The organism is Nonomuraea cypriaca (assembly GCF_015645445.1).
Taxonomy (GTDB): domain Bacteria; phylum Actinomycetota; class Actinomycetes; order Streptosporangiales; family Streptosporangiaceae; genus Nonomuraea; species Nonomuraea cypriaca.
In genome coordinates this window covers 57,672-115,342 of sequence record NZ_JADOGI010000004.1, presented here as the reverse complement: position 1 = coordinate 115,342, position 57,671 = coordinate 57,672, and the positions used below count along the sequence as shown (strand labels likewise).

Genomic DNA, 57,671 nt, shown 5'->3' with positions numbered 1-57,671 from the left:
GATCTCGCTGCTCGACACCGGAGTCGTCTACACCGAGACCGACAAGGGTCAGACGTGCAACTTCGGCGAGGTGTTCACCACCGACGGGCGGATCGCCGCACTCGGCCTCACGGTCCTGGAGGACGACAAGAAGTTCTTCCCGATCTACAACGCCGCGGTGACCGTACGGGATGAGACCTACCAGAAGTACCCGGCGCTGCAGAAGGTGCTCGAGCCGTTGATCGCCAAGCTGGACGACGCCACCATGCAGAAGCTCAACGCCAAGGTGGACGTCGACGGCGAGGAGCCCGGCAAGGTCGCCTCCGACTGGCTCAGCGAGGCCGGCCTCCTCGGCGGCGGCGCCTGACGCCGAGGAGGGCCCGCCTCGTGCTAGCCGCGTAGGGCGGCCATGTTCCGGTAGCTCAGCCCGGCGTACTCGAGTGACTGCGCCGGGTCGGCTCCGGGCGCGTTGTCCTGCTCGTACATGGGGTTGTGGAAGCCCCTGGAGCGCAGCTCGGCGAAGAACCGCTGGTAGTCGATGTCACCTGTGCCGAACGGCACCATGTCGTAGCCGTTGCCGGTGGCCGGGTTGGACGTGCCGTCCTTGGCGTGGAACAGCGGGAACCGCTTGGCCCTGGCCTGCACGGTGGCCAGCGGGTCGAAGACGTCGGTCTGCACCGAGCCGTCCGGCGCGGTGTACGTCTTGTGCTTGAACTGGGCGACGTACGCCCAGAAGATGTCCATCTCGAAGTGGACCAGAGCCGGGTCGCTGATGCCGAAGAAGTACTCCAGCTTCCGGATGCCGGACGAGCGGGTCGGCCGGCCCTGCGCGTCCAGCGGGCCGCTGTCGAGCAGGAAGGCGTACGCGGCGTCGTGGTTGTGGGTGTACAGCTTGATCCCCGCCGCGCGGGCGATCTCGCCGAGCTGGTTCCACTTCTCCGCCGCCACGTCCCAGTCGGCCTTGTACGCGCTCCCGGTGGGGTCGTTGCCGGTGCCGACGTGGCCGAGGCCGAGGATGCCGGCGATCTCCACCACCCGCTTGAACCGGTCGAGGTCGGCCGTCGACAGCGGCCACGAGCCGGGGATGAAGCCGTGGTTGCCCTCGGCCTGCAGCCCGTTGTCGTCCAGCCAGCGGCGCAGCAGTCTGGCGCCCTCGACGGTCTCCAGGTCGGCCCCGCCCTCCGCGTTGGCGTGCTGGCCGTATCCGGCGAACTCCACCTGCTTGTATCCGATGTCCGCGAGCGCTTCGAGCACCCGGCGGAAACCCGACGGGACGTTCGTGGACAGCGGGTCGCGCGAGATCGCGTCGCGCACGGTGTAAAGGATGATGCCGCGTCTGCCGCGCGGGATGAGAGTCCCCCGCGAGGCGGCCCGCGCGGGCGAGGCGAACGCGGCCGCGGCGGCGATGCCGGTGGTGGCCGCGAGCAGTTGGCGGCGGTTGAGTCCGAGCCGGCGGCCGAGCGCCTCTTCGTGTGCATGCGGATGACTCACGCGCGGTTCCCTTCCTTGAGGGACGCGTGCGCCGACCACGTCACTGCGGAATCCCGGCCCCCACGCGCATGCCACTGCCGCGAAGCCCGAGACGATCACATTGTTACTACGCCGCCGTCACCGGGTCAATGGTGCTCACTTCGTGATGATCCGGTCGATGGTGTCCGGTGCGAGCACGTGCTCGACCACCATGACGGCGGCCCCCATGACACCGGCGCGGTCGCCCAGCTGACTGACCCGGATGCCGAGATGCTGGGTGGCCAGCGGCAGCGACCTGCTGTAGATGGTCTCCCGCACGCCCGCGAGCACCTGCTCGCCGGCCTCCGCGACGTCCCCGCCGATCACGATGACCGACGGGTTGAAGAAGTTCACGATCGACGCCATCACCGTGCCGACCTCGCGTCCCGCCTGCCTGACGAGCCGGGTGGCCCTGAGGTCGCCCGCGCGCATCAGCGCCACCACGTCCCTGCTGCCCTCGGCCTCGATCCCGGACGCGCGCAGGGCCGCCGCCATCGACCCGCCGCCGGCGACCGCCTCCAGGCAGCCGACGTTGCCGCACCTGCAGGGCGCCTCCGACGCCGGCACCCGTACGTGGCCGACGTCTCCCGCGGCTCCCTGCGCGCCCCGGTGCAGCCTGCGGCCGGAGATGATGCCGCAGCCGATGCCCGTGCCCATCTTGATGAAGATCAGGTGGTCGACCTCGGGCCGCGCGGCCCAGTGCTCGCCGAGCGCCATGACGTTCACGTCGTTGTCGACCAGGACCGGCGCCCCGAGGCGCGCGCCGAGCCAGTCGGGCACGGCGAAGCCGTCCCAGCCCGGCATGATCGGCGGGTTCGCGGGCCGTCCCGAGGCGTGCTCGACCGGTCCAGGCAGGCCGATGCCCACCCCGCATACCTGGGACAGGTCGCGGCCCGCCGCGCTCAGCAGGTCCTGGAAGGCCCCCGCGACCCAGCCGAGCGTCTGCTCGGGCCCCTGGTCGATGGACAGCTCGGCGGTGCGTTCCGCGAGCACGCTCATGCCGAGGTCGATGACGGCGAGGCGGGCTCGGGTGGCGCCGAGGTCGGCGGCGAGCACGAGCCGCGCGCCGCCGTTGAACGCGAACACCGTGGCCGGGCGGCCCCCCGAGGACACCGAGTCCTCGCCGGCCACCACCCATCGGTGCTCGATCAGCCCGTCGAGCCGCTGCGACACCGTGGACCTGGACAGCCCGGTCAGCTCGGCCAGCTCCCCGCGGGTCCGGGGCCGCCCGGACCTGAGGATGCCCAGCAGCGCTCCCGCCCCCGGGGCGTGGCCGTTCGATCCACTTGACATGGCACCACCCTACTGCCGACATACTTCGAAAGTGGCCACCACTTCCGTTGACAATCATCAAAAGCGAGAATTATTGTCCCGAAATATGCACGACATCTGATTACGCGCTTGATAACGCTCTCCAGAGGGTCCCCGGTCTGGTCCCCTGCCCGCCGTCGCGCCGAGGCGCGGGAATCAGGGAATGCCACCCCGGCCGGGTCCTTCCGGCGAGGGTGAAAGAGCTCAGCCGCGCAGCTGTACCCGGTGGATCCTGATCCTGTGGCGAAACAGCAGGTGACACCCGCCGGGAGCGGGCCGACGGCCTCGCCGTTGCCGGATCGCACGCTTCTGGCACCGGGTGCTGGAGCGCTGCCGCCGTGAACCCCCGCTGGAGCGGTCGGCTCAGGCGGCGGGGGCGGTCGAGCCGCGGACGATCAGTTCCGTGGCGAGTTCGACGTGGTGGGAGTCGATGGGCTCGCCGGCCGCCACGCGCAGCGCCGTGCGGAGTGCGACGCTGCCCATCTCCCGCAGCGGCTGCCGCACGGTGGTCAGCGGCGGCGAGGCCATCTGGGCGATCTGGGTGTCGTCGAACCCGACGATGCTCAGGTCCTCGGGAATGCGCAGGCCCCGCGCCCTGGCCGCCTCCATGACGCCGAACGCGGTCTCGTCGCTGCCCGCGAAGATCGCCGTCGGCGCGTGGGGCAGGTCCAGCACGGCCACCGCCCCGGTGAGGCCGTCCTGGTAGCGGAAGTGGCCCGTCTGCACGTAGCCCGGCAGCACGGGCGTTCCGTCTGCCTCCATGGCGGCCCGGTAACCGTGCAGCCGCGCCTGGTTGCAGGCCGCGCTCGCGGGGCCGCCGATGTAGGCGATGCGGCGGTGGCCGAGTGACAGCAGGTGCTGGGTGGCGGTGAAGCCGCCGGCGAAGTTCGTCGACCCGATGCTGGTCACGCGGGCGCGCGGCAGGTTCAGCGGGTCGATCACGACCAGCGGGAGCTGAGCGCGCGACAGTTCGGTGAGCTGCCCGGTGGACAGCTCACTGGTCACGGCGATCAGCGCCCGCCGACCGGCGGCGACGAGGTTGCGGGCCCAGGCGGCGGTGCGTTCGTCAGATCCCCTGATGCTGACGACCACACCGACGCCCAGCTCCGCCCCGGCCATCACCGTCCCCTGGATGATCTCCGTGGAGTAGGCGTTGATGTCGGTGTCGAACTGCAACTCCACCGTGCCGAGTGCGGCCGGCTCGCCCCGGCGCGGCGACGGCGCCACGTAGTCGTGCTGCCGCAGCAGCGACTGCACCAGCGAACGGGTCGCCGGTGCGACGTCACTGCGGCCGTTGAGCACCTTGGACACGGTCGCGACGGACACGCCGGCCGAGGCCGCGACCGTGGCCAGCGTGGCGCGCCTGGGACTCGGCGGCATCTCAGCCCTCCACGTCGACGGGTGTGACGAGCCGCCGTCCGCGGCCGACGACCCGCGACGGCCCGGTCAGCCGTACGCGGCCACTTCCCCGCAGGTCGGCGGCGGACGTGCCGACGAACACCTCGACGTCGCCAGGCTCGACGACCCTGCACAGGTCACGGCCGGTGAAGGCGGTCCGGTCCGCGTGTACGTGGAAGCGCACCTCCGCGTCCGCGCCCGGCTCGAGCCGCACCCTGGCGAACCCGGTGAGCTGCCGCACCGGCCGGGTGACCTGGGCCACCACGTCGTGCAGGTAGAGCTGGACGACCTCCTCACCCGCCCGGCCGCCGGTGTTGCGCACCCGGGCGGACACGGTGAACTCTCCGTCGGTCGGCACCTCGGCGTCGCTGATCCGCACGTCCCCGACCTCGAACGTGGTGTAGGAGGTGCCGTACCCGAAGGGGAACAGCGGGGTCGGGTCCAGGTTGCTGATGCCCGCGCTGTTGGCGCCCAGCGGCGGCTGGAGGTAGGTACCCGGCTGACCGCCGGTGCCGCGCGGGATCTGCACGGGCAGCTTGCCGCTCGGCTGGACCCGGCCGGAGAGCACGCCGGCGATCGCCGCGCCGCCCTCTTCACCGGGCATGAACGCCTGGACGAGCGCGGCGGCCGAGGCGTGCGCGTCGCCCAGCGCGTACGGACGTCCGGAGACGACCACCACGACGACGGGGGTGCCAGACGCGGCGAGCTCGGCCAGCAGATCGGCCTGCAGGCCGGGCAGCCGCAGGTCGTCGGCGTCACAGCCCTCGCCGGACGTCCCGTGCCCGAACAGGCCCGCGAGGTCGCCGACGACGGCCACGCACAGGTCCGCCTCGCGGGCGGCGGCGGCCGCGGCCGCGAAGCCCGAGCGGTCGCCGCCCTGCACCTCGCAGCCCCGTTCGTGGACGATCTCGGCGTCCGGCAGCTCCGCCCGCAGCGCGTCGAGCAGACTGGGCGCCTCGATGCCCAGGCCGAGCCCGGGGTGGCGGGGCAGGACGTGGTTGGGGAACGCGTAGCAGCCCATGAACGTACGCGGATCGTCGGCGCACGGTCCGACCACGGCCACGCGCCCAGGCGCCGTCCGGCCCTCGCCCAGCAGCGGCAGCGCCGTGCCGGCGTCGAGCAGGACGACGGACTTCTCGGCCAGCTCGCGGGCCAGGGCCCGGTTGGCCGGCGAGTCCAGGTCGACGGCGGGAGCCCCGGACACCGACTTCTCCGGCGTCCAGTCGTGGTCGAGCAGCCCGAGCTCCACCTTCTGGGTGAGCAGGCGGCGGGCGGCCCGGTCGATCAGCGACTCGGGCAGCTCGCCTGCGCGCACCCGCTCGACCAGGTGCTGCCCGAAGCCGAGCCGGTCGGGCAGCTCGACGTCGATCCCCGCCGTGAGCGCCTGGACACCGGCCTCCTCGGTGTCGGCGGCGGTCTGATGCATCGTGGCGAGGAACGGCACGGCCCAGTAGTCCGAGACGACGGTCCCGGTGAAGCCCCACTCCTCGCGCAGCACCTCGGTCAGCAACCAGGAGTCGGCGCCGGCGGGGACGCCGTCCACGTCGGCATAGGAGTTCATCACCGAACGGGCGCCGCCCAAGGCGATGGCCGTCTCGAACGGCGGGAAGATCATGTCCATCAGCTCACGGCGGCCCATCGGGACCGGGCCGTGGTTGCGAGCCGCGCGGGAGGCGGAGTAGCCGGCGAAGTGCTTGAGCGTGGCGATGACCCCCGCGCCCTCCAGCCCACGGACGTAGGCGGCGCCGAGCATGGAGACGAGGTACGGGTCCTCGCCCAGCGTCTCCTCGACCCGCCCCCACCGATAGTCGCGTACGACGTCGAGCACCGGCGACAGGCCCTGGTGGACGCCCACGGCACGCATGTCGTGCCCGATCGCCGAGGCCATCCGCTCCACGAGCCCGGGATCGAACGTGGCGCCCCAGGCGATGGCCGCGGGATAGACGGTCGCCCCGTACGCCGTGAACCCGGTGAGGCACTCCTCGTGCACGATCGCCGGGATGCCCAGCCTGGACCGCTCGATCACCGCGCGCTGCAACCTGATCACCTCGGCGGCGCCCTCGGCCGGGGTCAGCGGGGCGCTGCCGTGCACGCGGGTCAGGTGGCCGAGCCCGTGCCGGATCGACTCCTCGAAGGGGACGGTGCCGGACGCCGCGAACACGTCCTGCATCGGCGCGACGTTCAGCGTCTCGGCGTCGGGGTCGGCGTCGCCGTCGTGCTCCATGTCGTTGCCGAACCACCGGCTGCCGAGCTGCGCGACCTTCTCCTCCAGGGTCAGCTCCTCAAGGAGGGCGTCGACCCGTTCGGCCACGGGGAGCGCGGGGTCCTGCCACGGGTGGAAGACCCCGTCCACCGCCGGCGTCCGATCTAGAGCGGTCATCTGCTGCTCTCCTTAGCGGAAGTTTCGAAATATTTCGACGTCGTTGAGCGACCTGCGAGCGAGACCTCCTCGACACCAGATGACCTGCTGAACGCCGCGACAGAGTACTTTACACACACCCACGCCCAAAACCGGCAGGTCACGATTTAAGCAGTCTTGACATGGCATTAGCCGAAACCTAGATTGGCGTGCCACGCGGCATGTCGCAAATGTTTCGACAAACTCACTCTAAGGAGGAGTGGACGCGAACGGCCTCGGCCCACGGCCGCCCGCCACCGCATCCGACGATCGCGAGCCGCGGTCAGCCCCCCGGCAATTCGAGTACGGAGAACACCGTGGAGTCCAGGAACACCTCTCGCCGCAATTTCCTCGCCCTCTCGATGGGCCTGCCCATCGGAGCAGCGCTCGCCGCCTGCGGCACTTCGGGGCCGACCAGACCCGGCGCCACGAGTAGCGGTGGTGGCGGCGGCGCCACCTATTGGTACCTGTCGGGCCAGCCACAGGAGGGCGTGCGCAAGAGCACCATTGACCGGTTCAACGCGGCCAACCCCGACGGCAAGATCACGGGAACGACCTTCCAGAACGACGCCTTCAAGACGAAGATCAAGACGGCGATCGGGGCCGGCCAGGCGCCCACCCTCATCTGGGGCTGGGGCGGCGGCGGCCTGCGCAGCTACGTGCAGGCGGGCCAGGTCGACGACCTGACGTCGTGGTTCGACCAGAACGCCGCCGTCAAGGACAAGCTGTTCCCCTCCTCCTTCGGCGCGGCCACCATCGACGGCAAGATCTACGCGATGCCCTGCGAGACGATGCAGCCGATCGTCCTCTACTACGACAAGCGGGCCTTCGACAAGATCGGTGCCAAGCCGCCCGAGAGCTGGGGCGAGATCATGGCCCTGGTGCCCAAGTTCAACGCCCAGGGCATCGCGCCGTTCTCGCTCGGCGGTCAGTCGCGCTGGACCAACATGATGTGGCTGGAGTTCGTCTTCGACCGCATGGGCGGCCCCGAGGTGTTCCAGGCCGTGTTCGACGGGGAGAAGGACGCCTGGAACAACCCGATCGCCATCGACGCTCTCGGCAAGGTGCAGGAGCTGGTCAAGGCCGACGGGTTCATCAAGGGCTTCTCCTCGATCACCGCCGACTCCAACGCCGACCAGGCGCTGCTCTACACCGGCAAGGCCGCGATGATGCTGCACGGCGGCTGGACGTACGGCGGCATGTCCACCGACGGCGGCGACTTCGTCTCCGGTGGCAACCTCGGCTACATGAACTTCCCGCCGGTCGAGGGCGGCACGGGCGACCCCAGCAACACCGTCGGCAACCCTGGCCAGTACATGTCGATCTCCTCCAAGGCGACCCCCGAGGAGAAGGAGATCGCCAAGAAGTTCTTCGCCACCGAGTTGATCAGCGACGCGTCGGCGAAGGAGTGGGTCACGACCGGCGCGGTGCCGATCATCAAGGGCTCCGACAAGGAGTTCGCCTCCTCCAAGGACGCCGACTTCCTGAACTTCGCCTACGGCATCGCCGTCAACGCCAAGACGTTCGCCCAGTCGTGGGACCAGGCCCTCAGCCCGACCGCCGCCGAGACACTGCTGGACAACATCGCGAAGCTGTTCCAGCTGTCGATCTCGCCGCAGGAGTTCGCGACGAACATGAACGCGGTCATCGGCAAGTGAGCGCGTACGCAGCTCCCTCCAGGCGCGGCAACCGGCCGCCGGGCGCCCACGGCGCGCCCGGTGGCCGGAGTGGCGGCCTCGCCTGGCTGGCCGTACCCGCACTGCTGTTCTTCGCCGCCTTCGGCCTGGTCCCGCTCGTCGGGGTCTTCCTGCTCAGCTTCACCTCGTGGGACGGGCTCGGCGACATCAGCGTGACGGGCCTGGACAGTTGGTCGGCCGTGCTCAGCGACCCGCAGCTGCCGCACGCGCTCTGGGTCACATTCCTCGTGATGGCCCTGTCGTGGGCGGTGCAGACGCCGGCGAGCATCCTGCTCGGGGTGTTCCTGGCCAACTCGCAGCGTTACCGCGCCGTTCTGGCGGTGATGTACTTCGTCCCGCTGCTGCTCAGCTCGGCGGCCATCGCGATCACGTACAAGGCGTTGCTCGACCCGAACTTCGGGCTCGGCGCCGGGCTGGGGATCCCCCTGCTGGTGCAGGACTGGCTCGGCGATCCCGTCCTCGCCTTCAGCGTGGTGATCTTCGTGGTGTCGTGGCAGTTCATCCCGTTCCACTCGCTGATCTACCAGGGCGGCGTACGCCAGATCCCCCGGTCGATGTACGAGGCCGCGGAGCTGGACGGAGCCGGCCGGGTCCGCAAGTTCTTCAGCATCACCCTGCCGCAGCTCAAGTACACGATCATCACGTCCTCGACGCTCATGGTGGTCGGGTCGCTGACGTTCTTCGACCTGATCTGGGTGCTGACCGCGGGCGGTCCCGGGGACGCCACCCGGGCGCTCGCCGTCGACATGTACAAGAGGGGATTCCAGGCCAACCTGATGGGTCCGGCCAGTGCGATCGCCGTCATCCTCGTCCTCGTGGGCCTGGCCCTGGCGCTGTTGCTGCGCAGAATCGGCGGCGGCAGCTCGAGTACCAGCCAGCTGGAAGGGGCCTGACATGGCGACGACCCTGACGAAGGGGCCGGAGCAGATGAGCCTGGGAGACCACAGGCACCGCAAGAAGTCGGTCAACGGGAAGCGCCGCAACTGGGTGGCCGGCACCGCGGGCTGGATCTGGCTGCTGATCGTGATGGTGCCGATCTACTGGATCGTCATCACCAGCTTCAAGGCGCAGAGCAACTACTACCTGGAGAACCCGCTCGCGCCGCCGTCCGAGCCGACGCTGGCCAACTACCAGCTGGTCATCGAGTCGGACTTCGTGCGGTACTTCTTCAACAGCCTCATCGTCACCGTCGGCGCCGTGGTGCCCGCGGTGGCGATAGCGTTCATGGCGGCGTACGCGATCGTCCGGGGCGGTGACGGGCGGTTCCTGCGCTGGACGAACTCGATGTTCCTCATGGGGCTGGCCATCCCGCTGCAGGCCACGATCATCCCGGTCTACCTGATCATCATCAGGCTGAACCTGTACGACTCGCTGCTGGGCATGATCCTTCCGTCGATCGCGTTCGCGATCCCGCTGTCGGTGCTGATCCTGTCGAACTTCATCCGGGACGTGCCCAAGGAGCTGTTCGAGTCGATGCGGCTGGACGGCGCCACCGAGTGGGGAACGCTGTGGAAGCTGGCGCTTCCCCTGACCAGGCCGGCCGTGGTGACGGTGACCGTCTACAACGCGCTGCAGATCTGGAACGGGTTTCTGCTGCCACTGGTCCTCACCCAGAGCCCCGAGCGGCAGACGCTGCCGCTGGCCCTGGCGAACTTCCAGGGTCAGTACACCGTGAACGTGCCCGCGGTGCTCGCCTCCGTGGTGCTCACCACGGTGCCCATCCTGGTGCTGTACGTCGTGGGCCGCCGCCAGCTCCTGGCCGGTCTGACCGCCGGTTTCGGCAAGTGAGTCAGCGCCGGGTTCCTGTGACGAGCCGGGTGAGTAACCCGGCGGTGACGGCGGCGAAGACCACCGAACACACCAGGAACCCGGCGCAGACCGCCGCGAACGCCGTCCAGTACGGGCCGTCGATCCCCAGCGCCAGGGCCGTGCCCACGCCCGCCGCCAGGCCGCACCCGAGCGCGAGGACGTGCCGGGGCGGCTTGTGCGCCAGGGCGCCGATCAGCGGCAGCAGCAGCGGGATCAGCACCATCGCCACCCCAACCTGCGGCGGCTTCTCTGACAGGGCCAGCCTGACCGCCGACACCCCGGCGGAGACGGCGATCGCCACGAGCGTCCAGACCACCAGCCTGACCGGCGTGTAGCTGGAGCCGGGCGCACCGGACATATGCGGGTCCGGGCCGAATGTCCAGTAAGCAAGCTGCTCACCGATCATGTCGATGAAGTCCGGCCGGTCCTCGCCGGACTTCTCCTCTGCCTGCATACGGTCTCCTCCCGGATCTTCATCCAGCACACCGCGCGGACGAAGCCACAGGCAAGCGCCGAAGGTCTACGGACCCGACACTTTCGTCCATCTTCGTGATGCGGTCATCGGTAGGCGCTCGCCTGGAGGGTGTAGAGGTCGGCGTAGAGCCCGTTGAGTGACATCAGTGTGTCATGATCGCCCTGCTCGGCCACCTTGCCGTGGTCGAGCACGTAGATCCGGTCGGCGTAACGCACGCTCGCCAGCCGGTGGGTGATCAGCAGCACCGTCCGCCCCTCCGAGTGATCGCGGACGCGCTCGAAGAGGGCGTGCTCGGCGCGGGCGTCGAGCGCGGCGGTCGGCTCGTCGCAGATGAGCAGGTCGGCGGCGCGGTGGAAGCCCCGGGCCACGGCGATGCGCTGCCACTGGCCGCCGGACAGCTCCTGGCCGTCCTTGAAACGGCGGTCGAGCAGGGTGCGGTAGCCGTGCGGCAACTCGGCGACCACCTCGTCCGCGCCCGCCACCGCCGCCGCCGCGTGCAGGGCGGGCTCGCCCTTGTCGGTGCCCATGGTGATGTTGTAGCGGGCGGTCAGCGGCCAGCGGGTGTGGTCCTGGGCGATGACCGCCGTACGCAGCCGCAGGGCATCCGGGTCCATCTCCTTCACGTCCGTGTCGTCCCAGCGGACGGCGCCGCCGTCCGGTTCGTACAGGCCCGAGAGGATCTTGGCGAGGGTGGTCTTTCCCGAGCCGTTCTCGCCGACGAACGCGATCACCTCGCCGCGCTCGATCACCACGGACACGTCGCGCAGCGCCGGCTCCTCCGCGCCCGGGTAGGTGAAGGTCACCTCCTCGGCGACGATGCGCGTGAACCCCTCGGGCACGGCGGCCTGGCGCGGGCCGACCAGGCGGCGCTCGGCGTCGGCGCAGAACTCCAGGAAGTCGGTGAAGTAGAGGCCCTCCTCGTAGAGGCGGTTGGTGGCGTACATGAGATTGCTCAGGGAGGTCTGGCCCGATCTGATCACCAGCACGGCGGTGCCCGCCACGGCGAGCGGGATCGCGGCGAGGGCCAGCAGGAGACCGAGGGCCACGTAGACCATGGCCGTGCCGAGGCCGCCCATCGCCTCGCCGGCCACTCTGGTGAGCATCTGCCGCTTGGCCAGCCGGAGCATGACCTCCTGCTCGGCCGTGGCCACCGCGTCGTACATCCGCAGCAGGAAGCCGCGCATCGTGAACGAGCGGACCTCGGCCGCGGACTCGCGCTGGGCCAGCAGGTCGGCGATGATCCACTTGCGGCGGCGGGCGGGGACGAGGGAGTACATCGTGGAGTAGCGCATGCGGGCGCTGCGCACCGCGGCCCACGCGTCGGGCAGCACCGCCAGCAGGAGCAGCGGGAGCAGCACCGGGTGCAGGACGCCGAGCACGCCGGCCGCGGCGGCGAGGCCGACGGTGGCCGTGACGACGTTGATGGCCGAGGACACCACCGAGTCCGCCGTGGCCACGCCGCGCGCCCCGGCACGTTCCAAAGCGTCGTGGAACTCGGGGTCGTCGTAGGAGACGAGCTGCACCCGGCTGGTCAGGCCGTAGAGCCGCTCCTCGGTCAGCCGCGCGATCTGGGGGGTGAGCCGCGACTGGGCCCAGCCCGCGCCGGCCTGCGTCATCGTGCGCACCACCGCCGCCCCTGCGACCAGGGCGAGGCTGGGCAGCGCGGCCACCACCCGCTCGGGGGTCGGCCCCTCGCTGAAGAGCGCGGTGAGCACGCCGGTCGTGGCCAGCAGCCCGAACGCGGTGAACACCCCGCCGAGCAGGTTGAGCGCGATCGTGGCCAGGGTGTCGCGCGGGCTGGCCCCCCAGGCCATGCGCATCGCCTGGCCCACGAGCGACGGCAGGCGTCTGGCGATGGTCAGGAAGCCGACCTCGGCCATCTTGTCGGTGTGGGCGTACCAGTCGGAGAAGGAGAGCTCGCCGAGCTCCAGGGGTGCGTCGGGCATACCGCGAGTGTGCACGCGACCACCGACAGTTTCCGCGTCCTGCGCGGATTCTCTCGACAACCCCTGTCACATGTAAGTTTCACGCCTTGTTGACGGCCGATTTGAACGTTGCAATACTCCCCACGAATCAGCCACCCTTGGATCGGATTTGCTCGCGCATTCTCGCAGGCAGAGACGTTTGGCGATGAGTGAATCGATTCAGCGGCGGCGCCCATACCCCACCGCAGGAGCGCAGCATGCGAAGCAGCGGCAGTACGCCCGTCAGCAGGCGCCGGATCGGTCTCGCGGCCGGCGTGACGACGATCGCCCTCGTGGCCACGGCCATGTCCGCCCCGGCCGGAGCCGCGGCGCTGGATCGCGCGTCGAAGACCGATGCCGCCGGCGCGCTGGATCAGGCGTCGAAGACCAGCGCCACGAGCGCGCTGGATCGGGCGTCGGAGGCCCGTTCCGCGAACGCACTGGCCTGCGGGGACGGCTCGTTCAACGCGGAGGCGACGCTGAGCGGCAGCACCTGGACCGCGCGCAACGGCGGCAGGACCGTCTACACCGGCACCAGCATGCTGTCGGCCATGCAGGCCGCCGTGAACAGCCTCTCCGCCGGGCGCACCGCCAAGCAGCGCGTCGTCGTGCGCGGCTCGGGCTCGATGAGCGCCGGCTCACGGCTCTCCCTGCCGAGCTACACGGTGCTGGACGTCTGTGGCACCGTCAACGTGACCGGCTCCGGCTCGGGCGACCAGGCCGTCGTGTACGCCAGGGGCGTCACGGACGTCGAGGTCCAGCACCTGAACGTCACCGGCGCCCCGCTGTACGGCATCTTCGTCCGCAACGGCGTCAACGTCACCCTCGGCCAGATCGACCTGCGGGTTTCCCGCGGCCTGGGCGTCAGGATCGACAACCACGGCGACCGGAGCGTACGCACGCGCAACGTACGCATCGACAACGTCTACGTCTCCGGCACCAGCACCCACGGCGTGGAGACGTACGGCGTGGACGGCCTCACCGTCGGCACCGTCGTGGCCAGAAACGTCGGCCACTCGGGCCTGCTGCTGAACGACACCGTCAACGCCACCGTCGGCACGGTCGACGCCCAGAACGCCGGCGCCGGCACCGGGTACGCGGCCTTCCGCATGGCCAACAGGAACGGGCGGATCGGCAACTCGTACCCGGCCAACATCCGCGTCGGGCAGGTCATCGCGCGCGGCGGCGGGCGCGGCGTCTTCTGCGTGTCGGAGAGCGGCGGGGCCGTGATCGACCGGGTGGACATCGCGCAGACCGGCAACAACGCGATCCTGATCGAGAACTGCTACAACGTGAACATCGCCGCCCAGAGCGGCAGTGTCCAGGGGCCCGGCGACATCAGGCTGGCCGCCCGCTCGGAGTTCCCCAATTCTTCGGACATCATCGTCCAGAACCTCCGGGTGACCGACTCCGCCATCACGGAGAACCCGTGCGGGATCAACACCACCTTCCGCAACAACACCCTGGTCAACAGTCGCCAAACCATCTGCTGACCGGACCGCGTCCGGCGTGAGGCGCTGTTCCTCATCCGTCTCGGACGTGGCGGCGGCGATCAACGCCGACACCCCCGATCTCGCGGCCCTGGGCATGGCCGACCGGGCCAAGTCCGACTGGAACCGCACCGACTCGTGGATCCACCTCTTCTCGGAAGCCGCGTACGGCGGCTGCTCCGCGGTGACCGGCCCGCGCGGCAAGGGCAACTTCTACACCCCGTTCCGCGACTTCTTCGACTCCGTCCGCTTCGACGGCCCGAACGGCTGGTCCTGCCAGACCACTCTCAGGGGCTCGGTGACCGAATCGCACGGCTGATCAGAGCCGCAGAGCTGCCAGGAAGCGGCCGGCCTCCGCGGCGAACAGCGGCAGGTCGGCCGCCGGGTCGGCGGAGCGGGCCAGCAGCATGCCGCCCTCGCACAACGCGCCGAACATGAGCTGCGCGCGGGCGGGCAACGACCCTTCCCCCTCCCCCTCCGCGGCCACGCTCAGACCGGCCAGCAGGATCCGCAGCAGGTGGTCGTACTCCATCTCGCGGGCCTCCTCCCAGCCCAGCACCGACGGCGCGTCCAGCAGCACGATCTGCCGGAACCCGGGGTCGAGACAGTGCTCCAGGAACGTGCGGCTGCCGCGGCTCAGCGCCGCCAACGGATCGTCCTCCTCGGCGGCGACCCGCTCCAGCTTGGCGACGACGTCGGCCAGCTCGCCGGCGAACGCCGCGCGGAACAGCTCCACCTTGCCGCCGAACTGGTGGTACGCGGCCCCCTTGGTCATCCCGGCCGCGGCGGCGACGGCGTCGATCGACGTGGCCGCGTAGCCGTCGCCGCCGAACAGGTCCCGCGCGGCACGCACCAGCCGCGCCGTCGTCTCGTCCGACCGCTCTGCCTGGGTACGGCGAATCATCGTGCTCCCATTGACTTACATACTCGCGGTACGTAACTTCGATACCAGTTACGTACCCGCAGTATGAATCATGGAGGTGGGTCGTGTCATCACCGCACATCGCCGTCTACGGCGCCACCGGGCACACCGGGCGCCTGGTCGCGGCCGAGTTACGAGCCGGCGGCCGGGAGGTGATCGTGGCCGGGCGGGACGGCGGGGCGCTCAAGGCCCTGGCCGACGAGCTGGGCGGGAACACCAGGGCGCACCAGGCCCCGCTGGACGACCCCGCCGCGCTGCGCGACCTCGCCGGGCAGGCGGGCGTGCTGATCCACTGCGCCGGGCCGTTCGCGGACACCGGCGAGCCCGTCGCCAGGGCGGCGGCCGAGGGCGGCTGCCACTACGTCGACCACGCGCTGGAGCAACACCACACCAAGTGGATGTTCGACACCATGCCGGAGCCGGCCAGGCGGGCGGGCGTCACCATGGTCACCGCGATGAGCTTCTACGGCGGCATGGGCGACCTGCTCGCCGGGGCCGTGGCCGACGGCCTGACCGGGATCGAGCGGGTGACCAGCGCGTACGCGGTGTCGGGCTGGCGGCTGACCACGGCTGCCAAGAGGACGGCCGAGTTGCTGTTCGCCGACACGCGGCGGATCACGTACACCGACGGCGCCCAGCACGTCGGCTACGTCGAGCCGCGCAACGCGGTCTACCCGTTCCCGCCGCCGCTCGGGCCCCGCACCATGATCGCTCCCGTGCCGTTCTCCGAGGTCGTCACCGTGCCCAGGCACGTGCCGACGCGGCGGGTGGAGGCGCAGCTCACGGCGCACACGTTCGAGGAGGAGCAGGTGTTCAGCAGCGAGCACGCCGACGCCGGGACCAGGGCGGGCTCGGAGTTCACCGTCGCCGTGCAGGTCATCACCCAGGACGGCGGCGCGGCCGGGCAGATCAGCGGGCGGGACCTGTGGCTGCTCAGCGCGATGGCCTCCGTGGAGGCGGCCGTACGGCTGGCCGACGGCCGGGGTCCCGGCCGTCCTGGCGTCTTCGGCCCGGCCGAGGCGTTCCCCGCCGCGCCGTTCCTGCGTGAGCTGGAGCGGCTCGGCCTGTTCACTCTCACTCTCCCTGGAAGGGCGGAATCATGATCCTCGTCACGGGCGCGGCCGGTGGGCCGCAGGGAGGGACCGGACGGCAGGTCGTGGACCTGCTGCTGGAGCGCGGCGCGGCGGTGCGGGCGTTCGTCCGCTCCGACGACGAGCGGGCCGCGGAGCTGCGCAAGCGCGGCGCCGAGGTGGTGGTCGGCGACCTGCGGGAGATCTCCTCCGTACGGCCTGCCATGCGCGGCGTCCGGCGGGCGTACTTCACCTACCCGGTGACGGCCGGGCTGCTCGACGCCACGGGCGCGTTCGCGGCGGCGGCCAGGGAGGAGGGCGTTGAGCGCGTCGTCGAGGTGTCGCAGCTCGACGCCTCCCCCGAGGCCGGGACCCCGCGCATGCGCCGGCACTGGGTGTCGGAGCAGGTGTTCGACTGGGCCGGGGTGGGTGCGGTGCACCTGCGCGCCGCGGTCTTCTTCGAGAACCTGGCCGTCGCCGTCCAGGGGGCGGGCGGCCGGCTGGCGCTCCCGCTCGGCTCGCCGGACACGCTGATCCCGCTGGTGGCCTCCTCCGACGTGGCCAGGGTGGCGTCCGGCCTCCTGCTCGATCCGGGTCCCGCCGACCCGGTGTGCCTGCTGACCGGTCAGATGGCCGGTGCGGGCGAGGCGGCGGACGCGTTCGGGGTGGACTACGCCGACCTGCCTCCCGAGGAGTGGGAGGCGCGGGCGCTCGACCTCTACGGCGACCCGGTCGCGGTCGAGCACCTGTCGCACCTGTGGGCGATCTTCCGCTTCATCGGCTCCGGCCACCACCCGCTCTACGGGGTGACCGAGAGCATCGAGCGGATCGGCGGCCGCCCGCCGGTGACGCTGCGCGAATTCACGGCCGGCCGCCGTTGAGACTGAGCGACCGGCCGCCGTTGAGGCTGAGCGACCGGCCGTGGTTGAGGACTGACCGGCCGGCCGCCGTTGAGACTGAGCGACCGGCCGTGGTTGAGGACTGAGCGGCCGGCCGCCGTTGAGGGGCGGCCGGCCGCTGCGGGATCAGCGTTCGCGGTAGTCGGCCGCCACGCTGATCAGCGAGATCAGGCCTGCGGCGTACTCCATCGCCTCCCCGTGCCCCTCGGCGAACGGCGGCTGGAAGCCCACGCCTTCCCACCTGCGGGTCTCGGGATTCCACAGGTCGCCGCCGACCTCGAAGTCCCAGCCGTAGATGCCGAAGTCGTACCAGAGCTCGTCGGCGGAGTTGCCCGCCGCCGAGTAGAGCACGTCCGTCACAGGACCGGTCTGCTGCGGCCAGGTGACCGTGCCCCGCTCGGCGGCGATGGCCTCCTCGATGGTGCGGGCCGCGCGCAGGAAGTACGCCTCCTGGTCGGCCGTCGGCCTGGGCAGCGCCTCCCGGCCCTCGGCCTTGTAGGCGCCGGGAGGCCACATGAAGTAGCCGCCGTAGCTGTGCACGTTCATGGCGAACTTGATGTTGCGGAACGTCTGCGCCAGCCAGATGACGTTGCGGCTCTCGGGCTCGGAGTGCTCGGCGGGTCCTGAGTACGTGCCGCTCTGGCAGTTGCCGGAACCGCCGACGTAGCCGTCGGAGTACGAGCCCACGGCGTAGTTGCGGTTGACGTCCACGCCCCACTGGTTGCGCAGCGCCGGGTCGGACTGCTGCGCCGGGCAGTGGTTGGTCATGTTCTTACGCTGGGAGTTGAAGTCGTAGAAGCTGTAGTTCGCGCCGTCGGGGTTGACCGTCGGGACGATGAAGATGTCGGTGCGCTCCAGCAGCTTGCCTGTGGCGCTGTCGCGGTCCTGGTTGCGCAGCAGCCGCTCGGCCGCCTCGATGGTGACCAGCGGCGTCACCCACTCCCTGGCGTGTTCCTGGGCGTAGGCCAGCACGCCGGTGCGCGAGCCGTCGCGGTGCTTGCCGATGCGCAGGGCCAGCACCTGGGCGGGCGCGCGGGGGACGTCGGCGGGCGCGTTGAGGAAGTCGCTCAGCTGGATGAGCGGCGCGGGCGCCATGACGCCGGCGCCGGCGTCCGTCCGGTAGGTCGTGGCCTTGACGGCGATGCCCTGCGTCGCGTTGACGGCGGCGGCGACCTGGGCGGCGGTGCTGGTGACGGCGCCGGAGCCGTCGGTGGCCAGGCTGACGGTGACGAGCTTGCCGTCCACCGTCACCCGCAGCGCGCTGCCGGACGCGCCCGGGTCGACCAGCTCGACGGCCAGGTCGTTGCCGCCCTCGGAGCCGTAGGCGTTGGAGGTGACCACGACGGCGGCGGCCGGCGGGGTGCCGATCAGGGCCTGGGCGTTGCGGCGGTAGCCGTTGGTGAGGTTCGGCAACTCGATGATGTCGGTGAGCTTGGGGTAGCGCCGGTGCAGCGCCTTGATCCGCTCGTTGAGCTGCGCCGGAGGCATGTACTGGGTGATGAAGTCCTTCTGGTAGCCGCGTCCGGTGCGGTCCGGCCGCTCGCCGTCCGGCCATTCCTTGACCCGCGCCTCGGCCTTGCCACCGCCGGCCGAGGTGATGGTGACCCACTGCGGCTCGCTGTCGACCGGCACCGGCGTGCTGAGCTGGTGGCCCAGGTACGCGCCCGCGTCGACGTACGCGACCATCTCCGCCTGCCCGGTCGCGCCGCGCTTGCCCTTCCACGTCACGCTGAGCGTGGCGGCCTCCCCGGCGTTGCTGGACGCCTCGACCGACAGGAAGTATCCGTCGCGCGACTCGAACCAGACCGCGCGCTCGACCACGATCTGGTCCCGCGTGGCCGGCGGCTTCTTCCTGCTTTGGGCCGGGGCCGGCGTGCCGGTCGCCAGGGTCGCGCCGAGCGATCCCATCGAGGCGAGCTGGCTCGGGGTGACGACGGCGTCGACCTGGATGCTGCCGTCCGGCTGCGGGCGTACCCGCTCGGTGAGGTCGGCGCCGGAGGCCACCAGCCGGTCCATCGCGGCCCGGTCCGGCACGGTCAGGGTGACCAGCGAGGCCGGCTCGGGGTCGGTAGGTCCGGCGACCGCCGGGATGGACGGCTCCGCCGCCACGAAAGTCGTGAGAACAAGAGTCAGAACGACGGCGAACGCCCGTAAGCCACGCATCGGGTCCTCCTAGATCACGCGTAGGAGATCATTCAAAGCCGACCCGGGCGTACAGGCAAGCCTATTCGGGAAGGAAAACCCCCGGCCGGGGCTCGCCGGCCGGGGGTCGCTGGGGTTCGGAGATCAGGCGGTGAAGCCGATCGCCGTCCAGTCGTAGTACGCGTAACCACGGGCGCCGAAGTTGGCGACCGTCTTCTTGACCGCCCAGATGTCGGGGCGCTGGTACAGCGGAATGGTGTGCACCATGTCCCAGACCAGCTTGTCCGCGGCGTTGGCCAGCTCGATGGCCTTAGCCGGGTCGGTCTCGTCCACCGCCGCCTGGATGGCCGCGTCGACGGCCGGGTCGCTGGCGTTCGGGAAGTTGCTCTCCGAGCCGGTCTTGTAGATCTGCGGCATGCTGCCGAGCGGCAGCGGCGTGCCGATCCAGGAGAACGGCACCAGGTCGAAGTCACCCTTGATGATGAAGTCGTTGAAGAACTTGTCGAGGGGAACCGGGCGGATCGTGAGCTTGATCCCGGCCTCCTTGAGCATGGCCTGGGTGAGCTCGCCTTCCGTCTGCGCGACGGGCGTGCCCGTGGGGATGACGAACTCGAGCGCGAACTCCTTGCCGTCCTTCTTGCGGTACTCGCCGTCCTGCTTCCAGCCGGCCGCCTCGAGCAGTTGCTTGGACTTCTCCAGGTTGTACTTGCCGAGGTCACCGGAGTTGTCGACGTAGGCCTTGTGGTTGTTCATGAAGACGTGGTTGCCGAGCGTCTGCAGCGGCCACTCCATGTCCTTCAGGTCGGACTGGGTGATCACGTCACGGTTGATCGCGTACTGCACTGCCTGCCGGACCGACTTGTCCTTCAGGAACTCGCTCTGGTTGTTGACCGTGATGTGCCGCCAGTTCGGGCTGAGCGCCTTGCGGATCTCGGCGTTCGGAACCTCCTTGGCCCGCTTCAGGTCGGCCGGGCTGCCGGACTCGATGTAGGCGGCGTCGAGCTCGCCGTTGGCGAAGGCGTTCACCTCCGCGGTGGGCGAGTCGATCGCACGGAAGATGAGCTTGTCGAGCTTGGCCTTCTGGCCCCACCAGTTCTCGTCACGCACGAGGGTGAGCGTCTTGGTGCCCTCGTCGATCTTCTCGACCTTGAAGGGCCCCGCGGTGGCCGGGATCTTCTGCAGGTAGTCGTTCTCGTACGCCTCGGGCGTCGCCATGTGCTCGGCCGGGAAGAGGTGCGAGGTGCCCCGGTTGAACAGGCCCTGCCACTCGGAGTACGGCTTGTCGAAGGTGATGACGGCGACCTTGTCCGAGTCGCCCTTCTCGACCGACTCGATCTTGTCCCAGCCGTCAGTGGAGGAGGCCTTGAACTTGTCGTTCTCGCCGTTCTGGGCCTTCCACGTCGTCTCGAGGTCCTTCCACGTCATCGGCGTGCCGTCCGACCACTGGGCCTTGTCGTTGATCGTGTAGGTGACGACCTGCTTGCCCGACGACATGTCGCTCTTCACGTCGGTCAGGTAGTCCGCGTTCGGCGTGAACTCGGCGTTCTCGTCGGCCATCATGAGCTGCGGCATGATCGGGTCGAGCATCGTCGCCGTGTCGGCCTGGTTGCCGTCGACGTGATTGCCATTCCACTGGGTCGGCCACTGGCCGATCGCGAGGGTGAGCGTCCCGCCGTCCTTGACCTGCTCGTACGCGACGGGGTTGATGCTGATGGACGGAGTCTCCGCCATCTGCTGCTGCGCCTGCTGCGACTGCTGGGGGTCGGACTGCGTGGTCTCGCCGCCGCCACCGGCGCAAGCCGAGACGGCCATCGCCAGGCCCGCGAGCCCAGCGGCAGCACGGTAACGAACGTTCACTCTTCCTCCTGATTGTCCGAGGCCGTGATGACCTCGACTTCCTCCGCGTAGTGGCAGGCCGCGCCGTGGTCCACGGTGCTCGCGAGCCGGTCAACCGAGGGCTCCTCATCCACACACCGCCGCCGCTCCGCCTCACCGAGCCGGGCGAACTTGGGGCAGCGAGTGCGGAACCTGCATCCCGACGGGGGGTCCGCCGGGCTGGGCAGGTCGCCTTCGAGCAGGATGCGCTTCCTGGTGCGCTCCAGCTCCGGATCGGGCAGCGGGATCGCCGACAGCAGCGCCTGCGTGTAGGGGTGTGCCGGCCGCTCGTAGACGTTCTCCACCGTCCCGATCTCGGCGATCCTGCCGAGATACATGACGGCCACCCGGTCGGCCAGGTGTCTGACCACGGCCAGGTCGTGCGCCACGAACAGGTACGACAGCCCCAGCCTGTTCTTCAGCTCCTCCAGCAGGTTGATCACACCGGCCTGGATGGAGACGTCGAGCGCCGACACCGGCTCGTCCAGCACGAGTACCTTGGGCTCCAGCGCGAGCGCGCGAGCGATGCCGATGCGCTGGCGCTGGCCGCCGGAGAACTGCTGCGGGTAGCGCTCGGCGTGCTCGGGCGACAACCCGACCAGCCGGAGCAGCTCCTTCACCTTGCCGGCCACGTCCTTCTCGCCGTGGGCGCGCAGCGGCTCGGCGATGATGTCGGAAACCGGCATGCGCGGGTCGAGCGCGGCCATCGGGTCCTGGAAGACGATCTGCAGGTCGCCGCGGAGAGACCTGCGCGCCGCCTTGTCCAGCTTCGCGCTGTCCTTGCCGAGCACCACCACGCGGCCGCCCTGCGGCGGCTGGAGCTGCATGATCTGCTGCAGCGTGGTGGTCTTTCCGCAGCCCGACTCGCCGACCAGGGCCAGCGTCTCGCCCTCCGCGATGTCGAGGCTGATGCCGTCGACCGCGTACACGGTGCCGACGCGGCGCTTGAAGATCGCGCCCTTCATCAGCGGGTAGTGCCTGATCATGTCCTCGAGCTCCAGCACCGTGGCCCGCTCGGCGCGCGGCACGCGGACGACCTCGCTTGGCGGGATCACCGGCACGGGGAACACATCCGCACCGGTCAGGCCCTTGTGCTCGATCTCGTGCGAGCGGATGCAGGCCACGTGCCGGTTACCGCCGAACGGCGTCAGCGGCGGCTCCTCGTCGTCGCACATGTCCACCTTCATCGGGCAGCGCGGCGCGAACGGGCACCCGGGCGGCAGCGCCGACGGCGACGGCGGGTTGCCCTCGATGGGCACCAGCGGCCCCTCCTCGCCGTCGACCCTGGGGATCGAGGCGAGCAGCCCCATCGTGTACGGCATCCGCGGCCGGTAGTAGATGTCGTCCACCGAGCCCTGCTCGACCGGCCGGCCCGCGTACATGACGAGCACCCGGTCGGCCATGCCGGCGATGACGCCCAGGTCATGGGTGATCATCACGATGCCGGCGCCAGTCTCCCGCTGCGCGGTCTTGAGCACCTCCAGCACCTGCGCCTGGATGGTCACGTCGAGCGCGGTGGTCGGCTCGTCGCAGATCAGCAGGTCGGGATCGTTGGCGATGGCCATGGCGATCATCGCGCGCTGCCGCATGCCGCCGGAGAACTCGTGCGGGAACGCCTTGGCGCGCACGTCCGGGTGCGGGATGCCGACCAGATCGAGCAGCTCGACGGCCCGCTTCGCGGCCTTGTCCTTGCCGATCTTCTGGTGTATGCGGACGGCCTCGGCGATCTGGTCGCCGATGGTGTAGACGGGCGTGAACGCCGACAGCGGATCCTGGAAGATCATGCTGATCGTCTTGCCGCGCACCTTGACCTGCTCGTCCTCCTTCATGCCGAGCAACTCGCGGCCGTGCAGCAGGACCGAGCCGCTGACCACGGCGTTCGGCGGCAGCAGGCCCATGACCGCCAGCGAGGTGACGGACTTGCCCGAGCCGGACTCGCCCACGATGCCGAGCACCTCGCCGCGCTCGACCTCGTACGACACCCCGCGCACCGCCTGGATGTCGCCGGAGAAGGTGACGGTGAGGTCCTTGACCTCCAAGATGCTCACGAGTTGCTCCCCGGGTCGAGTGCATCGCGCAGGCCGTCGCCGATGAGGTTCACGCTGAGCACCAGCGCCACCAGCAGGCCGGCCGGGAAGGCGAACAGCCACGGATAGCCGGTGGCGTTGCCCGAGCCATCCGCGATCAGCGTGCCGAGCGAGACGTCGGGCGGCTGGATGCCGAAGCCGAAGAAGGACAGCGCCGCCTCGCCGATGACCGCGCCGCTGACGTTGAGCGTCGCGTCGATGATCAGCAGGGAGGACAGGTTGGGCACGATGTGCCGGAAGATGATCTTCCAGCGCGGGATGCCCATGTAGACGGCGGCCAGGACGTACTCCCGCTCGCGGAGTGAGAGCGTCATGCTGCGGACCACCCTGGAGGTGATCATCCAGGAGAACGCGGCGAGCAGCGCCACGAACCACAGCCAGGAACCGTCGCGCAGCCGCGGCGAGATGATGGCGATGATCAGGAAGCTGGGGAGGACCAGCAGCAGGTCCACGCCCCACATCAACGCCTTGTCCGCCCATCCACCGAAATATCCGGCGAAGGCGCCCACGATGGCGGCGAGGCCGGTGGAGATGAGGGCCACCAGCAGGCCGACGATGATCGACTTCTGCATGCCGTGCAGCGTGACCGCGTACATGTCCTGGCCGATCCTGCCGGTTCCCCACCAGTGGTCGCCGCCGGGCGGCGACAGGAAGGCCAGGAAGTCCTTGTCGGTCCACTCGTACGGGCCGAAGTAGGGGCCGATGTAGGCCAGGGCCACCAGCAGGATCAGGGCGACGCTGCCGTAGCGGGCCTGCTTGTTGCGCAGCAGGCGCCTGAGGACGACTTTCGATCGCATGTCAGCTCACCCGCACCCGGGGATCGAGGGCCGCCACCAGCACGTCGGACAGGAAGGCGGCGGTCAGGACACAGACGGCGGCGAAGAAGGTCACCGCGGCGACGGAGTTGACGTCGTTCTGGTTGATCGAGTCGATCAACCAGGCGCCCATGCCGTGCCAGGAGAAGATCTTCTCGGTGAAGGTGGCTCCGGTGAACATCGTCCCGAACGCGAAGGCGAAGTAGGTGGCGGCCGGGATCAGCGCGGTCCGCAGGGCGTGCTTGATCAGTGCCGTCCTGCGCCGCAGCCCCTTGGCCATCGCCGTGCGGACGAAGTCCTGGCCGAGCACGTCGAGCATCATGTTGCGCTGGATGCGGCTGTAGAAGGCGATCAATCCGAGGCTGAGCGAGATGGTCGGCAGGATCAGGTGGTTCAGCCGGTTGACGAACTGGTCCCAGCCCGACAGCCGTGGGTCGTACTCACCGGTGTACTCGATCAACGTGAAGCCCAGCCCGCGGTTCGCGTTGTAGGTCGCGATGGCGAGCAGGGTGGCCAGCACGAGCACGGGGATCGCCATGATCACGAACGAGCCGACGCCTATTAACCGGTCAGTGATCTTGTACTGCTTCACCGCGGAGAGCGCGCCCAGCGCCACCCCAAGGGCGAAGCCCAGGATCGTGCCGATCAGCATCAGCCGGAGGCTCACGAAGATGCGCCGACCCATCTCGCTGTTGACCGACCCGCCCTTCCAGGTCTTGCCGAAGTCCCCGGTGACGACTCCCTTGGCCCAGGTCGCGTAGCGCTGGAGCACGGGGGTCTTGTCGTTCATGTTGTACGAGTCGAGCGTGGCGTCGATGACGGACTCGGCGACCGGGGGCTGGCGTCCTTCGTACGCGCCTCGCGGGTTCATCGTGGTGGCAGCGAGCATGTACGCCAGGCTTGCGGCCAAGGCGACCAAGATCACATTTATTGCCAACCTGCGGAGCAGGTACTTGCCCATTACTCTCCGTTCGAACTGACCAGGGGCATGGCCTCGGGCTGGAGAGGCGCCCCCGCAACTCCATCCCACATGTTGAAATCACATTGGCGTAGAGATGGCGATCAAGGCGCAGAATATATGTAAAAATGTAACAGTCAGAAACGGTTCAGGATAACGGTAAGGTCACTCACAATTGGGACGCCAAGATAGACGGAAGCCTTCCAACCAAGCGTCTGACCTGCCGAAATATGCCCGTTCCGCGTGGGTTTGAGGTGATCGACCGAAGGGCTGTGTCACAGAATCCGGACAAAAATTGACGGCCGGGCAAAGTGATCCCCATCATTGATAAGATGCCCGCCACATGAGCGGAAAGTGGCCTTACCCGTGATCCACCGTCGCCGCCCACCCAGCGGGGGACGCTGCTCCGGCGCGTGCGTGGCAGGTCGGCCGCACCCGGCGTGGTCTTGGTCGCGGGGTGGTCACGGGGTTCCAGGCCGGGGTCGCGGGATTCAGGCCGGGTCGCGGGATTCAGGCCGTGGTCGCGGAGGCGGCGCGTAGGAAGTAGTCGGGGGCGCCGACCTGGCCGCCCTTCAACGCCACCTCGAGCCCGTCGCAGGCCGGGTCGTCGGACGACAGCACGCACACGGGGCCGCCGGCCGCCGGCAAGGCGATGACGTCCAGCGAACGCGCCCCGAGCGCGGCCACGACCTGTCCCGAGGTGTCGCCACCCGCGATCACCAGCCTCCGGACGAGCCCGGCCCGCACCGCCGCCGAGGCGACCCGGCCGAGCGACTCTCCGATGCCGTCCCGGTCGAGGGCGGGTCCCCGCGTCGACTGCACGATCGTGTGACAACCCGAACGCAGGCTCTCCTCGACCTCGGCGAAGACGCTCCCCGAGGCTCCCCCGCCAACGTCCAGAACCCGCCACCCCGCCCGCTCCGCCGTGTCGATCTGACGGCCGGTGACCGGCGACCGGCTCCCCGACACGACCAGCAGCGGCGCGACCGCCTCCAGCGGCCGCCCAAGACTCCCTCCCACCGCCTCCAGCGGCCGGCCAAGACTTCCTCCCACCGGATCCGGCGGCAGGGAAGCGGCGTCCGCGGAGGCCAGCGCGTAGCTGAGGCCGCCTGAGCCCACGCAGACGAGCGGAGGCCGGGTCGCGGCGTCGGCGAGGAGGAGGTGGCCGAGTGCCCGGACGTGCTCGTCCGTCAGCGCGTCCGCCACGAAGGCGGCGTCCTCACCCCTCGCCAGGTACGCCTCCCGCGACGGGACCGCCGGCAGCCATCCGGTCCGGCCCGCGCCCTGCTCGGTCAGCCGTACCCGGAGGTCGGCCTCGGTGGCCGGGGTGACGGGGTGGTCTCGCGTCGGTGGGTGGCGGTCGAGCCGGCGCACCTCGTCGCCTGCCCGTACGAAGTGGTTCGCGAACCAGGTGTAGCGTCCGAGCTCCGGCTGTGCGGCGAGCACCGGCACCGGGCCGTGAGCGAGACCCGCACGGTGGAGGTCCGCGATGACCGCCCCGATGCTGCCCGACTCCGGCGACGAGTCGAACGTCGAGCAGATCTTGTACTGGATGACCAGCGGCTCCAGCGCCGCCAGCGCCTCGAACACCGGCAGCACCACGTCAGCCGGGTCACTCGACGCACGCGCGGTGGTGGCGACGCCGATGACGTCGTCCCGATCATGCAGGTACGCCACGTCCGTAACCAGTGACCCGCTCAGCCCGAACCGCCTGAACTGCCACAACGCGTCCGTCGCCCCGGTGAAGTCGTCAGCCACGAAAGCGAACCGCGTCACGGAACCCCCACCACACCACCGAGCCTCACAAGCACCCCACCCCGCCGAACCGCGTCACGAGCACCCGCCCCGCTCGCCCAGTCACCGGCACCGCCGAGCCGGGTCACCGTGTCACGATCCCGCCGAAGTGTTCCAGTGCCCTGGTCAGCTCCGGTGAGTTCACCTCGTGGAGCGGCACGCCGGCCACCGCCGCCGCCCATGCCTGCCGAATGCTCGCGACCCCCGCCGCCACCCCGTCCGGGTGGCCGAGGATGCCGCCGCCCGCCAGCACCAGCAGGTCGGTGGTGCCCGTACGTTCCAGGGTGGCGGGTGCGGTGCCGGCCCACTGGGCGGAGGACAGGACGGGCAGGCACGGGAACCCCCCGAGCAGCGGCTCCCGCACGGCGGCCACCGTACGCGCCACTTCGTCGTCCGTGACGTAGAACTTGCTGTGGAACCCACCGCAGTGCAGGTGGTCGATCCCGGTCAGCCGGGCCAGCTTCTGGTACGCCACGTGCCCGATCCCCAGCCCCGGATGCCGGGCCAGCGCGCCGAGACCGGTGACGTGCGCGTGGATCGGCACCCTGGCGCGCCTGCGCAGCATGGCGACGGCCGGGAAGCCGACGACGTTCAGGTTGACCATCACGCACGTGCCGCCGGCGGCCACCACCAGGTCGTGGTTGCGCAGCATCCGGTCGGGTTCGTCGCTGATGTTGAACGCGTACATGGGCCGCCGTCCCGTACGCCGCTCCACCTCGTCGAGGGCGGCGGTCACCGCGCGCACCCGCTGGGGCAGCGGCGCGGGCGGGCAGTCGGCGTTGACCTCGTCGTCCTTGATGAAGTCGACGCCGGCCAGCCCCAGCTCCAGCACCAGGTCCACGTAGTCGGCGGGGCGCAGCCCGATGTTGGGCTTGACGATGGTGCCGATCAGCACACCCTCGGGCCGTCCCACCAGCCGCCGGGTGCCCTCGACGGCGAACCGCGCCGGCAGGTACGCCTCCCCGAACGCGGCCGGCAACTCCAGGTCGACCAGCTTCAGCCCGGCCAGCTCACGCAACTCGTAGAGGTTGCCCGCGACCACGGGGAACAGGTTCGTGAGCGACGGCCCGGTGTTCTCCAGCGGGAACCCGATCTTGACCAGGCCGGCGGTGAGCGGCCCGTCGCCGCGCGCTCCGGGCAACGCCTCGCCGTCCTGGCCGGGCAGCTCCGTCAGCTCCAGCACCACGGCGCCGTGCCGGGCGCGCAACTCGTCCGTCTCCCCCGCGACGCTGACGAACGTGCCGGTGCTCTGCTCACCCGCGATCGCGCTCACCGCCCGCTCCAGCGGCAGCCGGGTGAGGATCCGGTACGTCGCCACGGTCAGCTCACGGCCGGCCGCCGCCATGCTCACCGACCCGCCCGCCCACGATCGACCGCGCCAGGGTCCACCGGGTTCTCGCGATCGTTCGGGCCAGGGTCCGACGGACTCTCGCGCTCGATGGCCTTCGCCAGGTGTTCCATGGCGAGCGGCGGGCTGGCCAGGATCGGCACCGGGGCCTCGACCGTGCCGGCCACGCGGGCCATCGACGCCTGGGCCAGCACGATCACGTCCACCTGCCCGGCCAGCTCACCGAGCGCCGCCGTCACCCGGACGTCGTGTGTGGCCGCGTCGCCGCCCATCAGGGCCTCGAACGCGCCCTCGCAGACCCTGGCCGTCAGTTCGATCTCCTGGCCGGCCGCCGCGGCGCGCCGGCGTACCAGGTCGGCGGTGGGGTCGAGGGTGGTGGACAGGGTGGCCAGCACGCCGATCCGGCGGCCCAGGGCGACGGCCCGGTCTGCCATCGGCCGGTCCACCCGGGTCACCGGCACGCCGGTCAGCGGCTCGGCCGCCTCGACGGCCGCGCCGATCGAGGAGCAGGTCACCAGGATGTGGTCGGCCCCGGCGGCCTCGGCGGCCTCGATGTGGCCGGCGACCCGGCGCGCGGTGCGTGGCGTGAGGCGGCCGGCGGCGACGGTGTCCTTGATCAGGCTGTCGTCGACGATGTTGAACGTCTCGACGCCGGGCAGGTGCTCCGCGCACAGCTCGGCGAACACGTCGACCAGCGTCGCGGACGTGTGGATCAGTCCCAGTCTCTTCGTCACGGCATCTCCAAGCGTGGGTGAAGAATGTTAAGAGCGTGTCACTTCATCGGATGAAATTCCAGCTTCATCTGATGAAAGCTCTAGGAAATCGGTTGCCCCGGGGGTAGCGTGCGGGTTCGTGGCAACCGAACCTCAGAGGGACGCGGCCAGGAACGTACGCGTCGTGCGCGCCCTCGGCGCCCGCATCGTCGGCGGCTCGCTGGCCCCCGGCACGTCCATCCCCATCGAGGAGCAACTGGTCAACGACCTGGGTGTGGGCCGCTCCGCCGTACGGGAAGGCGTGAAGGTGCTGGCCGGCAAGGGCCTGCTGGAGACCAGGCGGAGCGCGGGCACCCGGGTGCGCCCCCGCGAGTCCTGGAACCTGCTCGACGCCGACGTCCTGAGCTGGCGGTTCGAGCCGGAGCCGCGGCCCGGGGACATCCGGGTGCTGGCCGACCTGCGCGTCGCGCTGGAGCCCGGCGCGGCCAGGGTCGCGGCCGAGCGGGCGGACGCGGCGGCGGTGCGGCGCGTCGACGAGGCCATGGCCGCGCTGTACGCCACTGCCGACGACCCCGAGCCGTTCATCGAGGCCGACCTGGCCTTCCACAAGGCCGTCTTCGCCGCGGCGGACAACGACCTGCTCCTCTACATCTACGACATGATCAGCATCGCCCTGCGGTCCGTGCGCCAGGTGCACACCCGCTCGGTCGAGCACAACAAGGAGACGCTGCCCGGCCACGAGCGCGTGGCCCAGGCGATCAGGCGCCGCCACCACCGCAAGGCCGAAGAGGCCATGCGCGGCGTGGTCGAGGTCGCCCGCGCCGACGCCGAGCACCACGTACGCCTCTGCTGCTGAGCCCGGGCCCAGAGCAGCACGCACGCACCTGCCGCTGAGCCCACCCCCAGACGAGACCACCCCAGGAGCGAACACTTGGACGTCCTCATCGACGTCGACGGCCCCGTGGCCGTCGTCACCCTGAACAGACCCGCCAAGCTCAACGCCATCACCCCGGACATGGCCGCCGCGCTGCGCGCCTGCCTCGACAAGGTGGACGCCGACCCAGGGATCCGGGTGGCGGTGCTGACCGGCGCCGGCGAGCGCTCGTTCTGCGTCGGCAGCGACATCAGCGAACTGGACGAGTACGCCACCCCGTGGGAGTTCCGCAACCGCGGCGACTACGGCGACGCGGTACGCGCCCTGCGCAAGCCGATCATCGCGGCCGTCAACGGCTACGCCTACGGCGGCGGTCTGGAGCTGGCCCTGGCCTGCGACATCCGGCTGGCGGCCGAGACGGCGACGTTCGCCGCACCGGAGATCAAGCTGGGCTGGATCGGCGGCAGCGGCCAGTCGGCGCTGCTGGCCCACGCGGCGGGCCCGAGCAACGCGGCGACGATGCTGCTCACCGGCGACCCCGTCGACGCGGCCCGCGCCGCGGCCTGGGGGCTCGTCACCGACGTGCTGCCGCCGGAGGAGCTGATGAAGGCCGCACGGGAGCTGGCCGGGAAGATCGCCGCCCGCCCGCCGATCGCCGCCCAGACGGCCAAGGCCAATCTCAGGGCCGCCTACTCGATGCCGCTTGAGCAGGCCATCCAGTACGAGCGCGACCTCCAGACCGTCTGCTTCGCCACCGCCGACGCGGCCGAGGGCCGGGCCGCGTTCGCCGAGCGCCGCGAACCTGTGTTCGAGGGCCGCTGATGGGCGTTCTCGACGGCTACCGCGTGGTCGACCTGTCCATCGCCATGGCCGGCCCGCTGGCCGCCATGCGGCTCGGCGACCTGGGCGCGGACGTGGTCAAGGTGGAGCCGGTGACCGGCGAGTGGCAGCGGCACGCCCCGGCGGGCGGCGCGACGGGCAACCGGGTCAACGCCTCGTTCCTGTCGCTCAACCGCAACAAGCGCAGCCTGGCCGTCAACCTCAAGTCGGACGAGGGCCGCGAGGTCGTCCACCGGCTGGCCGCGACGGCCGACGTGTTCCTGCAGAATTACCGGCCGGGCGTCGCCGAGCGGCTCGGCATGGACTACGACACGATCAGCGCGGTCAACCCGGGCATCGTGTACGTCTCCATGTCCGGCTACGGCGAGTCCGGCCCGTACACGTCGAGACCGGGCCAGGACCTGCTGCTGCAGGCCATGAGCGGCGCCATGCTGAGCACCGGCCGCGACGGCGACCCACCGGCGCCGGCGGGCACGTACGCCGTCGACGCCATCACCGCCTACAGCGCGTTCGAGGGCGCGCTGGCCGCGCTGCTGCACCGGGAGCGCACCGGCGAGGGCCAGCGGGTGAGCGTCAACATGCTGGACGCGGCCATCGCCGTGCAGATGCAGGAGCTGTCGGTGTTCACGGTCGGCGGGGTGCCGCAGCGGCGCGGGCGCGAGCCGCACGGCCACACCTACATCAGGGCGCCGTACGGCGTCTTCGCCACCAAGGACGGCTACCTCGCGCTCGGCATGCCCAGGCTGGACACGCTGGCCGTCGCGCTCGACCTGCCGGAGCTGGCCGCCATGGACGGCGACGACGACGGCCACACCAGGCGCGACGAGATCACCGCCCTGGTCGCCGCCCGGCTGCCCGGCCGCACCACCGCCGAGTGGCTGGAGATCTGCGCCCGCCACGACCTGTGGGCGGGCCCGGTGTACGGGTACGCCGACCTGGTCGCCGACCCGCAGGTCAAGCACAACGGCTCGTTCGTCACCTACGACCACCCCACCGAGGGCACGGTCACCACCCCCGGCTTCCCTTACGGGCTCAGCGCCGCCCCACCCTCGGTACGCAGGGGCGCGCCGCTGGTGGGCGAGCACACGAGGGAGCTGATGGACGAGCTGGGCTATCCGGCGGGACGCACGGCCGAGTTGGTGGCGAAGGGCGTGCTGACATGCGAGGACTGACCCCGCACAAGGACTGGCATGCGAGGACTGACCCGCACAAGGAATGGAGGCAACCGTGACCACGGCGCTCGTCACAGGGGCCGCCGGGGCGCTCGGCCGGGCGATCGTGCGCCGCCTGACGGCCGACGGCCACCAGGTGGCGGCACTCGACCGCGACGCCGGCGCGCTCGAAGGCGCGCTCAACCTGAAGACCGACCTGCGGGATCCGGCGGCCATCGAGGCCGCGTTCGCGGAGACGGCCGCGCGGCTGGGTCCGGTCGGCGTCCTCGTGAACAACGCGGCCGTCTACCCCGCCAGGCCGTTCCTGGAGGTGCCGCTGGCCGAGTACGACGACGTGCACGCCGTCAACCAGCGCGCCTACTGGCTGGCGGCCCAGCACGCGGCCAGGCAGATGAGCGAGCCAGGCAACGGCGCGATCGGCGGCGCGATCGTGAACATCGCCTCGATCACCATGCACGGCGGCTGGTCCGACCTGGCCGCGTACGTGGCGACCAAGGGCGCGGCGGCGGCGCTCACCAGGGCGCTGGCGCGCGAGCTCGGGCCGAGGGAGATCCGGGTCAACTGCGTCTCGCCCGGCGCGTTCCCCACGGCGGCCGAGGAGATCCATCCGGATCCCGAGGCGTACGAGCGGCTGGTCCTGGACCGGCAGGCGCTCCAGCGGCGGGGCCGGCCGGAGGAACTGGCGGCCGTGGTGTCGTTCCTGGCCGGCCAGGACGCGTCGTTCGTCACGGGCCAGACCATCGAAGTCAACGGAGGGTGGGTGATGGCATGACGCCGGACCGCGGGCGGCTGGCCGAGCTGACCGGCGACCTGAGCGCGGCCGGCGGGGTCCGGCTGGTGACGCTCGGCGATGGGGTGGAGCGGGGCATCAGGACCCTGGAGTTCAGGACCGGCTCGGGGCTGGCGTTCGACGTGCTGGTCGACCGGTGCATGGACATCGGGCACGCCGAGCACGCCGGGCGCTCGTTCGGCTGGCGCTCCCCCACCGGCTTCCGTCACCCCGGGCTGCACGAGTACGCCGACGAGGACGGCCTGTCCTGGTTGCGCTCGTGCTCCGGGCTCATCGTCACGGCCGGGCTCGACCACACGCTGTTCGGGGACGAGGTGCCGGCCGGCACCTACCGCTATCCGCCGCGCCAGTCGGTGCGGCACGGGCTGCACGGCCGCGTGGGCAACCTGCCCGCCCGGCTGACCGGCTACGGCGAGCGCTGGGACGGCGAGCGCTGCGTGCTGTGGGCGGAGGGCGAGGTGCGCCAGGCCGCGATCTTCGCCGAGAACCTGCGCCTGGTCCGCCGCATCGAGGCCGACCTCGGCGGGAACGAGATCAGGCTCGTCGACACCGTGACCAACGCCGGCTTCGAGCCCACCCCGCACATGTTCCTCTATCACATCAACCTCGGCTGGCCGCTGCTCGACGAGGGCGCCAGGTTCGAGGCGGACATCCGCGAGACGCTGTGGCAGAGCGACAGCGTGGCGGAGCAGAAGGCCGATCACCTCACCTTCCCGGGGCCGGCGCCGGGGTTCGTGGAGCAGGTGTACGAGCACGCGCTCGTCCCCGGCGCGGACGGGCTGCACCGGGTGGCGGTGGTCAACGACCGGCTCGGCATGAAGGTCGGCGTGGAGTGGCGGGCGGCGGAGTTCCCGTACTTCTTCGAGTGGCTGAACCTGCGCTCGGGCAACTACGCGGTCGGGCTGGAGCCGTCCACCCACCACGTGCCGGGCGACGCGGCGGCCAGGGAGGACGGCAGCATGATCTGGCTCGGGCCGCAGGAGTCCCGGGTGTACCACACCACGTTCCGCGTCACCTGATGCGGCGCTCAGCCGGGCAGGCGGTAGGCCCGGCGGGCCGTGCCGGCGAAGACGTCGGCGCGCTCGCTCTCCGACAGGCCCGCGCACAGCTCGTCCGCGGCCCCGGCGACCCGCTCGTAGCTCGCCGCGAGCAGGCACACGGGCCAGTCGGAGCCGAACATCACCCGCTCGGGCCCGAACGCCTCCAGGACGATCTCGGCGTACGGCCGCAGGTCGGCCACCTGCCAGGACGCCCAGTCGGCCTCGGTGACCATTCCGGACAGCTTGCAGTAGACGTTCGGGAGCGCGGCGAGCCGCCTGATCCGGCCGCGCCACGGCTCCAGCTCGCCCGCGGCGATCGGCGGCTTGGACAGGTGGTCGAGCACGAAGGTCAGCTCGGGCAGCGCGGCCGCCGTGTCGATGGCCGCGGGCAGTTGGTGCGGCAACGTGAGCAGGTCGTAGCTCAGGCCGGCGGCGGCCACCGCGGCGAGCCCGCGGCGTACGTCCGGGCGGGTGAGCCAGCCGGGGTCGGGCTCGGACTGCACGCCGTGCCGTACGGCGACCAGCCCGCCGGGCATGGCGGCCAGCACGTCGGCGGCGTCGGGCGCGGTGAGGTCGATCCAGCCCACGACGCCGGCCACGAGCTCGGACCCGGCGGCCAGCTCCAGGAACTCCGCCGTCTCCGCCGGGTCGGACAGCACCTGCACGAGCACCGTGCGGCTCACCCCGGCCGCCGCGGCGGGCCCGGCGAGGTCGTCGAGGGTGAACGTGCGGCGGACGGGCGCCATCTTGTCCGGGTCGAGCCAGTCGTGGTGCCGGATGCCGAGGTCCCAGACGTGGTGATGGGCATCGATTCTGGTGGTCATGCGAGCTCCGGGGATCGGGACGGCGGCCAGGGCCAGGAGATCGTTCGCAGACCGAAAACCTAGCAGACCTCACATGTCTTGCATTCATGTGGACGAACAGGAGTAAAGGTGACGAAAGACGGCTACACCCGACGAGGCGTGCTCGCGACCGGTTTAGGGGCCGCGGCCGGATCCCTGCTCGTGGGCGGCGTCACCGCCGGGGCCGCGCACGCGGCCACGCGGGACCTCACCCTCTGGTACACCCGGCCGGCCGCGGAATGGCTGGAGGCGCTGCCGGTCGGCTGCGGGCGGCTCGGGGCCATGGTCTTCGGCGGCGTGGAGACCGAGCGGCTCCAGCTCAACGAGGACAGCGTCTGGGCCGGCGGGCCGCACACCTACGACAGCCCCGAGGCCCTGGCCGCGCTCCCCGAGATCAGGCGGCTGGTCTGGGAGGACAAGTGGCAGGCCGCCCAGAACCTGGCGGACCAGAAGTTCCTCGGCCGACCGAGTGAGCAGGCGCCGTACCAGGTGCTCGGTGACCTCACGCTGACCTTCCCCGGTCCGGCCGAGTACACCGGCTACCGTCGCGAGCTCGATCTGAGCAGGGCCGTCACCACCGTGACGTACGTCCGCGACGGCGTCCGCCACACGCGCGAGGTCTTCGCCAGCAACCCCGACCAGGTCATCGTCGTCCGGCACACGGCCGACAAGCCGGGCGCGGTGACGTTCCGCGCGGCGTTCAGCAGCCCGCAGACCTCCACCTCGGCGGCGACCGGCCGGGCCGAGATCGCGCTCGACGGGGTCAGCGGCGACACGCAGGGCCTCAAGGGCGAGGTCCGCTTCCGCGCGGTGGCCAGGGCCGAGGCCAAGGGCGGCACGGTGGGCACCGACGGCGGCACGCTGGTCGTCGAGGGCGCGGACGAGGTCACCCTGCTGATCTCCATGGGCTCCAGCTACCGCAGCTACCAGGACGTCGGCGGCGATCAGGAAGAGGTGGCGGGGCGGCATCTCGTACGGGCGGGCGGGCAGCCGTACCAGGTGCTGCTGCGCAGGCACGTACAGGACTACACGCGGCTCTTCGGGCGGGTGGAGATCGACCTCGGCACGTCGGAGGCGGCCGCGCTGCCCACCGACGAGCGGATCGCGCGCCAGCAGCTCGACACCGACCCGCACCTGGCCGCGCTCTATTTCCAGTACGGCCGTTACCTGCTGATCTCCTGCTCCCGTGCCCCCGGCCACGCCGCCAACCTGCAGGGCATCTGGAACGACTCGCTCACGCCCTCGTGGGAGTCGAAGTACACCATCAACATCAACTGCGAGATGAACTACTGGCCGGCCGCGCCGGGCAACCTCATCGAGTGCATGGACCCGCTGTTCGACCTCATCGAGGACCTGGCGGAGACCGGCGCCAAGACGGCCAGGACCCAGTACGGCGCGGACGGCTGGGTGGCCCACCACAACACCGACGGCTGGCGCGGGACGGCGCCCGTCGACTTCGCCTTCTACGGCGTGTGGCCGACCGGCGGGGCCTGGCTGTGCCTGACGTTGTGGGAGCACTACCTGTACACGGGCGACGAGCGGCGGCTACGCGAGCACTTCCCGCTGATCGAGGGCTCGGTGCGGTTCTTCATGGACACGATGCAGACCGACCCCAGGACCGGCTACCTGGTGACGAACCCCTCGCACTCCCCCGAGGTCGGGCACCACGAGGACGGCGGCGAGAACGTCAGCATCTGCGCGGGACCCACCATGGACATGCAGATCCTGCGCGACCTGTTCGGCGCCTTCGCCGAGGCGTCCGAGGTGGTCGGCGGGGACGCCGGGATGCGGGAGCGGGTCAGGCAGGCGCGGTCGCGGCTGGTGCCCAACCAGGTGGGCCACCTGGGGCAGATCCAGGAGTGGCAGGAGGACTACCGGGGTGACGCCGCGCTGTCGCGCAGCCGGCACATCTCGCACCTGTGGGGCCTGTTCCCCGGTCACCAGATCGATCCCAGGCTCTCCCCCGACCTGGCCCAGGCCGCCCGGCGGACGCTGGAGCTGCGTGGGGAGGCGGGGGCCGGGTGGTCGCTGGCCTGGAAGATCAACTTCTGGGCTCGGCTGCTGGACGCGGCGGAGGCGTACAAGCGGCTGAGCAACCTGCTGGTGCCCGCGCGGACCGCGCCCAACATGTTCGACCTGCATCCGCCGTTCCAGATCGACGGGAACTTCGGCGGGGTCTCCGGGATCACCGAGATGCTGCTGCAGAGCCACGGCGACCAGCTCCACCTGCTGCCCGCCCTGCCCGCCGCGTGGCCCGCCGGGTCGTTCCGCGGGCTGCGGGCGCGCGGCGGGTTCGAGGTGGACCTGGAGTGGGGCGGCGGCGCGCTGCGGCGCGGCCGGGTCCAGTCCGGCCTGGGGCGCCGGCTCACCCTGCGCACCGCCGGGCCGGTGTCGGTCACGGAGCGCGGGCGTCCGGTCGAGGCCGAGCGGCCGGAGGCGGGCGTGGTCGTCCTGGAGACCCGCCGAGGCGCGGTGTACGACCTCACACCCCAGGGCTGACCTCGGCGCCCTCCTCCGCGCCCTCCTCCGCGCCCTCCTCCGCGCCCTCCTCCGCGCCCTCCTCCGGGGCCACGGCCTCCGGGACCGCGGCCCCGGGGCGGGGGCTGGAGTCCTCCCCGTGGGTGTGGGCCGGATCGGTGCAGGAGTCCTCGCCGCGGGTGTGGGCCGGGCGGGTGCGGGAGGCCTCGCCGCGGGCGTGGGCCGCGAACAGGCGGGCCGCCTCGTCCGGGTCTCCCGAGGCCAGCGCGGCCACCAGGTCGTCGTGGTGACCGGCCATCGCCGTCCAGTCGCCGTCGTACAGCGGGTTGCCCACCACGTGCAGGCTCCACAGGTTGGACTCGATGGTCCGCCACAACCGCAGGAGGAAGGAGTTGCCGCAGGCGGCGCACACCCGCCGGTGGAATGCCAGGTCGGCGTCCCTGAACGCCCCGATGTCACCGTCGCGGGCGGCCTGCCGCATGGCCAGGACGTCGGCCGAGAGCTGCCGCAGCGTCTCCGCCTGGATGCGGACGGCGGCGCCGCGTGCGGCATACTCCTCCAGCAACACCCTGATGTCGCGAACCTCCCGGGCCTGCTCGTCCGAGATCTCCGCGACGTAACTACCTCGGTTCGGATAGGAGATGACCAGGCCCTCGTGCGCCAACCGCTTGATCGCCTCCCTGGCCGGGGCCTGACTGGTGCCGACCCTTCTGGCGATCTCGGCTTCCACGAGCCGCTGCCCCGCCACCAGCTCACCGGAGACGACCCAGCCGCGCAGCAGCGCGTAGACCCGGTCCGACAGCAGCTCCCTGGGCAACAGCCGGGAGGCGGACGGCGCGATCTGCTGCTCCTGCCAGATCCGCGCCACCGTGGACTGCGACAGTCCGAGCTGCGCGGCCACCGTGCGGGTGGACGGCACCGCCGCTCCTCCGACGGCGGCCGCGATCACCCGCTCGGCCTCCTGCCGCTCCGCGCTGCGCGGGCGGCCGGGACGCGGCGCGTCCGCCAGCCCGTCCAGCCCCCGCTCCACGAACCTGGCCCGCCACTTGGCCACGGTCGCCGCGCTCACCGCCAGCCCCGCCGCGATCTCCTTGCGGGACGGCTCATCGGCGCAGGCCAGCACGATGCGGCTGCGCAGGGCCAGCGCGCCGCCCGGCGCCTCCGCCCACGCCCGCAGCGCGGAGCGCTCCTCCGCACTCAACACCAGCCGCTTGTCATCATCTCGTCCAGACACGCGGCTACTCTAATGCATTTATGACTCAGCCACCCGCTGGAAACGGATTTGTAGCACCACATAACCCCTTGACCGACCCCTGTTACCAACGTATTAAATAATCGCTAATCGAGTAACGACCCATTAAAAGGCGTCGCAGATCTCGCCCCCTTGGAGGTGCGATGCGTTCCCCCCACACCCCCCACACATCCCTCGCCCTGTCAGCCCTCGGTTGCCTGCTCGTGCTCACCGGCTGCGGCGGGGGCGGCTTCGCCGGTGAGTCCTCAGCGCAGCAGAGCGAGGGCGGCCAGATCACGGTCAGGATGCTGGTCAACATCAGCCCGAACCTCACCCAGGTCTACTGGGACGGGCTGGTCAAGCCGTTCGAGCAGGCCAACCCCGGCATCGACGTCAAGATCGAGGCCCCGACCGGCAAGGGCGTGGCGGACACGCTGCCCCAGCAGCTCGCCGCCGGCAACGCGCCCGACGTGGTCGAGACGCTGATGGCCGACGAGACGCTGGCCGAGCAGCTGCTCGACCTGAGCGACCAGGCCTGGGCCAGGGACACGCCGCTGGCCGAGCAGGCCAAGCTGGGCGGCAAGATCTACACGGCCGGCGTCGGCGTGCAGGCGCAGTCGCTGGTCTTCTACAACAAGTCCGCGTTCGGCAAGGCCGGGATCGAGCAGCCGCCGAAGACGTTCGACGAGCTCGAGACGGCCATGGGCAAGCTCAAGTCGGCCGGCTACCTGCCGTTGCAGACGGGCGGCGACTTCCTCACCGGCCTGCAGCTCCTCCAGCTGTCCAACCCGTCCCGCGCCCAGACGCATCCCACCTGGCAGCAGGACGTCAAGGCGGGCACGATCAAGGCCGGCGAGTCGCTGCTGCCCTACCTGGAGCGCTACCACTCCTGGATCGGCAAGGGGTACATCGACAAGAACGCCCTGGGCATGAAGAACGCCGACGCCGAGACCGCCTTCCTGACCGGCAAGTCGGCCATGTACGTCATGGGGAGCTGGTTCACCGCCTCAGAGGCCAAGGCCGACAAGGACTTCGAGGTGGGCGTCTTCCCCGCCCCGGTCGAGGAGGGCCAGCAGTATCCGGGCCCGCAGGGTGAGACGCTCGCGGCGCCGTACATGATCCTCAAGTCCACCCCCAACAAGGACGCGGCGCTCAAGCTGGTCCAGTGGCTCGTCACCGACCCGGCGGCGGTCGAGAGCCAGCTCAAGCAGGACGGCAACTTCCGCACCGGCGTGGAGCGCGAGTTCACGCCGCTGGAGAAGCAGGTGCAGGAGATCCTCGACGGCGCGCCGTCCGGGGTCCCGCAGGGCGAGGGGTACGGCGACGCGACCCTGCCCAAGGGCTTCAACGCCGCGTGGAACACCGAGGTCCAGGGCCTGTACGTGGGCAAGTCGCCCAAGGAAGTGGCCGAGGGCGTGGACCGCTGGCTGGCCGGACGATCATGACCCTCACCCGGGAAGCACCCCTCGTCACCACCCAGGCCGGGGGGAGATTCGACGGCCCGGCCAGGAGGAGACTCGACGGCCTGGCCACCACGATCATGGTCGCCCCCGCCACCATCCTCTACGTCGTGATGCTGATCGTCCCGGTCGGCCTGGCGCTCTACCTGAGCCTGACCGACTGGGACGGCTTCAGCGCCGACCCGGCCTTCGTCGGCGCCGCCAACTACGCCGACCTCCTTGACGACCCCGAGCTGCGCCGCGCCTCCCTCGTCACGCTGCTGGTGGCGGCGGCCGGCACCGCCGGGCTGAACCTGCTCGGCCTCGGCTTCGCCCTCCTGGTGAACGGCGCCTCGAAGGCCAACGCGTTCTTCCGGATCGTGCTGTTCTATCCGCACGTGCTCAGCGCCCTTGTTGTCGGTTTCCTGTGGTCGGCCATCCTCGGCACCACCGGCGCGGTCAACAACCTGGTGACCACGTGGGGCGGGGAGGTGCTGCCGTTCCTGTCCGATCCGACCTGGGCCACGGTCACCATGATCGCGGTGCTCGTGTGGGCCGGGTTCGGCGTCAACGTGGTGCTCTACCTGGCCGGGCTGCAGGCGGTGCCGCACTCGCTGATCGAGGCGGCGCGGATCGACGGGGCGACCCGGTGGCAGGTGTTCAGGAACGTGACGCTGCCCGCGCTGGGCCCGTCAGTGACGGTGAACATCGTGTTGTCGCTGGTGACGTTGCTCAAGACGTACGACCTGGTGGTGTCGCTGACGGCGGGCGGACCGGCCGGGCAGACGCAGACCGTCGCCTACCTCATCCTGTGGAACTCCTTCCACGACGCCCGCCTCGGCTTCGGCTCGGCCCAGTCGGTGATCCTCATGCTGGTGACGGCGGCGCTGGCGTTCGTGGTGACGAAACTGCGCAGGCGCGGGGAGCTGGCGGTGCACCAGTGAGAAAGACGTTCCTCTGGGCGACCGTCGCCTTCATGCTCGTCCCGCTCTACGTGCTGGCCGTCAACGCGTTCAAGGGTCAGCAGGACATCCTGGCCAACCCGTTCGGGCTGGGCGGGCTGACGCTGAAGCCGCTGGCCAGGGCGCTGACGAACGCGCAGTTCAACGTGTTCAAGGGATACGCGATCACGCTGCTGTTCGTGGTGGCGGTCAACGTGCTGTCGGTGGTGCTGGCCGCCCCGGCCGCGTACGTGATCGCGCGCAGCCCCAAGCGCAGGTTCCGTGTCCTCATGCTGTTCTTCCTGGCCGGCACGTTCATCCCGGGCCAGGTGCTGGTCATCCCCGTCGTGTACGTGCTCAAGACCCTCGGCCTGATGGGCACCATCCGCGGGTTCGTCCTGTTCGAGACCACACTCACCCTCCCGTTCTCGATCTTCCTGTACGCCGCGTACATCGCCACCATCCCGGCCGTCCTCGACCAGGCGGCGGCGGTGGACGGGGCGGGGCGGCTGCGTACGTTCTGGCGGATCGTCTTCCCGCTGATGCGGCCCGCGGTCGCCACGATGGTCATCCTGAACACCTTCTCGGTGTGGAACGACTTCGTGAACCCGCAGATCATCCTGGGCCCGGGCAGCGGACTCTACACGGTGACCACCGGCGTCTACGCGGCGGTCAGCCAGTACTCCACCGACTACACGGTGGTCTTCCCGACGCTGCTGCTGGCCATCGCCCCGCTGCTGGTCTTCTTCGTCTTCATGCAACGGCACATCATCAGCGGCCTCACGGCCGGAGCCACCAAGGGATAGCCCAACCGAGGGATAGCCCACCGAGGGATAGCCCACCGAGGGATAGCAGGGAGAGGCAGAAGATGCGGGAAATCACTGCGACCGTCCCGCTCGGCGTGCCGCCGGCCTGGGCGGTGCTCGAGCGCAGGCTGTTCGACGCCCTGGACGAGGCCTGGCGGGCGTTCGCCGCCCGCTACTGCGGGCCCGACGGGCGGCTCATCTACCACGGCCCCGCCGCCGACCGGGACGGCGCCGACGACTTCTACGAGGCGTTCTTCAACTGGCCGGCGCTCTACCAGCTCGGCGGCGCCGACGACCTGCTGGACGCGGCCAAGCACCACTGGGAGGGCGTGACCGCGCAGCTCACCGAGCTGGGCTATCTGGTGGAGGAGTTCGAGCGCGGCTACGACTGGTTCCACCAGGGCGAGTCGATGCTGCTGTTCTACGGCATCTGCGCCGCCGACCCCCGCGACGAGCGCTTCCGCGAGCGCGCCCGCCGCTTCGCCGATCTCTACCTGCCCGGCTCGGCCAACTACGACGCGGAGCACGACATCATCCGCGCCCCGCACAACGGCGCCGGCGGCCCCCGCTACGGCCTGCAGTGGGAGTGGGCCTCCTACCACACGGACCTGGTCAGCATGCGGCCGTTCGGCCTGCCGCTGCGTGACCTGCCGGGCATCGCCGAGTGGGCGGACCTGGCCGACCCGTGCAACGCGGCCCGCATGGGCGCGGCGATGAGCGAGCGCATCGGCCGCGGGGACGTGGCCGTCAACCTGGCCGCGACCAGCCTCGCCGTCAACGCCTGGCTGTACGACGGCGACGACCGCTACCGCGACTGGGCGCTGCGTTACATCGGCGCCTGGCAGCGCAGGGCCGAGGCCAACGACGGGATCCTGCCCGACAACGTGGGCCCGTCAGGCGAGGTCGGCGAGCTGCACGGCGGCCGCTGGTATGGCGGCAACTACGGCTGGCAGTGGCCGCACGGCCTTTACAGCGTCGGCGCCGCCGCCGCGATCGCCGCGGTGAACGCCCACCTGCTGACCGGCGACGAGGCCGCGCTCGCCATCGGCCGCGACCCACTGGAGACCGTGTACGACCGTGCGATCCAGGCCGGCGTCACCGAGACGGACATGAGCATCAGCGACCGCTGGCTGGCCGAGCTGGGCGACGAGGCGGGCAAGCCGACCATGCTGGTGCCCAACCGGCACGACGACCAGGGCTGGTTCGACTTCCAGCCGCCGCAGCTCGGCCTGCCGGTCTGGCTCTGGCACGCGAGCCTCGCCCATGGGGACGCCGAGCGGCTCGACCGGCTGCGCGCCGCCTCCGGCTACGACTGGACGTCGGTGCGGCCGTTCCGCAACAAGGAGGAGGCCGGGCACGAGGCGCCCTGGCTGGAGTTCCTGCGCGGCGCCAACCCCGGCTTCCCCGAGGCGATGCTGGCCACCGCGCTCAGCCAGGTGCAGCGGCGGATGGCGCTCATCGACGCCGACACCGCGGACCTGGCCACCATCCACGTGCACCACTGGCAGCGGCTCAACCCGGTGCTCACCGAGGCGCTGCTCCAGCTCGCCACCGGCACCCCGCAGGTGCTCTACAACGGCGGCCTGCTGCCGGCCAGGCTGGCGTACTTCGACGCCGACCGTCACCGCCCAGGACTGCCCCCGGACGTGGCCGCGCTGGTCGACTCGGTACGCCCCGACGGCACCCGCGTCGAGCTGGTGAACCTCGGCCTCACCCGCCCCCGCAGGGTCGTCGTGCAGGCCGGCGCGTTCGGCGAGCACCGCATCGACCGCGCGGTGGTCACCAGGGCCGACGCCGGCTATCCCGGCGACCCCCGTGCCTACACCTCTCCCCCGGCCACCGAGACCGAGCAGGAGGTGACGGTGGACGGGCCGCGGCTGCTCGTCGAGTTGCCGCCCGGCCACCGCATCCGGCTCGACCTGCACACGACCGCGCGCGTCCGCACGCCGTCACACCAGCACTACTGAGGAGTTTCATGGACGACGCCATCTGGGATCTTCCCGTTCGCGGGCCGCTGCCCGCCGAACCCGATCCCGTCCTCGTGGCGGGGCTGTCGCGGGTCAGCTCGGCCACCGCCTGCGCCAAGCTGCACGGGCAGGGCATCAGGCGGACCTTCGTCGAGGGACCTCGTCCCATCGCGCCTGGACAGAAGATCGCCGGCCGGGTCCGCACGCTGCAGTTCATGCCGCAGCGCGAGGACATCGCGTCCGGACTCGGCCAGGAGTACGTCGAGCGGCACACCGCGCTGTGGGCCGTCCTGGAGGCGATCGAGCCGGGCGACGTGCTGGTCGTGCAGGCGTACGGCAGCGCCTACACCGGCTGCTTCGGCGACATGCTGGTCCGCTACTTCAAGCGCAGGGGCGGCGCGGGCATCGTCGTGGACGGCCGGATCAGGGACCTGCCCAGGGTGAGCGGCGTCGGGTTGCCGATCTGGTGCACGGGCGCGACCCCGCACTACGCCTCGCAGGCCGAGCTGTTCCCGTGGGCGTACGACGTGCCGGTGGCCGTCGGCGGGACGCTCGCGCTGCCCGGCGACCTGGCCGTGGCGGACGACGACGGCGCCGTGATCGTGCCGCGCAGGCGCGCCCAGTCCGTGCTGGACGCCGCCGCCGACCACGAGCAGTGGGAGCGCTACAGCCGCGCCCGCATCGAGGAGGGCGGGGCGCTTTCCGACTATTACCCACTCACCCCCGAGACCCGCGCCGAGTACGAGCGGTGGCGGGATGTAAAGGAGAGCCAGTGATCCTCAGGTCTGTCGGCGCGATCGTCTTACTCATCGGCGGATTAACGAACCCGGCCCCGGCGGTGGCCGGACGCGGCTGCGACTACTACGTCTCCCCCTCAGGCAGCGACAGCGGCGACGGCAGCTCCCGTAGCCCGTGGAAGTCCATCGAGCAGGCCCGCGACCAGCTCCGGGCCAAGAAGCGGCACCAGAACTGCGACATCGTGGTCAACGTCAAGGCCGGCGACTACGTGGTCGACAAGACCATCGAGTTCACCGACGCCGACTCCGGCCAGAACGGCCACAAGATCACCTACCGCAGTGCGGACGGGCCGGGCAAGGCCCGCCTGCTCGGCGCCAAGCCGCTCACCGGCTGGCAGAAGTACAAGGACGACATCTACAAGACCAAGGTCGACCGGAGCTTCTACACGCTGTTCGAGGACGGAAAGCGCGCCACCACCGCCCGCTACCCGAACCGGACCAGCGACGACCTGTGGTCGCCCTACCTGTTCTCGGTGCTCGGCGAGCCGGAGAAGGAGGCGGTGCACCAGTGGCTCTACTTCAAGCCTGAGGACGTGCCCGTCGAATGGGACGCCGACTTCGACGAGAACGCCCAGGTCGTGGTCTGGTCGGGCGGCTCGTGGAGCTGGTTCACCGACACCGTGCCGCTGGGCGGCGCCGACTTCCGCAAGAACTTCTTCACCCTCGACCACTGGGCCCGCTACTCGTTCGTCAACAGCCGCAGCGGCTCGCGTTACTTCCTGCAGAACACGCTGCGCTTCCTCGACCAGCCCGGTGAGTACTACTTCGACTTCGCCAACAGCGAGGTCTACTACTGGCCGAAGGGCTCGATCGACAAGGTCGTGGCCCCGACCGTGAAGACGATCCTCTCGCTCAAGGGCACGAGCCCCGAGAAGCGCGTCCAGAACCTCGCCTTCGACGGGCTGGCGCTGCAGTACAGCGACTTCGTCGATTGGTACCGCGCCGGGTGGATCAGCGAGGGCGACTCGGGCTACGAGCACGAGTATCCCGTGTACGACCGGCAGATCGAGATGCCGCGCAACCGGTTCGGCATGGTCACGGTGACGAACTCGCGGGACATCGACCTGACCGGGCTGCGCCTGTCGGACAGCGGGTACATGGGCATCTACCTGCTGTTCGCGAACGAGCGGGTCAAGGTGGCCGACAGCCTGCTGGAGAACATCGGCGCCGACGGCATCAAGGTCGAGGGCGGATACCCGGGCGAGGGGGATATTTCCGGACATCACACGATCACGAATAACTACATCTACCACGTCGGCGAGCTCGTACCCGGCGACGCGTCCGGCATCGAGCTGATGAGCACGGGCAACAACGAGATCAGCCACATCGCGGTGAAGCACAGCGCCCGCTACGGCATCAGCCTCGAAGTGCGTCCCGAGATCGCGGACGAGGACAACTACGCCCGCAACAACCGGTTCTCCTACATCCGCATCGACGAGGCCGGCCTGGACAGCGGCGACATGGGCGCCTTCTACACCTACGGGGTCAACAACACCGAGCCGCACGACGTGGACAACCACGTCTCCCAGATGGTGATCGGGGACGTCATCAACGACCCCGCCGGGGCGATGCCGGACAGCGGCACGCGGGGCGTCCACATGGACGCCGGCGGCTGCGGCTTCACCTTCGACAACATCGAGGTCGGCGAGGTCAGCGACGACAAGTACCAGAGCTACCAGTGCAACGAGGTCACGAACGCCAACTGGGCTGACGGCTTCGACGCCTCGAAGATGGAGTACGACAAGATCGGCGTGACGGGCGCGTTCCCGTACCCGCTGCCGGAAGCGCAGGTGACGCGGTGAAGGTCCTCGGCACGGCGTTGATCACGCTCGCGGCGCTCCTCGTCGCCCCCACCGCCGGCGCGGCCGCGCCGTGCGAGCCCGTCGAGTTCTACGTCGCCACGGACGGCGCGGACAGCGGCCCCGGCAACGCGCGGCGGCCGTGGAAGACCATCGAGCACGCCCGCGACCAGCTCCGGGCCAAGAAGCGGCACCAGAACTGCGACATCGTGGTCAACGTCAAGGCCGGCGACTACGTGGTCGACAAGACCATCGAGTTCACCGACGCCGACTCCGGCCAGAACGGCCACAAGATCACCTACCGCAGCGCGGACGGACCCGGCAAGGCGCGCCTGCTCGGCGCCAAGCCGGTGACCGGCTGGGAGAAGTACAAGGGCGACATCTACAAGACCAAGGTCGACCGGAACTTCTACACGCTGTTCGAGGACGGAAAGCGCGCCACCACCGCCCGCTTCCCCAATCGCAGGGCCGACGACGTGTGGGCGCCGTACCTCACCTCCGTGCTCAAGGAGCCGGAGAAGGAGGCGGTGTACCAGTGGCTCTACTCCAACCCCGGCGACTGGGACAAGAGCTGGAACCTCGACAACGCCCAGGTGGTCGTCTGGTCGGGCGGCTCGTGGAGCTGGTTCACCGACACCGTCCCGATCCAGAACCCGTCGTGGGACGACAACCAGATCACCCTCGAACACTGGACGCGGTACGCCATGGTCAACAGCCGCGGCGGCTCGCGCTACTTCCTGCAGAACTCGCTGGACTTCCTCGACCAGCCCGGTGAGTACTTCTTCGACTTCGACAAGAGCGAGGTCTACTACTGGCCGAAGGGCTCGATCGACAAGGTCATGGCCCCGACGGTCAAGACGATCCTGTCGCTCGCGGGCAGCAGCCCCGGGCAGCGGGTGCGTAATCTCTCCTTCGACGGACTGGCGCTGCAGTACAGCGACTTCGTGAGCTGGTACCGCAACGGCTGGATCAGCGCCGGCGACGCCGGCGACCCGCACAAGTACCCCGAGTACGACCGGCAGATCGAGATGCCGCGCAACCGGTTCGGCGCGGTGACGCTGACCAACACCCGCGACATCGACCTGACCAGGCTGCGCATCTCGGACACCGGCTTCACCGCCGTCTACCTGCTGTTCGCCAACGAGCGGGTCAGGGTGTCCGACAGCCTGCTGGAGAACGTCGGCGCCGACGGCATCAAGGTCGAGGGCGGCTACCCCGGCGAGGGCGACCTCACCGGGCATCACACCTTCACGAACAACTACATCGACCACATCGGTGAGCTCGTCCCCGGCGACGCGGCCGGGGTCGAGCTGATGAACACCGGCAACAACGAGATCAGCCACACCGTCGTCAGGCACAGCGCCCGCTACGGCATCAGCCTGGAGGTCCGTCCCGAGGTCAAGGACGGCGAGGGGTACGCGCATGGCAACGTGTTCAAGTATCTCCGGATCGAGGAGGCGGGCCTGGACAGCGGCGACATGGGCGCCTTCTACACCTACGGCGTCGACAACGCCGAGCCGCATCCGATCAGCAACACCGTCTCCCAGGTCGTCGTCGGAGACGTCATCCCCGACGCGTCGATGCCCGACAGCGGCACCCGAGGGGTCCACATGGACGCCGGCGGCTGCGGCTTCGCCTTCGACAACATCGAGGTCGGCGAGGTCACCGACGACAAGTACCAGAGCTACCAGTGCAACGAGGTCACGAACGCCAACTGGGCTGACGGCTTCGACGCCTCGAAGATGGAGTACGACAAGATCGGCGTGACGGGCGCCTTCCCGTACCCGATCCCGAGTTAGCCCGCGCCCGCGGGCGAGGGTCCAACCCCTCTCCCGCGGGCGCGTCCCATCCGTATCCGCCTTCCTTCCCGGGCGGGGCCCTCCGCTCGGGAGCGCGTCCCATCCGCATCCGCCTTTCTCCCCGGGCGGGGCCCTCCGCTCGGGAGCGCGTCCCATCCGCATCCGCCTTTCTCCCCGGGCGGGGCCCTCCGCTCAGGAGCGCGTCCCATCCGCATCGCGCCCGGGCGGCCCGCGTCCGGGGCACGGCCTCTGGAGCACCCCCGTGAACGATCCGACCCGCCGAGGCTTCCTCTACCTGGGCACCGCGACGACCGCGCTCGCCCTCACCGGCCTGCCCGCCTTCGCCGCCGGCCCGTCCGCTTCCTGGTTCGCGCGGCCGGCCCGATCGGCCGGGCCGATGGTGCGCTGGTGGTGGCCGGACGGCCACGTCGATCCCGCCGAGATCAGGCGCGAGGTCGACCAGCTCGCCGCCGCCGGGTTCGGCGGCGCGGAGATCGCCGCCGTGCACCACAGCATCCGCGACAAGTCCGTGCTGGACCCGGCCGGGCACGGCTGGGGCACGCCCGCCTGGAACGCCGGCGTCGAGGCGGCCCTCGACCAGGCCGCCAGGCGCGGGCTCTCGATCGACCTCACCATCGGCCCCTCCTGGCCGGCGGCGCTCCCCACGATCAACCCCGACAACCCGGCGGCGGCCAAGGAGCTGGCCCACGGCTCGGCCACGGTCACCCCCGGCGCCACCTTCTCCGGCCCGGTGCCGCCGCCCGCCATCTCCTCGGCGTCCACGCCCACGTTGCTGCTGGTCCAGGCGGCCAGGATCGAGCCCGCCCACTCCACCGGCGACGAGACCGGCCTCGACCCCGCCTCCGTACGCGACCTGACCAGCCTGGTGACCGGCGGGACCATCACGTGGACCGCGCCCGCCAGCGGCGAGTGGGTGCTGATCGCCTACTGGGAACGCGGCTCCGGCCAGCGCCCGGAGTCCGGCCCGCACACCGCGCCCGAGGCGTACGTCGTCGACCACTTCAGCCGCGCGGGCACCCAGGCGGTGATCGACTACTGGGAGTCCGGGCTGCTCACCCCCGCCGTCCGCAAGCTGCTGCGGCGCTCGGGCGGCGCGTTGTTCGAGGACTCCATCGAGATCGAGACCGACGCGCTGCAGTGGACGCCCGGGATGGTGGAGGAGTTCGGGCGGCGGCGAGGGTACGACCTCGCGCCCTTCCTGCCGGTGATCCTGCTGTCGGAGGAGGACCCGGTCTTCACCTACGAGGCCGTCCTGACCAGGCACGCCCGCAAGGACTATTGGGACACGGTCTCGGAGCTGTTCAACGAGCACCACTTCACCACGCTGCGTGACTGGGCGCACTCGCTCGGCCTGCGGTTACGCGCGCAGCCGTACGGCCTGCAGACCGACGCGATCGCCGCCGCGGCCATCCTCGACGTGCCCGAGGGCGAGTCGCTCGGGTTCAAGAACCTCGACGACTACCGCTGCCTGGCCGGGGGCCGGGACCTGGCGGGGCACGCGTTGCTGTCCAGCGAGGCGGGGGCGTACCAGGGCGGGGCGTACACCACGACCTGGAAGAAGCTGCTGACCACCATGGGCGGCGCGTACGCGGCTGGGCTCAACCAGACGGTCCTGCACGGCTTCTCGTACGCCACCGCCCCCGGCGCCGCCTGGCCCGGCTTCGCCGCCTTCACCCCGTACAACGGCACGGCGGGCTATTCGGAGTCGTGGGGGCCACGCCAGCCCACCTGGGACCACATCACCGATATTTCCGGATATTTCGCGAGAATTCATGCGGTTGTGCGGCAAGGTCGGCCACGGGTGGACGTGGCCGTGTTGCGGCAGACCGGGTACACCAAGACCGGCATCGGCGCCTCCTGGTTCACCGCGAGCGGCGTCCCCACCGGCTGGACCCACCAGTTCGTCAGCGGCCCCCTGCTCGACCTGCCGTCCGCCACGGTCGCGGACGGCCGCCTGGCGGGGCCGGCGTACAAGGCGCTGTTCGTGGAGGGCGACCGCTTCTACTCCTCCGAATGCACGATGACCGTGGCGGTGGCCGAGCGGCTGCTGTCGTACGCGCGGGCCGGCCTGCCCATCGTGCTGCTCGGCGCGTGGCGGACGGCCTCGGTGCCCGGCGTCGGCGAGAGCGACCGGCTCCGGGCGATCGTGGCCGACCTGCTGGCCGAGCCCACGGTACGGATGGTCGCCGCCCAGGCAGACGTCCCCACCGCACTGGCCGCCCTCGGCGTGCGCCCCGACGTCCGGTACGCCACCGCCTCCACCCTGCTCACCATGCGGCGCGTGGACGGTGACGTCGACTACTACTACCTGTGCAACGGCCGCCACGGCGAGAACGTCAAGCCGCCCGTGGCCCCCATCGACCACGAGGTCACGCTGGCGCGCACGTCAGGGGACGGCGTCCCGTACCTGCTGGACCCGTGGACCGGCCGGGCCGAGCGGATCGCGGTGTACACGGAGGAGTCCGACGGGATCCGGCTGCGGGTGGCGTTGCGGCCGGGTCAGGCCCGGATCGTCGCCATCGGCCGCCCCGGCCTCTTCGGCGACCGTACGGGCAGGCCGCCGCACGCCACAGCCACCTCCGCCGACCTCGTACGGTTCGCCGACGGCGCCCTGCTGATCCGCGCCACCGGTGCGGGCACCTACACCACCGCCCTCTCCGACGGCCGGACCGTCACCACGGCCATCGACTCGGTGCCCGCCCCCGTCCCGCTGTCCTCATGGCGGCTACGGGTGGAGGATCGGCGGCCCGGCACACCGGTCACGCACGACCTGAGGCTGGACCGGCTCGCCCCCTGGCCGGACATCCCCGAACTGGCCGACGTGTCGGGCGTCGGCACGTACACGACGACGGTGCACCTGACGGGTTCGGGCGCGTACCTGGAGCTGGGCGAGGTGACGGACACCTGCCGAGTACGCGTCAACGGCCGCGACCTCGACCCGGTGGACCAGCTCCACCCGGTCCTGGACCTCGGCCCGCACCTCCGGCGCGGGACCAACACCATCGAGGTCGAGGTCGCCACCCCCCTCGGCAACCGCCTCAGGGTCGCGGACCCGGCGGTCTACGGCGGCCTGACCCGGCAGCCGTACGGACTCGTCGGCCCGGTCAGGCTGGTGCCGTACAAGGAGAAGCGAGTCACCCGGCCTGGCCTCTGAACGGAGGACACCAGAGCATAGTGCCCCGAGGTCTGGCGTTGGAAGGAGTCTCACGGACCACGCTCGGCCAGGCCTCGCTAGACGGCGGAGTTGGGTGAGCACACTTTGACTACTCCATGAATTCAACCGACTTCACCCTGTGGTCCCCGCCGGGGAAGTAGCATGGCCCGAAACTTAAGGCTATCCTTGAATCTGGGAGAATCGCTTGGCGTGGATGGTGAAGGTCACGGACGAATACGCCTCCTGGTTCCGTGTGTTGATCAAAGAGGATCTCGAGTCCGCGATCCAGGTCGCACAGGCCGTTGCGGCCCTGCGTGCGGAGGGACCGACGTTGGGCAGGCCGCTCGTCGACCGCCTCGCGGGGAGCAAACTGCACCACCTGAAGGAGTTGCGTCCGGGATCGAGAGGCCGCTCGGAGATCAGGGTGATTTTCGCGTTCGACCCCACCAGAGCCGCGTTGCTGCTACTCGGGGGTGACAAGGCGGGCAACTGGGAGCGGTGGTACAAGGAGAACATCCCGCTGGCTGAACAGCTTTACACCTTCTACACCAGCGATAGCGAGGAGTGAACATGCCGCAGAGGACGCCAGGAGACTGGGAAGACCTAGAGCAGGAGTTGCACTCTGCTGGAGTTGCCCCGGCAGAGATCGAGGCGGGAGCACGACGCCTGCTCGCCGAGGCGAGGGGCCATCAACTGGCCGAAGCTCGAAAGGAGCGCGGCTTGGGACAAAAAGACATTGCGGCGATCATGGATGTGAGTGTCGCCCGAGTTTCGCAGATCGAACACGGCGAGGTGGCCTCTATCGAGGTCATCGCTCGTTATGTCGAGGCACTGGGCGCACACCTCGACTTGGTCGTCGACTTCGGCGACCGGACCTTGCGACTGCCTGTCACCGAGAGGCCGATGAACAGCGCAGCCTGACACCTCATCGGCGCTCACCGTCAGCGGATCAAACCCGGGTTCATCGATCGCCGTAGCCCATGGTCCGGCCCTGGTCGCTCAGGCGAGAGCCGTTCGCCGACGAGATGAGACCGCTCGGCGTATGGATCCGAGATACTGCATACCGTATGTGGTACCCGTGACACGTGGCAGACAGTACGAGATTCGTGAGTCCCGCAGGATTCCTCAGCCGCTCCCGTACCGTGGCGGCGCCCACCTGGAGCCGGTGGCTGGTGCCCCCGGCCGCGTTGTCCGTGCACCTGGCCATCGGGCAGGCGTACGCGTGGAGCGTCTTCAAACCCGCACTCGAGTCCTCGCTCCATCTGTCGGGCACCCAGAGCGCCCTGCCGTTCCAGCTCGGCATCGTCATGCTCGGCCTGTCGGCGGCCTTCGGCGGCACCCTCGTGGAGCGCAACGGGCCTCGGTGGGCGATGTTCTGGTCGATGACCTGCTTCTCCTCCGGCTTCCTGCTGTCCGCACTCGGCGTGGCCACCGGACAGTACTGGCTGGTCGTCCTGGGCTACGGGTTCGTGGGCGGGATCGGGCTGGGCATCGGCTACATCTCACCGGTGTCCACGCTGATCAAGTGGTTCCCTGACCGGCCGGGCATGGCCACCGGCATCGCGATCATGGGGTTCGGCGGCGGGGCGCTCATCGCCTCGCCGTGGTCGACGCAGATGCTGGACTCCTTCGGCACGGACACGACGGGCATCGCGACGACCTTCCTCGTGCACGGCGTGGTCTACGCGGTCTTCATGTTCATGGGGGTGCTGCTCATACGGGTGCCGCCGGAAGGCTGGACGCCACCCGGCTGGAAACCGGCGGAGGTGGCGGCCCGGCCACTGATCACCATGGCGGACGTCTCGGCGCGCAACGCCATCCGCACGCCGCAGTTCTACTTCCTGTGGGTCGTGCTGTGCTGCAACGTCACCGCCGGCATCGGCATCCTGGAGAAGGCCTCGCCGATGATCCAGGACTTCTTCTCCGGCACGGCGACGCCGGTCGCGCTGGGGGCGGCGGGGGGCTTCGTCGCGCTGCTGTCGCTGGCGAACATGGCCGGCCGCTTCGTCTGGTCGTCCACCTCGGACGTGATAGGTCGCAAGAACATGTACCGCGTCTACCTGGGCGCCGGAGCGCTGCTGTACCTCGCGATCGCGCTGCTGGGCGACAACTCCAAGCCGCTGTTCATCCTGTGCGCGCTGGGCATCCTGTCCTTCTACGGCGGCGGGTTCGCGACGGTGCCCGCGTACCTGAAGGACCTGTTCGGCACGTACGAGGTCGGCGCGATCCACGGCCGCCTGCTCACCGCCTGGTCCACCGCCGGCGTGCTGGGCCCGCTGATCGTCAACGCGATCGCCGACGCGCAGAAGGCCGCGGGCCAGTCTGGGCCCGCGCTTTATACGACGTCGCTGTTCATCATGATCGGGCTGCTCGCGGTGGGCTTCCTCGCCAACGAGCTGATCCGGCCGGTGCACGAGAGATATCACGAACGGCGCCCGTCGCCGGTGGCGGAGGAGGTCCGATGAACCGGCGTACCGGTCTGTTGGTGCTGACGTGGGCCTGGGTGGGATTGCCCTTCGCGTACGGCGTGTACGAGCTGCTGTTGAGGCTCGCCCAGCTGTTCTGAGCCCGACCAGGTGGTCCGGCCCGCGACGTGGCACTCCCCGAATGCCACGGTTCGCGGACCGGACGATCACCTGAGGTGCGGCTCAGGGCATCTTGTACTCGGCCGCCTTTCCGCAATAACTGATCCCGATCGGCGTGTTGCTGAATCTGCACACCCGCACGACCACACGATCCATGGCGGTGACCCCGTTCGCGTCGGAGAGTCCGAAGGAGAGCGGGACCGTGCCGTTGTCCGCCTTGACGGTCTCCGTGTCGACGAGGAGATCGCTCTTGTACGCGCTGAACGTCGCCCGCGAGTGCAGTTCGTCCTTGGCGCAGGGCGAGAACCCGGCGTCGTCGACCAGCGTGCCCTCGACCTGGACGATCGGCCTGATGACGGGTCCTTCTCTCCAGTCCAGCGTCCCTTCGGTGACCCCGCGGCCGCACGGGTCTCCGGAGTCGGCGTAGAACTTCACCGCCGCCTGAGCCGCCGCCACCGCGGGTTGAGCCGCCAGGAGACCCGCGGCGAGCACGACGCCCAGCGCCGGCCAAGCACGTAAACGCATGGCATCGACCTTCCGTGTGTGAGGGTGGATCCGGCCCTCATCGTGGACCACCACCGCGCGGGGTGCCAGCCCTGCCATCACAACCGGCCGAGCGGCTCTGTTGTGGCCGGCGCCTCGGCAGAGCCTTCGAGGTGCGTGCGCCGTCCGTGAACCGAACTGACACACGATCCCCTTCCGCATGAAAGTTTCACGCCTGTACGGGGTGGGACCGCGCCCGTGGAGGCCTAGAGACCGGCCCGCCGGCTGAACGTGTCCCGCACCACGCCGTCGACCTGTTCGAGCCCGGCCGCTCCGTACCGGGGGCGACCGGCCGGCCGGTAGACGCCCACCATGGTGCCGCTCGCGGTGCTCCTGCGGTCGACGAGCGTGAGCGCGGTCGGCATGACGCCCTCCGGGAACAGGCGCCGGCCGCTGCCGAGGATGACCGGAGAGATGTACAGGCGGTACTCGTCGACCAGGGCGTGGGCCATGAGCGTGCGGACGAGCTCTCCGCTGCCGTGAACCTGCAGCTCATCGCCGGGGAGACGCTTGAGCTCCGCCACCGCGTCGGCGACGTCGCCGTTGACCAGCGTGGAGCCGTCCCAGTCGAGGTGGCCGAGGGTCGTGGACACGACGTACTTGGGCCGGCCGTTCAGTCTCGCCGCGACCACGTCACGCTCGTCGGTGACCTTCGGCCAATGCTCCGCGAAGATCTCGTACGTCCGGCGCCCGAGCAGAAAGGCGTCGGCCGCCCCGAACCACTCGCCGACCAACCTGCCGAGATCCTCATCGATGTACGGCGCCTGCCAGCCTCCCTGCTCGAAGCCACCACGCCGATCCTCGTCGGGCAGCCCCGGGGCCTGCATGACGCCGTCAAGGGTCAGGTAAGCGGTCACGGTCAGTCGCATGACGTGTCTTCTCTCTCCGGTGGCCGGTATCGTCACCCGGTCAGACCGCGAGACGCCGCAAAACTCATCGCCGCATCATCAGAGGGACGGCGAGACGCGCGCTGCGAGCGAACAACAGGCAGTCCTCTCCTACCCTGACGAACGGTTAGCGGGTCGCCCGTCGAGGGCTACGGCCGCGACTCTTTTCATCGTCGGGCAACGCGTCAAGATGGCGTTCAAGCGCGTCAAGCCGGTCACTCCACAGTCTCCGGTATGGCGTGAGCCAGGTGTCGATGTCCAGCAGCGGTTCCGGCCGCAACCGGTACCACCGGCGTTGGGCCTCTTTGCGTACCTCGACCAGGCCAGCCTCGCGGAGCACCTTGAGGTGCTTGGAGACCGTCGGCTGGGTGAGCGCCAGCCGGTCGACCAGGTCTCCGGCCATGCGTTCACCGTCGCGCAGCAGGTCGAGGATGTCGCGTCGCCTGGGCTCGGCAAGCACCTCGAAGGCGGTCTTCATGCCGCGTCGAAAGCGCGCTCGTACGTGGCCTGCAGGTCCTGTCCCGCCGAAGGGCCGGTTCGGCGGCCGTTCAGCAGTTCCTCCAGCGCGTCCATCCCGGCGTGCCAGCCGGCGCCCAGCGGGGCCGCGGCCTCGCGGTCGTCGAAGATGTCGGTGAAGACCAGCCGGCAGGCGGCGTCGCCGTCGGGCTCCAGCTCCCAGCGCAGGATCTCAGAGTCCCAGGTGTATTCCAGCAGGTGCGGTGGATCGACCCGCGTGATCTCGCCGTGGCCGGTGAGCGTCCCGCCGTGTTCGGCCTTGGAGTAGAAGACGAGCTTGGCACCGGGCGTGAGGCCGAATTGGGTCCGGTCGTAGTCGAGAATCTGGACGAACCACACACGCAGCTGATCGGTCTCGGTGATCGCGCGCCAGACCTTGGCTTGGGGGTGGCTCAGGCGGCGTTCGAACCGCAGGGCGAAGCGTCCGTCTTCGGTCTTGTGCAACGTTCCGAGCATCGTGACCCTCCTGCGTGGCGATGCCGGCACGAGGAGACCCGACAACGCGAATCCGACTCGCACGGCCAACCCTTTATTCCTACACATCTATATAGATGGATTGGAATATTGTCAAGGACACGTCGGCTCGTGACGGCCGGGCGCCGCATGCCAAATGGAGGCCTGCACAGGAGCATGCAGATCCGTGATGGACGACATCGCCGACGAAGTCACAGGACGGCTGCGACGACTTCTAGTTGGTGACGAGCCGACGTTCCATCCGGAGCATGGGCTTGGAGCCCTTCGCGCTGTCGTAATTGCCGAGGATCACCGACACGCAGTCCAGATCGGGATAGACGTTGTAGCTGTTGCCCGTGCCCGGACCACCACCGGTGTGGCCGAAAATGCGCTGGGAGTTGAAGATGCTGGTCGCGAACCCGTAGCCGTAGTGCGTGCATTGCAGCAGCGGGTCCGGCTCCTCATCGGAGGGCACGTCCGGTGCCTTGCCACTGGTGGCCAGCTCGGCGAACGCCTTCTTGAGCAGCGTGCCGTCCTCCCGCAACGCCATCACGAACTTCAGCAGCTCTCCAGCGGTGGAGAAGGCGCCGCCGGCGGGCAGGCCGACGAACTGGAACCTCTCGCTCGTCGTGAAGTCGTAGCGCTCGCCCTCACCGGTCTGGTTCCTGGTCGCGTAGCTGTGGGCGATGTCGTCCGCGGCCAGCACCTGCGGCCTGGTGTAGAAGTCCGTACGCTTCATGCCGGCCGGAGCGAACACGTTCTCACGCACGTAGTCGTAGTAGCTCTGCCCGGACACCTCGGCCACGATGGCGCCGAGCACGGTGAACCCGTCATTGCTGTACTGCCACTTCGTGCCCGGAGTGAACTGCAACGGCCGCGCACGGATGATCTTCAAGGTGCCCTCCCACACCTCCTCGACCGTGTCCCACGCCAGCTCCTCCGGATCAGGCGGCCCGATCTGGATCGGTGACCGGCCCACGCCCGACGTGTGGGTCAGCAACTGATGGACGGTCACCGTATCGGCGATCTCAGCCGGGAACCCGTCCAGGTAGGTGCCCAGCTTCGCCCTCAAGTCCACCTTGCCCTGCTGAACCAGCTGCAACAGCGCCGTGGCGGTGAAGGACTTGTTGATGGACCCGAGGATGAAGAGTGTGTCCGTCCGATTGCGAAGGGACTTTTCCTTGTCGGCCATGCCATAGGCCCGTTCCAGCACGGGCTTGCCGCCGTACGCCACCAGAATGGTGCCGGAGAACTCATCAGCTCTGGCTCGCTCGGCGACGTACCGGTCATACTCCCCACCGGGCCGCATGGCCTTCGGAACCCTGCCGTGCCGGGACGACTCAGCCGACGCGAGACCGGAACCCGCCACGACGGCACCGGCCGCCGCGACCGGCACAGCTCCCATCAAGCCCAGCACGGACCGCCGGGACGCCCCTGATCGTTGCCACTCCATGACCTGCCTCCTCTTACGCAACCGAGCGATGTCCCCCAGCGCCGACGGCGCGACTCGTTGGAGTGCAGCGGCTCTGGCCGTTCGGAGGAGATACAACAGAACATCGTGTTTCCTCAGCGTTACCGCCCTGTCCGTGGCGGCACTCAAGGAGGGAATGTTGAAGCGGACTTATAGCAACCGTACTTCTCTATCGTGCCGCCCTGCTGACGCACGCCGTGGTGGGCGGCACCCCAGCGGCGCTGCCGGCCAAGTCTCCCGACATGTTGCGCGCCGCCCGCCCCCTCTACCGGCTCAGGAAGCGCAGCCGTGACCGCTTCCTGAGCCAAGTGATGGGTCCGGCTCAAGCGGGCCATGGGCAACTTCGTCGTCGCCGACCTGCTGCCTAAAGCGAATCGAAAGCGCTCTTCTCTACGCTGCGGCCCCATGTTCGAACGAGCCAAACCCCTTTGGGCGGCAGCGGCCGTGGTGCTGGCCATGCCGCTTCTGTCCCTGCCCGCCGCCGCTGCGGCGTCGGAGCTCCGCGTCATCTCATGGAACATCTGCGGCGAGGCGGGCGGGCAACGTGGCGACGCCGGCTACTGCCCGTACCGC

At 70.1% G+C, this 57,671-nt stretch carries 49 protein-coding genes (2 of these 49 cut by a window edge); 27 read left to right on the top strand and 22 right to left on the bottom strand.

Annotated elements, in window-relative coordinates; genetic code table 11:
- On the top strand, positions 1-346 hold the end of the coding sequence (locus ITP53_RS02735; protein WP_195893660.1) for a glycine betaine ABC transporter substrate-binding protein. 626 nt of this gene lie to the left of the window's left edge; 346 of the gene's 972 nt are visible here — the last part of the coding sequence; its start codon lies off the left edge, out of view; it ends in the stop codon at positions 344-346.
- Positions 347-369: 23 nt separating this feature from the next.
- On the opposite strand, the gene ITP53_RS02730 is transcribed toward ITP53_RS02735, so the two are convergent.
- The 4 genes from ITP53_RS02730 to ITP53_RS02715 form a co-directional block, all read right to left on the bottom strand.
- Complete coding sequence (locus tag ITP53_RS02730) at positions 370-1,470, bottom strand: sugar phosphate isomerase/epimerase family protein (protein ID WP_195893659.1); 1,101 nt, start codon at positions 1,468-1,470, stop codon at positions 370-372.
- 135 nt (positions 1,471-1,605) lie between these two features.
- Entirely contained in the window at positions 1,606-2,781 is a 1,176-nt protein-coding gene (locus ITP53_RS02725; protein WP_195893658.1) for an ROK family transcriptional regulator, read from the bottom strand.
- A gap of 381 nt (positions 2,782-3,162) precedes the next feature.
- Positions 3,163-4,179 carry a LacI family DNA-binding transcriptional regulator gene (locus tag ITP53_RS02720; RefSeq protein WP_195893657.1) on the bottom strand — a complete coding sequence of 339 codons (1,017 nt, stop codon included), beginning with the start codon at positions 4,177-4,179 and terminating at the stop codon, positions 3,163-3,165.
- A 1-nt stretch (position 4,180) separates the two neighbouring features.
- Entirely contained in the window at positions 4,181-6,577 is a 2,397-nt protein-coding gene (locus ITP53_RS02715) for a glycoside hydrolase family 3 N-terminal domain-containing protein (RefSeq protein WP_195893656.1), read from the bottom strand.
- A gap of 335 nt (positions 6,578-6,912) precedes the next feature.
- On the opposite strand from ITP53_RS02715, the gene ITP53_RS02710 reads away from it, so the two are divergent.
- From ITP53_RS02710 to ITP53_RS02700, 3 genes are read left to right on the top strand one after another with little or no spacing between them, the layout of a single operon-like run.
- Positions 6,913-8,253, top strand: coding sequence for an extracellular solute-binding protein (locus ITP53_RS02710; protein ID WP_328813775.1), 1,341 nt, complete (start codon positions 6,913-6,915; stop codon positions 8,251-8,253).
- Positions 8,250-9,185 (top strand): carbohydrate ABC transporter permease, encoded by a 936-nt coding sequence (locus tag ITP53_RS02705; protein WP_195893655.1) that lies wholly within the window; start codon positions 8,250-8,252, stop codon positions 9,183-9,185. The genes ITP53_RS02710 and ITP53_RS02705 overlap by 4 nt, the downstream gene beginning before the upstream one ends.
- Before the next feature lies 1 nt (position 9,186).
- Positions 9,187-10,080, top strand: coding sequence for a carbohydrate ABC transporter permease (locus ITP53_RS02700; protein WP_195893654.1), 894 nt, complete (start codon positions 9,187-9,189; stop codon positions 10,078-10,080).
- A gap of 1 nt (position 10,081) precedes the next feature.
- Here the strand turns inward: ITP53_RS02700 and ITP53_RS02695 are convergent, their stop codons facing one another.
- Positions 10,082-10,555, bottom strand: a complete 474-nt coding sequence (locus ITP53_RS02695) for a hypothetical protein (RefSeq protein ID WP_195893653.1) — start codon at positions 10,553-10,555, stop codon at positions 10,082-10,084.
- A gap of 104 nt (positions 10,556-10,659) precedes the next feature.
- On the bottom strand, positions 10,660-12,522 hold the full coding sequence (locus tag ITP53_RS02690) for an ABC transporter ATP-binding protein (RefSeq protein ID WP_195893652.1): 1,863 nt from the start codon (positions 12,520-12,522) through the stop codon (positions 10,660-10,662).
- Between the two features lie 236 nt (positions 12,523-12,758).
- Between ITP53_RS02690 and ITP53_RS02685 the strand changes: the two genes are divergently transcribed.
- Together ITP53_RS02685 and ITP53_RS02680 are read left to right on the top strand one after the other, a co-directional pair.
- On the top strand, positions 12,759-14,033 hold the full coding sequence (locus ITP53_RS02685) for a hypothetical protein (protein ID WP_195893651.1): 1,275 nt from the start codon (positions 12,759-12,761) through the stop codon (positions 14,031-14,033).
- A gap of 46 nt (positions 14,034-14,079) precedes the next feature.
- Entirely contained in the window at positions 14,080-14,349 is a 270-nt protein-coding gene (locus ITP53_RS02680; RefSeq protein WP_328813773.1) for a peptidase inhibitor family I36 protein, read from the top strand.
- On the opposite strand, the gene ITP53_RS02675 is transcribed toward ITP53_RS02680, so the two are convergent.
- Positions 14,350-14,934, bottom strand: coding sequence for a TetR/AcrR family transcriptional regulator (locus ITP53_RS02675; RefSeq protein ID WP_195893649.1), 585 nt, complete (start codon positions 14,932-14,934; stop codon positions 14,350-14,352). It lies immediately after the preceding gene.
- Between the two features lie 83 nt (positions 14,935-15,017).
- Between ITP53_RS02675 and ITP53_RS02670 the strand changes: the two genes are divergently transcribed.
- Together ITP53_RS02670 and ITP53_RS02665 are read left to right on the top strand one after the other, a co-directional pair.
- Positions 15,018-16,055 carry a saccharopine dehydrogenase NADP-binding domain-containing protein gene (locus tag ITP53_RS02670; RefSeq protein ID WP_207755457.1) on the top strand — a complete coding sequence of 346 codons (1,038 nt, stop codon included), beginning with the start codon at positions 15,018-15,020 and terminating at the stop codon, positions 16,053-16,055.
- Complete coding sequence (locus ITP53_RS02665; protein ID WP_195893648.1) at positions 16,052-16,903, top strand: NAD(P)H-binding protein; 852 nt, start codon at positions 16,052-16,054, stop codon at positions 16,901-16,903. The genes ITP53_RS02670 and ITP53_RS02665 overlap by 4 nt, the downstream gene beginning before the upstream one ends.
- A gap of 144 nt (positions 16,904-17,047) precedes the next feature.
- On the opposite strand, the gene ITP53_RS02660 is transcribed toward ITP53_RS02665, so the two are convergent.
- The 8 genes from ITP53_RS02660 to ITP53_RS02625 all read right to left on the bottom strand — a co-directional run bounded on the left by ITP53_RS02660 (position 17,048) and on the right by ITP53_RS02625 (position 28,674).
- Complete coding sequence (locus tag ITP53_RS02660; protein ID WP_195893647.1) at positions 17,048-19,084, bottom strand: M14 family zinc carboxypeptidase; 2,037 nt, start codon at positions 19,082-19,084, stop codon at positions 17,048-17,050.
- 123 nt (positions 19,085-19,207) lie between these two features.
- A complete protein-coding gene (locus tag ITP53_RS02655) occupies positions 19,208-20,920 on the bottom strand; it encodes an ABC transporter family substrate-binding protein (RefSeq protein WP_195893646.1) in 1,713 nt (570 codons plus the stop codon).
- Complete coding sequence (locus ITP53_RS02650; protein WP_195893645.1) at positions 20,917-22,986, bottom strand: ABC transporter ATP-binding protein; 2,070 nt, start codon at positions 22,984-22,986, stop codon at positions 20,917-20,919. Before ITP53_RS02650 ends, ITP53_RS02655 begins: the two co-directional genes overlap by 4 nt.
- Entirely contained in the window at positions 22,983-23,822 is an 840-nt protein-coding gene (locus tag ITP53_RS02645) for an ABC transporter permease (protein ID WP_195893644.1), read from the bottom strand. Before ITP53_RS02645 ends, ITP53_RS02650 begins: the two co-directional genes overlap by 4 nt.
- A 1-nt stretch (position 23,823) precedes the next feature.
- On the bottom strand, positions 23,824-24,801 hold the full coding sequence (locus tag ITP53_RS02640; RefSeq protein WP_195893643.1) for an ABC transporter permease: 978 nt from the start codon (positions 24,799-24,801) through the stop codon (positions 23,824-23,826).
- Between the two features lie 507 nt (positions 24,802-25,308).
- A complete protein-coding gene (locus tag ITP53_RS60045) occupies positions 25,309-26,574 on the bottom strand; it encodes a four-carbon acid sugar kinase family protein (RefSeq protein WP_195893642.1) in 1,266 nt (421 codons plus the stop codon).
- Positions 26,575-26,677: 103 nt separating this feature from the next.
- Complete coding sequence (locus ITP53_RS02630; RefSeq protein ID WP_195893677.1) at positions 26,678-27,937, bottom strand: RuBisCO large subunit C-terminal-like domain-containing protein; 1,260 nt, start codon at positions 27,935-27,937, stop codon at positions 26,678-26,680.
- 2 nt (positions 27,938-27,939) lie between these two features.
- Positions 27,940-28,674 carry an aspartate/glutamate racemase family protein gene (locus ITP53_RS02625; protein WP_207755455.1) on the bottom strand — a complete coding sequence of 245 codons (735 nt, stop codon included), beginning with the start codon at positions 28,672-28,674 and terminating at the stop codon, positions 27,940-27,942.
- A 118-nt stretch (positions 28,675-28,792) separates the two neighbouring features.
- Here ITP53_RS02625 and ITP53_RS60040 point away from each other — a divergent pair, with 118 nt between their 5' ends.
- From ITP53_RS60040 to ITP53_RS02600, 5 genes are all read left to right on the top strand, one after another.
- Entirely contained in the window at positions 28,793-29,509 is a 717-nt protein-coding gene (locus ITP53_RS60040) for a FadR/GntR family transcriptional regulator (RefSeq protein WP_195893641.1), read from the top strand.
- Between the two features lie 75 nt (positions 29,510-29,584).
- A complete protein-coding gene (locus ITP53_RS02615) occupies positions 29,585-30,349 on the top strand; it encodes an enoyl-CoA hydratase/isomerase family protein (RefSeq protein WP_195893640.1) in 765 nt (254 codons plus the stop codon).
- Positions 30,349-31,539 carry a CaiB/BaiF CoA transferase family protein gene (locus tag ITP53_RS02610; RefSeq protein WP_195893639.1) on the top strand — a complete coding sequence of 397 codons (1,191 nt, stop codon included), beginning with the start codon at positions 30,349-30,351 and terminating at the stop codon, positions 31,537-31,539. Before ITP53_RS02615 ends, ITP53_RS02610 begins: the two co-directional genes overlap by 1 nt.
- A gap of 55 nt (positions 31,540-31,594) precedes the next feature.
- Positions 31,595-32,311, top strand: a complete 717-nt coding sequence (locus ITP53_RS02605; RefSeq protein WP_207755454.1) for an SDR family NAD(P)-dependent oxidoreductase — start codon at positions 31,595-31,597, stop codon at positions 32,309-32,311.
- The gene (locus ITP53_RS02600) at positions 32,308-33,348 is read left to right on the top strand and encodes an aldose 1-epimerase family protein (protein WP_195893637.1); all 1,041 of its coding nucleotides are present in this window, start codon (positions 32,308-32,310) and stop codon (positions 33,346-33,348) included. The genes ITP53_RS02605 and ITP53_RS02600 overlap by 4 nt, the downstream gene beginning before the upstream one ends.
- An 8-nt stretch (positions 33,349-33,356) precedes the next feature.
- Here the strand turns inward: ITP53_RS02600 and ITP53_RS02595 are convergent, their stop codons facing one another.
- A complete protein-coding gene (locus ITP53_RS02595; RefSeq protein ID WP_195893636.1) occupies positions 33,357-34,193 on the bottom strand; it encodes an amidohydrolase family protein in 837 nt (278 codons plus the stop codon).
- Between the two features lie 108 nt (positions 34,194-34,301).
- On the opposite strand from ITP53_RS02595, the gene ITP53_RS02590 reads away from it, so the two are divergent.
- Positions 34,302-36,710 carry a glycoside hydrolase family 95 protein gene (locus tag ITP53_RS02590; protein WP_195893635.1) on the top strand — a complete coding sequence of 803 codons (2,409 nt, stop codon included), beginning with the start codon at positions 34,302-34,304 and terminating at the stop codon, positions 36,708-36,710.
- On the opposite strand, the gene ITP53_RS02585 is transcribed toward ITP53_RS02590, so the two are convergent.
- A complete protein-coding gene (locus tag ITP53_RS02585; protein WP_207755453.1) occupies positions 36,694-37,923 on the bottom strand; it encodes an FCD domain-containing protein in 1,230 nt (409 codons plus the stop codon). The genes ITP53_RS02590 and ITP53_RS02585 overlap by 17 nt on opposite strands.
- Before the next feature lie 161 nt (positions 37,924-38,084).
- Between ITP53_RS02585 and ITP53_RS02580 the strand changes: the two genes are divergently transcribed.
- From ITP53_RS02580 to ITP53_RS61685, 12 genes are all read left to right on the top strand, one after another.
- Positions 38,085-39,365, top strand: coding sequence for an ABC transporter substrate-binding protein (locus tag ITP53_RS02580; protein ID WP_195893634.1), 1,281 nt, complete (start codon positions 38,085-38,087; stop codon positions 39,363-39,365).
- On the top strand, positions 39,362-40,303 hold the full coding sequence (locus ITP53_RS02575) for a carbohydrate ABC transporter permease (protein WP_207755452.1): 942 nt from the start codon (positions 39,362-39,364) through the stop codon (positions 40,301-40,303). Before ITP53_RS02580 ends, ITP53_RS02575 begins: the two co-directional genes overlap by 4 nt.
- Positions 40,300-41,106 carry a carbohydrate ABC transporter permease gene (locus ITP53_RS56905; protein ID WP_207755451.1) on the top strand — a complete coding sequence of 269 codons (807 nt, stop codon included), beginning with the start codon at positions 40,300-40,302 and terminating at the stop codon, positions 41,104-41,106. The genes ITP53_RS02575 and ITP53_RS56905 overlap by 4 nt, the downstream gene beginning before the upstream one ends.
- Positions 41,107-41,168: 62 nt before the next feature.
- The gene (locus ITP53_RS02565) at positions 41,169-43,073 is read left to right on the top strand and encodes a hypothetical protein (protein ID WP_195893633.1); all 1,905 of its coding nucleotides are present in this window, start codon (positions 41,169-41,171) and stop codon (positions 43,071-43,073) included.
- 8 nt (positions 43,074-43,081) lie between these two features.
- Positions 43,082-43,849 (top strand): RraA family protein, encoded by a 768-nt coding sequence (locus ITP53_RS02560; protein ID WP_195893632.1) that lies wholly within the window; start codon positions 43,082-43,084, stop codon positions 43,847-43,849.
- Positions 43,846-45,672: a right-handed parallel beta-helix repeat-containing protein gene (locus ITP53_RS60035; RefSeq protein ID WP_195893631.1), complete on the top strand. Its 1,827-nt coding sequence runs from the start codon at positions 43,846-43,848 to the stop codon at positions 45,670-45,672. The genes ITP53_RS02560 and ITP53_RS60035 overlap by 4 nt, the downstream gene beginning before the upstream one ends.
- The gene (locus ITP53_RS60030; RefSeq protein WP_195893630.1) at positions 45,669-47,468 is read left to right on the top strand and encodes a right-handed parallel beta-helix repeat-containing protein; all 1,800 of its coding nucleotides are present in this window, start codon (positions 45,669-45,671) and stop codon (positions 47,466-47,468) included. Before ITP53_RS60035 ends, ITP53_RS60030 begins: the two co-directional genes overlap by 4 nt.
- A gap of 262 nt (positions 47,469-47,730) precedes the next feature.
- Positions 47,731-50,643: a glycosyl hydrolase gene (locus ITP53_RS02545; protein WP_207755450.1), complete on the top strand. Its 2,913-nt coding sequence runs from the start codon at positions 47,731-47,733 to the stop codon at positions 50,641-50,643.
- Positions 50,644-50,857: 214 nt separating this feature from the next.
- Positions 50,858-51,211 (top strand): type II toxin-antitoxin system RelE/ParE family toxin, encoded by a 354-nt coding sequence (locus ITP53_RS02540; RefSeq protein ID WP_195893672.1) that lies wholly within the window; start codon positions 50,858-50,860, stop codon positions 51,209-51,211.
- Positions 51,212-51,213: 2 nt separating this feature from the next.
- Positions 51,214-51,564, top strand: a complete 351-nt coding sequence (locus ITP53_RS02535) for a helix-turn-helix domain-containing protein (protein WP_195893629.1) — start codon at positions 51,214-51,216, stop codon at positions 51,562-51,564.
- A 185-nt stretch (positions 51,565-51,749) separates the two neighbouring features.
- Complete coding sequence (locus ITP53_RS02530) at positions 51,750-53,108, top strand: L-lactate MFS transporter (RefSeq protein ID WP_195893628.1); 1,359 nt, start codon at positions 51,750-51,752, stop codon at positions 53,106-53,108.
- Entirely contained in the window at positions 53,105-53,209 is a 105-nt protein-coding gene (locus ITP53_RS61685; RefSeq protein ID WP_456238090.1) for an MFS transporter small subunit, read from the top strand. Before ITP53_RS02530 ends, ITP53_RS61685 begins: the two co-directional genes overlap by 4 nt.
- Positions 53,210-53,291: 82 nt before the next feature.
- Here ITP53_RS61685 and ITP53_RS02525 read toward each other — a convergent pair whose 3' ends face one another.
- The 5 genes from ITP53_RS02525 to ITP53_RS02505 form a co-directional block, all read right to left on the bottom strand.
- Positions 53,292-53,753 carry a hypothetical protein gene (locus tag ITP53_RS02525; protein WP_195893627.1) on the bottom strand — a complete coding sequence of 154 codons (462 nt, stop codon included), beginning with the start codon at positions 53,751-53,753 and terminating at the stop codon, positions 53,292-53,294.
- Positions 53,754-53,977: 224 nt separating this feature from the next.
- Positions 53,978-54,640: a dihydrofolate reductase family protein gene (locus tag ITP53_RS02520; RefSeq protein ID WP_195893626.1), complete on the bottom strand. Its 663-nt coding sequence runs from the start codon at positions 54,638-54,640 to the stop codon at positions 53,978-53,980.
- 145 nt (positions 54,641-54,785) lie between these two features.
- Positions 54,786-55,136 (bottom strand): ArsR/SmtB family transcription factor, encoded by a 351-nt coding sequence (locus tag ITP53_RS02515; RefSeq protein ID WP_195893625.1) that lies wholly within the window; start codon positions 55,134-55,136, stop codon positions 54,786-54,788.
- Positions 55,133-55,630 (bottom strand): SRPBCC family protein, encoded by a 498-nt coding sequence (locus tag ITP53_RS02510; RefSeq protein WP_207755449.1) that lies wholly within the window; start codon positions 55,628-55,630, stop codon positions 55,133-55,135. The genes ITP53_RS02515 and ITP53_RS02510 overlap by 4 nt, the downstream gene beginning before the upstream one ends.
- Before the next feature lie 232 nt (positions 55,631-55,862).
- Positions 55,863-57,080: a serine hydrolase domain-containing protein gene (locus tag ITP53_RS02505; protein ID WP_195893623.1), complete on the bottom strand. Its 1,218-nt coding sequence runs from the start codon at positions 57,078-57,080 to the stop codon at positions 55,863-55,865.
- 423 nt (positions 57,081-57,503) lie between these two features.
- On the opposite strand from ITP53_RS02505, the gene ITP53_RS02500 reads away from it, so the two are divergent.
- On the top strand, positions 57,504-57,671 hold the 5' portion of the coding sequence (locus tag ITP53_RS02500) for an endonuclease/exonuclease/phosphatase family protein (protein ID WP_195893622.1). 756 nt of this gene lie beyond the right edge of the window; the window shows 168 of its 924 coding nt (coding positions 1-168); the start codon lies at positions 57,504-57,506; its stop codon lies off the right edge, out of view.

Bases quoted from the DNA above. Each gene is read 5' to 3' on its own strand.
- ITP53_RS02675 (WP_195893649.1), bottom strand. From the start codon at position 14,934: ATGATTCGCCGTACCCAGGCAGAGCGGTCGGACGAGACGACGGCGCGG.
- ITP53_RS02600 (WP_195893637.1), top strand. From the start codon at position 32,308: ATGACGCCGGACCGCGGGCGGCTGGCCGAGCTGACCGGCGACCTGAGC.
- ITP53_RS02610 (WP_195893639.1), top strand. From the start codon at position 30,349: ATGGGCGTTCTCGACGGCTACCGCGTGGTCGACCTGTCCATCGCCATG.
- ITP53_RS02720 (WP_195893657.1), bottom strand. From the start codon at position 4,179: ATGCCGCCGAGTCCCAGGCGCGCCACGCTGGCCACGGTCGCGGCCTCG.
- ITP53_RS02515 (WP_195893625.1), bottom strand. From the start codon at position 55,136: ATGAAGACCGCCTTCGAGGTGCTTGCCGAGCCCAGGCGACGCGACATC.
- ITP53_RS02690 (WP_195893652.1), bottom strand. From the start codon at position 12,522: ATGCCCGACGCACCCCTGGAGCTCGGCGAGCTCTCCTTCTCCGACTGG.
- ITP53_RS02505 (WP_195893623.1), bottom strand. From the start codon at position 57,080: ATGGAGTGGCAACGATCAGGGGCGTCCCGGCGGTCCGTGCTGGGCTTG.
- ITP53_RS02645 (WP_195893644.1), bottom strand. From the start codon at position 23,822: ATGCGATCGAAAGTCGTCCTCAGGCGCCTGCTGCGCAACAAGCAGGCC.
- ITP53_RS02630 (WP_195893677.1), bottom strand. From the start codon at position 27,937: ATGGCGGCGGCCGGCCGTGAGCTGACCGTGGCGACGTACCGGATCCTC.
- ITP53_RS02560 (WP_195893632.1), top strand. From the start codon at position 43,082: ATGGACGACGCCATCTGGGATCTTCCCGTTCGCGGGCCGCTGCCCGCC.
- ITP53_RS02715 (WP_195893656.1), bottom strand. From the start codon at position 6,577: ATGACCGCTCTAGATCGGACGCCGGCGGTGGACGGGGTCTTCCACCCG.
- ITP53_RS02510 (WP_207755449.1), bottom strand. From the start codon at position 55,630: ATGCTCGGAACGTTGCACAAGACCGAAGACGGACGCTTCGCCCTGCGG.
- ITP53_RS02700 (WP_195893654.1), top strand. From the start codon at position 9,187: ATGGCGACGACCCTGACGAAGGGGCCGGAGCAGATGAGCCTGGGAGAC.
- ITP53_RS02595 (WP_195893636.1), bottom strand. From the start codon at position 34,193: ATGACCACCAGAATCGATGCCCATCACCACGTCTGGGACCTCGGCATC.
- ITP53_RS02575 (WP_207755452.1), top strand. From the start codon at position 39,362: ATGACCCTCACCCGGGAAGCACCCCTCGTCACCACCCAGGCCGGGGGG.
- ITP53_RS61685 (WP_456238090.1), top strand. From the start codon at position 53,105: ATGAACCGGCGTACCGGTCTGTTGGTGCTGACGTGGGCCTGGGTGGGA.
- ITP53_RS02660 (WP_195893647.1), bottom strand. From the start codon at position 19,084: ATGCGTGGCTTACGGGCGTTCGCCGTCGTTCTGACTCTTGTTCTCACG.
- ITP53_RS02535 (WP_195893629.1), top strand. From the start codon at position 51,214: ATGCCGCAGAGGACGCCAGGAGACTGGGAAGACCTAGAGCAGGAGTTG.
- ITP53_RS02725 (WP_195893658.1), bottom strand. From the start codon at position 2,781: ATGTCAAGTGGATCGAACGGCCACGCCCCGGGGGCGGGAGCGCTGCTG.
- ITP53_RS02640 (WP_195893643.1), bottom strand. From the start codon at position 24,801: ATGGGCAAGTACCTGCTCCGCAGGTTGGCAATAAATGTGATCTTGGTC.
- ITP53_RS02580 (WP_195893634.1), top strand. From the start codon at position 38,085: ATGCGTTCCCCCCACACCCCCCACACATCCCTCGCCCTGTCAGCCCTC.
- ITP53_RS02525 (WP_195893627.1), bottom strand. From the start codon at position 53,753: ATGCGTTTACGTGCTTGGCCGGCGCTGGGCGTCGTGCTCGCCGCGGGT.
- ITP53_RS02565 (WP_195893633.1), top strand. From the start codon at position 41,169: ATGCGGGAAATCACTGCGACCGTCCCGCTCGGCGTGCCGCCGGCCTGG.
- ITP53_RS02540 (WP_195893672.1), top strand. From the start codon at position 50,858: ATGGTGAAGGTCACGGACGAATACGCCTCCTGGTTCCGTGTGTTGATC.
- ITP53_RS02665 (WP_195893648.1), top strand. From the start codon at position 16,052: ATGATCCTCGTCACGGGCGCGGCCGGTGGGCCGCAGGGAGGGACCGGA.
- ITP53_RS02520 (WP_195893626.1), bottom strand. From the start codon at position 54,640: ATGCGACTGACCGTGACCGCTTACCTGACCCTTGACGGCGTCATGCAG.
- ITP53_RS02695 (WP_195893653.1), bottom strand. From the start codon at position 10,555: ATGCAGGCAGAGGAGAAGTCCGGCGAGGACCGGCCGGACTTCATCGAC.
- ITP53_RS02685 (WP_195893651.1), top strand. From the start codon at position 12,759: ATGCGAAGCAGCGGCAGTACGCCCGTCAGCAGGCGCCGGATCGGTCTC.